The sequence below is a fragment of the Chryseobacterium edaphi genome (assembly GCF_025628985.1).
Classification (GTDB): Bacteria; Bacteroidota; Bacteroidia; order Flavobacteriales; family Weeksellaceae; genus Chryseobacterium; species Chryseobacterium edaphi.
In genome coordinates this window covers 1-57,671 of record NZ_JAOTEM010000001.1, presented here as the reverse complement: position 1 = coordinate 57,671, position 57,671 = coordinate 1, and the positions used below count along the sequence as shown (strand labels likewise).

The 57,671-nt window shown below is 34.0% G+C and carries 50 protein-coding genes and 2 tRNA genes (1 of these 52 running past the window's edge); 21 read left to right on the top strand and 31 right to left on the bottom strand.

Annotated elements, in window-relative coordinates:
• From NZ698_RS00260 to NZ698_RS00215, 10 genes are all read right to left on the bottom strand, one after another.
• On the bottom strand, positions 1–461 hold the 5' portion of the coding sequence (locus NZ698_RS00260; protein ID WP_263000716.1) for a MarC family protein. It extends 142 nt beyond the left edge of the window; only the first 461 of its 603 coding nucleotides appear in the window; it begins with the start codon at positions 459–461; its stop codon lies off the left edge, out of view.
• A 44-nt stretch (positions 462–505) separates the two neighbouring features.
• Positions 506–2,242 (bottom strand): BatD family protein, encoded by a 1,737-nt coding sequence (locus tag NZ698_RS00255; RefSeq protein ID WP_263000714.1) that lies wholly within the window; start codon positions 2,240–2,242, stop codon positions 506–508.
• Positions 2,242–2,976, bottom strand: a complete 735-nt coding sequence (locus NZ698_RS00250) for a tetratricopeptide repeat protein (protein ID WP_263000712.1) — start codon at positions 2,974–2,976, stop codon at positions 2,242–2,244. The genes NZ698_RS00255 and NZ698_RS00250 overlap by 1 nt, the downstream gene beginning before the upstream one ends.
• 98 nt (positions 2,977–3,074) lie before the next feature.
• Entirely contained in the window at positions 3,075–4,082 is a 1,008-nt protein-coding gene (locus tag NZ698_RS00245) for a vWA domain-containing protein (protein WP_263000710.1), read from the bottom strand.
• Positions 4,082–5,074 carry a VWA domain-containing protein gene (locus NZ698_RS00240; RefSeq protein WP_263000708.1) on the bottom strand — a complete coding sequence of 331 codons (993 nt, stop codon included), beginning with the start codon at positions 5,072–5,074 and terminating at the stop codon, positions 4,082–4,084. The genes NZ698_RS00245 and NZ698_RS00240 overlap by 1 nt, the downstream gene beginning before the upstream one ends.
• Positions 5,067–5,963, bottom strand: coding sequence for a BatD family protein (locus NZ698_RS00235; RefSeq protein ID WP_263000706.1), 897 nt, complete (start codon positions 5,961–5,963; stop codon positions 5,067–5,069). The genes NZ698_RS00240 and NZ698_RS00235 overlap by 8 nt, the downstream gene beginning before the upstream one ends.
• Positions 5,964–6,013: 50 nt before the next feature.
• Complete coding sequence (locus tag NZ698_RS00230; protein WP_263000704.1) at positions 6,014–6,877, bottom strand: DUF58 domain-containing protein; 864 nt, start codon at positions 6,875–6,877, stop codon at positions 6,014–6,016.
• Between the two features lie 2 nt (positions 6,878–6,879).
• Positions 6,880–7,353 carry a hypothetical protein gene (locus tag NZ698_RS00225; RefSeq protein ID WP_263000702.1) on the bottom strand — a complete coding sequence of 158 codons (474 nt, stop codon included), beginning with the start codon at positions 7,351–7,353 and terminating at the stop codon, positions 6,880–6,882.
• A gap of 30 nt (positions 7,354–7,383) precedes the next feature.
• Entirely contained in the window at positions 7,384–8,388 is a 1,005-nt protein-coding gene (locus NZ698_RS00220; RefSeq protein ID WP_263000700.1) for an AAA family ATPase, read from the bottom strand.
• A 207-nt stretch (positions 8,389–8,595) separates the two neighbouring features.
• Positions 8,596–9,894 carry a hypothetical protein gene (locus NZ698_RS00215; protein WP_263000699.1) on the bottom strand — a complete coding sequence of 433 codons (1,299 nt, stop codon included), beginning with the start codon at positions 9,892–9,894 and terminating at the stop codon, positions 8,596–8,598.
• A 146-nt stretch (positions 9,895–10,040) separates the two neighbouring features.
• Between NZ698_RS00215 and NZ698_RS00210 the strand changes: the two genes are divergently transcribed.
• The 7 genes from NZ698_RS00210 (at position 10,041) to NZ698_RS00180 (ending at position 18,403) form a co-directional block, all read left to right on the top strand.
• Positions 10,041–11,375, top strand: coding sequence for a peptide-N-glycosidase F-related protein (locus tag NZ698_RS00210; RefSeq protein ID WP_263000697.1), 1,335 nt, complete (start codon positions 10,041–10,043; stop codon positions 11,373–11,375).
• A gap of 227 nt (positions 11,376–11,602) precedes the next feature.
• The gene (locus NZ698_RS00205) at positions 11,603–12,073 is read left to right on the top strand and encodes a DinB family protein (RefSeq protein ID WP_263000695.1); all 471 of its coding nucleotides are present in this window, start codon (positions 11,603–11,605) and stop codon (positions 12,071–12,073) included.
• Between the two features lie 67 nt (positions 12,074–12,140).
• Entirely contained in the window at positions 12,141–12,941 is an 801-nt protein-coding gene (rlmB, locus tag NZ698_RS00200) for a 23S rRNA (guanosine(2251)-2'-O)-methyltransferase RlmB (RefSeq protein WP_263000694.1), read from the top strand.
• A gap of 73 nt (positions 12,942–13,014) precedes the next feature.
• Positions 13,015–14,061 (top strand): DUF6263 family protein, encoded by a 1,047-nt coding sequence (locus tag NZ698_RS00195; RefSeq protein ID WP_263000692.1) that lies wholly within the window; start codon positions 13,015–13,017, stop codon positions 14,059–14,061.
• A gap of 72 nt (positions 14,062–14,133) precedes the next feature.
• Positions 14,134–14,361 (top strand): hypothetical protein, encoded by a 228-nt coding sequence (locus NZ698_RS00190; protein WP_263000690.1) that lies wholly within the window; start codon positions 14,134–14,136, stop codon positions 14,359–14,361.
• A gap of 60 nt (positions 14,362–14,421) precedes the next feature.
• Positions 14,422–16,965, top strand: a complete 2,544-nt coding sequence (locus NZ698_RS00185) for a YfhO family protein (RefSeq protein WP_263000688.1) — start codon at positions 14,422–14,424, stop codon at positions 16,963–16,965.
• 124 nt (positions 16,966–17,089) lie between these two features.
• Entirely contained in the window at positions 17,090–18,403 is a 1,314-nt protein-coding gene (locus NZ698_RS00180; RefSeq protein WP_263000686.1) for a glycosyltransferase family protein, read from the top strand.
• A gap of 52 nt (positions 18,404–18,455) precedes the next feature.
• Here the strand turns inward: NZ698_RS00180 and NZ698_RS00175 are convergent, their stop codons facing one another.
• Positions 18,456–19,091 carry a hypothetical protein gene (locus NZ698_RS00175; RefSeq protein ID WP_263000684.1) on the bottom strand — a complete coding sequence of 212 codons (636 nt, stop codon included), beginning with the start codon at positions 19,089–19,091 and terminating at the stop codon, positions 18,456–18,458.
• A 196-nt stretch (positions 19,092–19,287) separates the two neighbouring features.
• Between NZ698_RS00175 and NZ698_RS00170 the strand changes: the two genes are divergently transcribed.
• The gene (locus NZ698_RS00170) at positions 19,288–20,250 is read left to right on the top strand and encodes a YpdA family putative bacillithiol disulfide reductase (RefSeq protein ID WP_263000682.1); all 963 of its coding nucleotides are present in this window, start codon (positions 19,288–19,290) and stop codon (positions 20,248–20,250) included.
• Positions 20,251–20,307: 57 nt separating this feature from the next.
• Here the strand turns inward: NZ698_RS00170 and NZ698_RS00165 are convergent, their stop codons facing one another.
• The 5 genes from NZ698_RS00165 to fbp form a co-directional block, all read right to left on the bottom strand.
• Entirely contained in the window at positions 20,308–22,338 is a 2,031-nt protein-coding gene (locus tag NZ698_RS00165; protein ID WP_263000680.1) for a TonB-dependent receptor, read from the bottom strand.
• Between the two features lie 124 nt (positions 22,339–22,462).
• Positions 22,463–23,626 carry an MFS transporter gene (locus NZ698_RS00160; RefSeq protein ID WP_263002580.1) on the bottom strand — a complete coding sequence of 388 codons (1,164 nt, stop codon included), beginning with the start codon at positions 23,624–23,626 and terminating at the stop codon, positions 22,463–22,465.
• A gap of 308 nt (positions 23,627–23,934) precedes the next feature.
• Positions 23,935–25,608, bottom strand: coding sequence for a glutamine--tRNA ligase/YqeY domain fusion protein (locus tag NZ698_RS00155; protein ID WP_263000678.1), 1,674 nt, complete (start codon positions 25,606–25,608; stop codon positions 23,935–23,937).
• Between the two features lie 488 nt (positions 25,609–26,096).
• The gene (gene menC, locus NZ698_RS00150; protein WP_263000676.1) at positions 26,097–27,098 is read right to left on the bottom strand and encodes an o-succinylbenzoate synthase; all 1,002 of its coding nucleotides are present in this window, start codon (positions 27,096–27,098) and stop codon (positions 26,097–26,099) included.
• A complete protein-coding gene (fbp, locus tag NZ698_RS00145) occupies positions 27,099–28,115 on the bottom strand; it encodes a class 1 fructose-bisphosphatase (protein WP_263000674.1) in 1,017 nt (338 codons plus the stop codon). It lies immediately after the preceding gene.
• Between the two features lie 237 nt (positions 28,116–28,352).
• Between fbp and NZ698_RS00140 the strand changes: the two genes are divergently transcribed.
• The 7 genes from NZ698_RS00140 to NZ698_RS00110 all read left to right on the top strand — a co-directional run bounded on the left by NZ698_RS00140 (position 28,353) and on the right by NZ698_RS00110 (position 33,976).
• Positions 28,353–29,591 (top strand): aspartate kinase, encoded by a 1,239-nt coding sequence (locus tag NZ698_RS00140; protein WP_263000672.1) that lies wholly within the window; start codon positions 28,353–28,355, stop codon positions 29,589–29,591.
• A gap of 22 nt (positions 29,592–29,613) precedes the next feature.
• Positions 29,614–31,455: a bifunctional lysophospholipid acyltransferase family protein/GNAT family N-acetyltransferase gene (locus NZ698_RS00135; protein WP_263000671.1), complete on the top strand. Its 1,842-nt coding sequence runs from the start codon at positions 29,614–29,616 to the stop codon at positions 31,453–31,455.
• A gap of 96 nt (positions 31,456–31,551) precedes the next feature.
• A tRNA-Phe gene (locus tag NZ698_RS00130) sits at positions 31,552–31,624 on the top strand.
• A gap of 115 nt (positions 31,625–31,739) precedes the next feature.
• A tRNA-Phe gene (locus NZ698_RS00125) sits at positions 31,740–31,812 on the top strand.
• Between the two features lie 122 nt (positions 31,813–31,934).
• Complete coding sequence (locus tag NZ698_RS00120) at positions 31,935–33,110, top strand: thioredoxin family protein (protein WP_263000670.1); 1,176 nt, start codon at positions 31,935–31,937, stop codon at positions 33,108–33,110.
• 28 nt (positions 33,111–33,138) lie between these two features.
• A complete protein-coding gene (locus NZ698_RS00115; RefSeq protein ID WP_263000669.1) occupies positions 33,139–33,765 on the top strand; it encodes a DUF3575 domain-containing protein in 627 nt (208 codons plus the stop codon).
• 4 nt (positions 33,766–33,769) lie between these two features.
• Positions 33,770–33,976: a hypothetical protein gene (locus NZ698_RS00110; RefSeq protein WP_263000668.1), complete on the top strand. Its 207-nt coding sequence runs from the start codon at positions 33,770–33,772 to the stop codon at positions 33,974–33,976.
• A 93-nt stretch (positions 33,977–34,069) separates the two neighbouring features.
• Here NZ698_RS00110 and NZ698_RS00105 read toward each other — a convergent pair whose 3' ends face one another.
• Entirely contained in the window at positions 34,070–35,266 is a 1,197-nt protein-coding gene (locus NZ698_RS00105) for an exo-beta-N-acetylmuramidase NamZ family protein (RefSeq protein ID WP_263000667.1), read from the bottom strand.
• A 4-nt stretch (positions 35,267–35,270) separates the two neighbouring features.
• Between NZ698_RS00105 and NZ698_RS00100 the strand changes: the two genes are divergently transcribed.
• Positions 35,271–36,500 carry an ABC transporter permease gene (locus NZ698_RS00100; RefSeq protein ID WP_263000665.1) on the top strand — a complete coding sequence of 410 codons (1,230 nt, stop codon included), beginning with the start codon at positions 35,271–35,273 and terminating at the stop codon, positions 36,498–36,500.
• 111 nt (positions 36,501–36,611) lie between these two features.
• Here the strand turns inward: NZ698_RS00100 and NZ698_RS00095 are convergent, their stop codons facing one another.
• From NZ698_RS00095 to NZ698_RS00085, 3 genes are all read right to left on the bottom strand, one after another.
• Complete coding sequence (locus NZ698_RS00095) at positions 36,612–37,217, bottom strand: IS1096 element passenger TnpR family protein (protein ID WP_263000663.1); 606 nt, start codon at positions 37,215–37,217, stop codon at positions 36,612–36,614.
• 133 nt (positions 37,218–37,350) lie between these two features.
• Positions 37,351–38,382 (bottom strand): sensor histidine kinase, encoded by a 1,032-nt coding sequence (locus NZ698_RS00090; protein ID WP_263000661.1) that lies wholly within the window; start codon positions 38,380–38,382, stop codon positions 37,351–37,353.
• A 47-nt stretch (positions 38,383–38,429) separates the two neighbouring features.
• Positions 38,430–39,107: a response regulator gene (locus NZ698_RS00085; RefSeq protein ID WP_047443018.1), complete on the bottom strand. Its 678-nt coding sequence runs from the start codon at positions 39,105–39,107 to the stop codon at positions 38,430–38,432.
• Positions 39,108–39,294: 187 nt separating this feature from the next.
• On the opposite strand from NZ698_RS00085, the gene NZ698_RS00080 reads away from it, so the two are divergent.
• The gene (locus tag NZ698_RS00080) at positions 39,295–41,769 is read left to right on the top strand and encodes a TonB-dependent receptor domain-containing protein (RefSeq protein WP_263000659.1); all 2,475 of its coding nucleotides are present in this window, start codon (positions 39,295–39,297) and stop codon (positions 41,767–41,769) included.
• 31 nt (positions 41,770–41,800) lie between these two features.
• A complete protein-coding gene (locus NZ698_RS00075; protein WP_263000657.1) occupies positions 41,801–43,012 on the top strand; it encodes a beta-helix domain-containing protein in 1,212 nt (403 codons plus the stop codon).
• Between the two features lie 422 nt (positions 43,013–43,434).
• Here the strand turns inward: NZ698_RS00075 and hemL are convergent, their stop codons facing one another.
• The 4 genes from hemL to NZ698_RS00055 all read right to left on the bottom strand — a co-directional run bounded on the left by hemL (position 43,435) and on the right by NZ698_RS00055 (position 47,320).
• Positions 43,435–44,718 carry a glutamate-1-semialdehyde 2,1-aminomutase gene (gene hemL, locus NZ698_RS00070; RefSeq protein ID WP_263000655.1) on the bottom strand — a complete coding sequence of 428 codons (1,284 nt, stop codon included), beginning with the start codon at positions 44,716–44,718 and terminating at the stop codon, positions 43,435–43,437.
• 94 nt (positions 44,719–44,812) lie between these two features.
• Positions 44,813–45,865 (bottom strand): glucosaminidase domain-containing protein, encoded by a 1,053-nt coding sequence (locus NZ698_RS00065; RefSeq protein ID WP_263000653.1) that lies wholly within the window; start codon positions 45,863–45,865, stop codon positions 44,813–44,815.
• A gap of 80 nt (positions 45,866–45,945) precedes the next feature.
• The gene (locus tag NZ698_RS00060; RefSeq protein WP_263000651.1) at positions 45,946–46,854 is read right to left on the bottom strand and encodes a 1-aminocyclopropane-1-carboxylate deaminase/D-cysteine desulfhydrase; all 909 of its coding nucleotides are present in this window, start codon (positions 46,852–46,854) and stop codon (positions 45,946–45,948) included.
• 136 nt (positions 46,855–46,990) lie between these two features.
• Positions 46,991–47,320, bottom strand: a complete 330-nt coding sequence (locus NZ698_RS00055) for a hypothetical protein (protein ID WP_263000649.1) — start codon at positions 47,318–47,320, stop codon at positions 46,991–46,993.
• Positions 47,321–47,351: 31 nt separating this feature from the next.
• Here NZ698_RS00055 and NZ698_RS00050 point away from each other — a divergent pair, with 31 nt between their 5' ends.
• Positions 47,352–47,534, top strand: coding sequence for a C1orf53 family protein (locus NZ698_RS00050; protein WP_263000647.1), 183 nt, complete (start codon positions 47,352–47,354; stop codon positions 47,532–47,534).
• Between the two features lies 1 nt (position 47,535).
• Entirely contained in the window at positions 47,536–48,063 is a 528-nt protein-coding gene (locus tag NZ698_RS00045; RefSeq protein ID WP_263000645.1) for a DUF4136 domain-containing protein, read from the top strand.
• Positions 48,064–48,140: 77 nt separating this feature from the next.
• Here the strand turns inward: NZ698_RS00045 and NZ698_RS00040 are convergent, their stop codons facing one another.
• Positions 48,141–48,950, bottom strand: a complete 810-nt coding sequence (locus NZ698_RS00040) for a T9SS type A sorting domain-containing protein (protein WP_263000643.1) — start codon at positions 48,948–48,950, stop codon at positions 48,141–48,143.
• Positions 48,951–49,227: 277 nt separating this feature from the next.
• Between NZ698_RS00040 and NZ698_RS00035 the strand changes: the two genes are divergently transcribed.
• Positions 49,228–51,015, top strand: a complete 1,788-nt coding sequence (locus NZ698_RS00035; RefSeq protein ID WP_263000641.1) for an endonuclease — start codon at positions 49,228–49,230, stop codon at positions 51,013–51,015.
• 73 nt (positions 51,016–51,088) lie between these two features.
• On the opposite strand, the gene NZ698_RS00030 is transcribed toward NZ698_RS00035, so the two are convergent.
• The 6 genes from NZ698_RS00030 to NZ698_RS00005 all read right to left on the bottom strand — a co-directional run.
• Entirely contained in the window at positions 51,089–51,940 is an 852-nt protein-coding gene (locus NZ698_RS00030; RefSeq protein WP_263000639.1) for a lytic transglycosylase domain-containing protein, read from the bottom strand.
• Positions 51,941–52,021: 81 nt separating this feature from the next.
• A complete protein-coding gene (locus NZ698_RS00025; protein ID WP_263000637.1) occupies positions 52,022–54,517 on the bottom strand; it encodes an ATP-dependent Clp protease ATP-binding subunit in 2,496 nt (831 codons plus the stop codon).
• A 266-nt stretch (positions 54,518–54,783) separates the two neighbouring features.
• Complete coding sequence (locus tag NZ698_RS00020) at positions 54,784–55,242, bottom strand: hypothetical protein (RefSeq protein ID WP_263000635.1); 459 nt, start codon at positions 55,240–55,242, stop codon at positions 54,784–54,786.
• Between the two features lie 49 nt (positions 55,243–55,291).
• A complete protein-coding gene (locus tag NZ698_RS00015) occupies positions 55,292–55,720 on the bottom strand; it encodes a hypothetical protein (protein WP_263000633.1) in 429 nt (142 codons plus the stop codon).
• Positions 55,695–56,996, bottom strand: coding sequence for a hypothetical protein (locus NZ698_RS00010; RefSeq protein WP_263000631.1), 1,302 nt, complete (start codon positions 56,994–56,996; stop codon positions 55,695–55,697). The genes NZ698_RS00015 and NZ698_RS00010 overlap by 26 nt, the downstream gene beginning before the upstream one ends.
• 11 nt (positions 56,997–57,007) lie before the next feature.
• A partial coding sequence (locus NZ698_RS00005; protein WP_263000629.1) for a phage baseplate assembly protein V occupies positions 57,008–57,671 on the bottom strand: 664 nt, incomplete at its 5' end.

The following is a 57,671-nucleotide window of genomic DNA, read 5'->3' as shown; positions in this document are numbered from 1 at the left end:
GATTTCAGCACCAAATATACGAAAATTGTATTGAGAACAATCCCAAGAATGATATTGATATCATGAAATTCTGCACGTAATGACAAAGTTGTCGTCAAAGTTCCCGCTCCTGCAACCAATGGAAAGGCAATCGGAACAATTGATGCCGCCTTTGCTTCGGTTGTTTTGTTGATTTCAATTCCTAAGATCATTTCTAAAGCAATAATGAAAATGACAAATGCACCAGCAATCGCAAACGAATTGACATCTACACCAATGAATTTCAGGATTTTATTTCCTACAAAAAGAAATATGATCATGATCAATCCTGCCGTAATAGATGCTCTTTTTGCCTCAATTTGTCCGAATTTTTGTTTTAAACTTACAATAATAGGAATAGATCCGATGATGTCGATCACCGCAAAAAGTACCATAAAACAAGTCATTGTTTCTTTAAAAGAAAAATCCTGAAGAATCTCCATTATTCGATAATTATTAATTTCGCAAAATTATGAATAAAAAATGATTATTTGCTAATCTGAGAATACAAATTGATAATATCTTTCAGAAGTTCACCAATTCCTTCTTCAGATTTCACTGGCGTATATTTTTCAATCTGAATTCTTTGGGATAGATTTCTGTATTCTTCTGCTACAGAACTCCCTTTATAGTTTTCCAGAAACTGTCTGAAATCGTCCTTAGAACTTTGGAAATACTGATTTCTAACCTCGGAATCTAACTCCTCAACAGTTTTGAAGAACTGATCAAAACTTTGACTGTCTTTTAGATTTTCAAGATAAGTGAAGTAATCTCCAACATCAGTTTTCAAACTTTCTCTTATTTCTCTTTCAGTTTCAGCGACTGATCCTAAATCTTTTGGAGCTGATTTTTCTTTAATTATAATGCGTTTTTTTTGCCAATTTTTAAACAACAAATACGCGATAACCAATCCTAAAAGAATTCCAAAATTGATAAAAAGAATACGCCAGTTAAATTTGCTTTTTTCTTTTACCTTAAAGGTTGTCGTCTTTAGAACAGGACTGTTAACTGTTTCCAAAAGTGTATTGGTATATTCATTTACTTTCTCCACGGTTGAGCGTGATTCTAAAACCTGATCGTGAGAAAACGCTGTGAGACTCAATGTTTCCTGACCAAGATTGACGTATTCTTTCTCAGCAGGATTAAAAAAAGCAAATTCTTCAGTTTTAATATTTAGAATTCCTGTCCTATTAGGAATTAAAACATAATTAGCCAGAATATAGCCTTTCATTCCTTCTACACCTGCATTGACTCTCGATGTAATTTTCGGAGCAAAAACTTCGTAATCTGCAGAGTTTTCGATCTTTGGTAATTCCATATCGGATAAATTACCTTCTCCTGAAACTTTCAGAACAACATTGACAGGTTTTTTAGCCTCAATTTTTTCCTTCGATTCGTGATAAACGTCTACTTTAAAATTTCCTACTGCATTTTTAAAACATTCAGGTGAACCTTCAGGAAGTTTTTTCACATTCAGCTTTACTTTGTTGGAAACAATTTTATTCTTGTGAGAAAAACTGTTCACAGAAGCAGATACAGATGGAACTTCAACATATCCAGACTCATTTGGAAAAACAATAAACATGGCAAGAATCTGCGAAGGCATATTTCCGTAACCGGAAGGATCAATTTCAGATTTATGAAAATTGATAGGATGCACATTGAGATTTTCCTGCTCTGGAAGATGTATATTTTTTACCTTTCTTAAGTTGTCAATACTTTTGGAATATACTCTTAAAACCGCAACCGTTGGCTGATCCTGATAAACATCTTTATCTTCAATTTCCATATTGAGATAAACATCATTATCTGCATTTTTAGCGATTGGCTTTTTCTCAATATCTCTGATGAAGATATCGAAAGGTTCTGTTTTATAAATTTTGTTGTTTACTGTAACTAGTACAGAACCGATTCTTATTTTACCTCTTTGCTTAGGTTCAAGTGCGATTCTTGTAATATACTGTTCTACGGCAACATTAGATTCAGGATCTCTTACCCCTTGATTGAAAGATCCGTTACCGATCATATTGAATTTTGAAAGATCCGGAAGCTGTATTTTACTCTGCTGTACAAGATTATCACCATTTAATTCTAAAATGATGGTAAGATTAACAATTTCTTTACCGTTATAGTCGCTTTTATCAGGTCTCATGGTAAGTTCTACCTGTCCGTAAGTAATTACGGATGCAAAAGTTAACAGTATGTAAAATAATTTTTGTGTCATCACCAATCTTTCTCGTTGCTTTGAGGCATTGAGTAAGAATTCTTGTTTAAAATTCTTCTGGCGGTTTCTTTTTCTTTTTCGCTTACTTTATTCAATATGGCGTTCTCAATATCTTTGGGCATCTTGCCCTGATTATTTTTATTCGGATCGGGGTTATCTCCTTCCGGGCTGTCTCCTTCATTTTTCTGTCCTTTCCCCTGATCCTTTTTGGGATCGCCATTTTTGTCTTTGTTCTTCTGCTGATCGTCACCTCCGCCGCCTTTACCGGATTTGCTTTCCTGATCTTTCTGCTGTTTTTCTTTTTCCTTCAATTTGGCAATTTCAAAATTCTTTCTAGTTGCTTCGTTGTAAGGATCTTGTTTAAGTGATTGCTTATAAAAATCAGCTGCCTTCTCAGGCTGATTCATCTGCATGTAAGTATTTCCCAAGTTATGCAAAGCCGCCGCTTTGTCCGGGATGGTTTGTGAAAGACTTTGCGCTTTCTCAAATTCCGCTTTTGCTTCTTCGTACTTTTTGCTTTTGTACAAAGCGTTTCCTAAATTATAATGTGCTGTAAACTCTTTTCCATTAGATTTTACTGCTTCCATATATCGTGATGATGCACCATCATAATCTTTACCATTGAATTTCTGATTGCCCTCATAAACCAAAGTTTTATAGTTTTTTTGCCCAAACAAAATGTTTGAGGAGGATAAAACAGTCATCAACGACAAAAATAAAATTTTAGTATTCATCACTTGCAAAATTATTCCTTTATATGTTAAGAAACAGTCTCTTAATTGTTAAAATTGGGTTAAAGTATTCACCTTAGTAAGATTTCAATAAAAGCTAATTAAATATTAAAATCTCTTTTAGGATTAAATAGAAAAATGATCACAAAAAAGAAAATAGATACCGCCAAAAAGTACTGATAATAATGATTCGCATTTTGAGATTTCACAATACTTTCAGTAGAAGATGCTTTTTTATTTAAAGCTTCTACAATTCGGTCAGGAGCTTCATTGATATTGTTCCCATCAATGTAACTTCCACCTGTAGACTCTGCGATTTTATGTAAAGCTTCAGTTTGTCTTTTTGAAATTACGGTTTGCCCGTTCATATCACTTTTATAACCCATCAGTTGTCCGAACTCATATTCCGGAACAGGAGCACCTTCATCGGAACCGATTCCGACTGATGTTACGATAATGCCTTCACTATTGGCTAATTTAATCGCTGCATTATCATTCCCTTCATTATCTTCACCATCACTTAATAAAATAACTTTTCTTGAACCTTTATTAATATTTTTAAATTTATCAACAGCAGTTTCCATCGCTTTCAGAAAATCTGTTCCCTGAATTTTTATTGAACCGGTTTCAACTCCATTAATATAAGTTTCTGCCGAATTGTAATCTGTAGTTAAAGGCATGATTGAAGTTGCCTGACCAGCAAAAATAATCATCCCGACTTTATCATTTTTTAGTTTCTGCATAGTCTGGATCACCAGATTTTTTGCTTCAACCAAACGGTTTGGCTCGATATCTTCCGCATTCATCGAGTTGGAAACATCAAGCATAAAAATAACATTATTAAATTTCTGATTGGTCGTCACCTCTTCTGAACCACTTAGCAAATCAATAATTGAAAAAATTAAAAACAATGTCGCTACAAAATATAAAGCTGGAAAAATTTTTATAAATCCTGATTTTTTTTCAAATAAAGCTTCCTGAAAACGGCTTTCTGCAAACAAATCTCTGCTCTTCTTTTTCCATCTTAAATATCGGATGAGAAAAAAAGATAAGACAGGTAAAAGCAGTAACAGTAATAAGTACCAATAATTTCCTAAATACACTTCCATCAGCTTAAAAATTTATATAATACCCATCTTAATAATGCATCCAAAAACAGCATTCCCAAAGCAACCCAAAGGAAAATTTTAAAATATTCCTGATAGTTATAAAGTTTAGAAACTTTCACATCAGATTTTTCAAGCTGATTGATTTCGCTGTAGACTTCTTCCAAACTGCTGTTTGATGTTGCACGAAAATATTTTCCACCGGTTTCCTGAGCTATTTCTCTCAAAACCGGCTCATCAATTTGCACCTGAGTTTCCGTAAAAACCAAATCTCCAAAAACATCAACCTGAGTCGGCATCAATGCAATTCCGTTTGTTCCGACACCAATTGAATACACTTTAATATTGTTATTTCTGGCTAATTCAGCAGCTACTTGTGGCGGAATGGCATTTTCAACATTATTTACACCATCAGTCATCAAAATAATAATCTTACTTTTTGCTTTGCTTGTTCGCAAATGATTTACTGCAACAGAAAGTCCTTCTCCAATTGCGGTTCCTGGATAAAGTTCGGCAGTATTGAGATTTTTAAATTCATCAATTACGACTTGGTGATCAGAAGTCACAGGAACTTTTGTAAACGCTTCAGAGGCATAAGTTACCACACCAATTCTGTCATTCGGACGTTTTTCCACAAATTGGATCGCAATTTCTTTCAATGCTGTCAATCTGTCGGGTGAAAGATCTTTAGATAACATACTCAGCGAAACATCAACCGCAAACATAATATCTACACCTTTAGTGTCGTCTCTATCCTGAGAAATTGTAAACGTTCTCGGTCTTGCCATTGCTACGAAAAGACAGGAGAGAATGATATATTTTGAAACTTTAAGTAAAAACAAAACAGGTAGAATTCCACTGCTGCTGTTCATATTTTGCACGGTAGGAACTTTAATTCCTTTCAGTTTTTTCCTGCTAAAATCTCTGATTAATAACGGAATAAACAAAAGAAATAAAAATAAAAACCACGGACTGTAAAACTCGAAATTAAACATCTTTTCTCAGGTTTTCAAATTCTATATCCTTTGATGATCTTTTCACAAAGTCAGTAATTTCATTAAAATCTTTTTCCATGGTTTGCTGATCGGGGAAAGTTTTGGCAAATTTCACCAAATCACCTCTAAAAAAAACGTCTTCAATAATTTTCTCATTGTCCTGCGAAATCGTATTGTTTTCTTTCATCAAATGAACCAGATCATCGGTCAGCAAAACATCGGCAGGAATTCTATATTGTTTCGCAATAAATTTTCTTGAGATATCAATCAATTCTACATAGAACGAACGATAATTTCCTTCTTCGATATATTTTTTCTTTTTTAATAAATCCAGTTCTTTTAAAGTCTGATTTGTTGCAACGACCGGAGAATCTTTCGATTTCCTTCCGTATTTCACAACCATAAAAATAATGATTATTAAAGCGATCAAAGCTAATGCAGCCAAAACATACCATTTATAAAGCTGCCAATAATCCGTAACATCCAGTTTGACCTCTTTATTATTCATGATATCATTGATCACATCGCCTTTTTGGGCAGTATTTACAACTTCAATTTCATAAGGAATAGTTTTTAAAACTTTGTCTCCAACTCTGAACTCAAGTTCGGGAATGGTATATTTTCCTTCATCAAAAACAGAAAATTCTATTTTTCTCTCATAAGAATTGGGCTGAACTCCGATGCTGTCCTTAATTTCTTCAAAATGAAAAGGCAACAACTGATCTTTGGCAGCTGCTTTTACTTCCTGATTGTTAAGATTATCAATCTTTATAGTAAAACGATTGACTTCACCAAGAGCAAGGGTTTTCTTTTCAAGATTCGAGGAAAGTATCTGTGAAAAAGCATTTGCACAGATGAAAAATGATAAGAGTAATACTAATTTTTTCAATTTTAAATGATCAATTTTGGCAAAAGCCTAATTTATTTTTAAATCTAAATTTATTTTTTCTGAAAATAATGATACAACAACTTTGAATAATCATCGCTCGTTTTAATATTCATAAAGCTTGCCGAACTGTTGGCGAAATCTTCTTCCAAAGCTCTTAATTTTTGTTTTTGAGCCTCGGCAAAAGTATATCTCCATCTTGCATTTGATGTATTGACCCAAATTTCTTTTCCTGTTTCGGCATCATGAAAAATAGTGTAACCTACATCGGGAATTTCATTGTCTTTTTCATCGAAAATTCTCATTCCCAAAAGCTGATGTTTTTTTGATGCAACGCGAAGCATTTTAGAATCATAATCATCACCAAAATCCGAAAGCAAAAACACGAGAGATTTTCTCTTAAAAATTTCCATCATATATTCTAAAGCCTTATCAATTTTTGAAACTGCAGGAATATAATCTGCGGTCAAAATATTACTTATAATCGACAAAATATGCTTTCTTCCTTTTTGTGGCGGAATCACTTTATAGACTTTATCAGCGAACAAAATCAAACCCACTTTATCATTATTTCCGGCTGCTGAAAATCCTAAACTTGCGGCAATTTCTGCGACATATTCTCTTTTCAGCTGAGTTTTTGTTCCGTAATCCATTGAAGCAGAAATATCAACCAGAATCATCATGGTCAGTTCACGCTCTTCTTCCATTACTTTCACAAATGGTTCACGGAAACGTGCAGTTTTGTTCCAGTCGATTCTACGGATTTCATCACCAAATTGATAAGGACGGACTTCAGAAAAAGTCATCCCTTGTCCTTTAAAAGCACTGTTATATTGTCCCATCAAAGAAGCTTCCGTCTTCTTTCGAGTACGGATTTCTATCTGCTTTACTTTTTTTATGATGTCTTTTATCTGCATTCTTAATTCATAAAAACTTGATCACTATCTACAACAATTAACTTTCCCTTAGGTTTGACAGAATAATTTTCAAGAGTTAATATAACTTCTTTATTTAAAATTTTTGAAATTGATTTTAAATAGTTAATAATCAAATAATGGTCTTCCAATGTTTTAACTTCATTTGGATCAATATCATTTTCAATTTCTTCTTCTCCGAAAAAGTGACATTTAACAATTACACCCTCAATACTTATAGTCGCATCATTCGTAAAATCATTTATACGATCCCAAGAATTGAAAACATATTTTGAAATTATTTTTTTACTAGTCAACCTGTTACCTTTATGATCACAATAATGAAACTCAATTTCATAATTTCCATTTACAAAGTCAATCCATTTCTGCCAATCTTCTCTTGAAGTATTTAAAACATAAATATCTCTTAATGAACCGTCAGAAAAATAAATTTCTTCCTTCAAATATTTCCAATCCATCAGAGATAAATTTTAGTTTAAAAAAAATAATTAGGGCGCTTGAATTTTAGCCAAAATCCTATTCACAATTTCTTCAGAAGTTATTTCTTCTGCTTCTGCTTCAAAAGTCAATCCGATTCTGTGTCTTAATACATCTTTTGCCAATTCTTTTACATCTTCAGGAATGACAAATGCTCTTCCTCTCAAAAACGCATACGCTCTTGAAGCAATGGCCAAGTTGATTGATGCTCTTGGTGAGGCTCCGAAACTAATGTAATTTTTCAATTCAGAAAGACCGTATTTTTCGGGAAAACGTGTTGCAAAAACCATATCAAGAATGTATTTCTCAATCTTTTCATCAAGATAAATCTGGTTGACAATTGATTTTGCCTCAACAATATTTTGTAAAGAAATTACAGGTTTCACATCGTGTATATGTGAAGTGGAAACCATTCTCATAACTTTTCTTTCGTCCTCAAATTCCGGATAATCGATAGTACATTTCAGCATAAAACGGTCGCTTTGCGCTTCTGGCAGAAGATAAGTTCCTTCCTGATCAATCGGGTTTTGCGTTGCCAAAACTAAAAATGGTTTTGGTAAAGGCATCGTTTCGTCACCAATAGTTACCTGTTTTTCCTGCATCACTTCCAAAAGAGCCGACTGTACTTTCGCCGGAGCTCTGTTGATCTCATCCGCAAGCACGAAGTTTGCGAAAACGGGACCTTTTTTTATCGAAAAATCGTTTTCTTTAATATTATAAATCATCGTTCCCACAACATCTGCAGGAAGAAGATCGGGCGTGAACTGAATTCTGGAAAAATCACCATGTACAGCTTCTGCCAAGGTTTTTATCGCCAATGTTTTTGCCAACCCTGGAACTCCCTCAAGCAAAACGTGACCATTACCCAAAAGCCCAACCAAAAGTCGGTCTATCATGTATTCCTGCCCGATAATTACTTTATTGATTTCCTGCCTCAAAAGTGAAAAGAAATAATTCTGCTCTCTTACTTTTTCCGTGAGTTGACGAATGTCTTCTGCTTGATATGAATCTGACATAGTTTAAATTAAAATAATTGGTAAATTTCTAATAAATACTTGCATTAATCAACACAATGAATGCCATTTTTGAGTTAAAATTTGTTAAATATTTTATAGCTAATAAGGTAATCAAGATGACAATTGATTTTTTTGCGATTATAAAAAATTCATCCTGTTTATCGGTTTGACAAACAGGATGTATTTATAAAAAATATAAGTTATCTATTATAGTTTCGTGATCGTAAAGGTGAATACATTTTCCGGAACATCTACCGTCTCTTCGTAAGATCCTACATTGATATAATAAACCATACCCGCCGTAGTAGTCAAATTAGCAGATTCCGTACCGCCGCCACCATTACTATCTAATGTACCAACGCATAATAAACTACCGCAACTGCCTCTGTAAACTCCCATTTGAGGATCAAAATCAGCACTACTTGCAGGCATAGTTACTTTAAGATTAAATACACCACCATCTCCTGTGAATTTGAACCACGTACCGTCATTCATCGCATCAGGACAAGTAGTTATAAATCCAGCATTATTCGTTGCAGCGGCAGCATCAGTTTGTGTATATACATAAGGGAAAACAGTGGCTACTAAAGCACCAGAACAAGCATCATTTACCGGTGGTGGCGGAATAGTTTTAAAAACCACATCTGTACAACCTGAAGATTCTAAACCACCTGAAACAGAAGTAACCCTCAAGTAATAATTTGTATTTTGAACAAGAGGAGTAGATGGAGTGAAACTATTAGTAAGTACTACCTGCTGATTAACAACATCCGTAGCTCCCGCACTAGTTCCTATTGAAACTTTATAAGAATTTACTCCAGGTACTGCAAGCCATTTAATAATAGGAGATAAAAGAACCATCTGCTGATTATTTGCCGGATAGGTAACAAATGGGCAAGCAGGAGTGGTATTAGGAGTTAGTCCTGAAAATGTAACTGACGATTTATAACCAGCTCTCAAACCTGCTGGTGGAGATGCAGGGTCAATCGTTGCAAGATCTCTTCTGTAATAAAGTGTAGAAGATGGAAGATGCGGATAAACACGGAAAACTTCGTTAAAATTATTAATATCAATACTTTGCGAGTTTTCTTTTGTAGCAATTATTAAATTATCAGTATTATTATAAGCAAATGGGGTTGTAAAGGTAACCACAACCTGACCATTATTATTAGTTACCGTTCCTGTAAATACCTGAGTAAGCTGCGTTACAGGAACCCAATCTGTATTAGAAGTGAAAGCGGTTTTTGTACTGAGACCAAGATATACAGTCCAACTCGAAGAATCTGAGATAGTTACTGAAGGATCTACATAAAATGTTAGACCTGTAATATTCCCTGCAGAATTAGCATTTATTTCTTGTTTAGGATATATCTGCTGAACATAAGAGTACGAAAAAAAACTACTTACAGGCGCTACTCCTACATCCGTGCTTCCAATGTTTAAATTTATTTGGGCATTAGACATCAAAGTCGCCAACAATAAAAATAAAAGTAATTTCTTTCTCATCTTTAATAGATCAATAGTTAATAATGTGCGAATTTAATAATTTATTTTGATTATTCGCAATTGATTATGATAATTTAATTATAAATATTTATTTATTTTAATTTATTTTTGATACATTTGCACACAACTCTAAAAATACTAATGGTATGTATAAAAAGCTATTTTTTTTAAGCGTTTTAATCACGGGATTTTTTAATTCACAAACTACAAGAACGAATATCATTTCCGAAGCAGTTTATTACGATGGTTATGCAGCTTTAGTATCTCAACCTGTGCCTACAGGTCTCATTCGGTTAACAAATGCGAGGTATGCAAGAAAAATGACAGACGCTGAGTTAGATGGCTTTAAAGCAAAGATTGCTATGAGAGTAACCATTGGAGCTTTGTGTGATAATTATGACCGATTGGGAAGTGTTTTTTTAGCCATGGTTCCAAAAAACCAACCTACATATACTGTAGATGATGCAAATGTGAAAAGGATTGAGGTAGCCAGATACATTACTCCTTTTATGAATAAAAATGTTTCGCCTTTAGAAGTTCCTTATACCTATAATCTAAGTAATTTGTATAATGTGTTTCATGATGCAACATTGCGAAACACTTACGACATGTATATGGAACTTGATGTTTTCGGTGTTCCTTATGCAGCACAAACTGAAATTGCTGGATGCTCAGGCAGGAATGACGTTTTTAAAGGAACACTTACTTTTTTCTCTACCAATGCAAGCGCAACTCCAACAAGTTACAATAACCTCACCCCAATATTAAATTACAGCAAATTAAATAATTACAATAGTACAGATGTTCCAGGACAAACTGTGAGAATTACAACGTTCAATCTACCCAATGCAATAACGGATGCTCAGTTTTTCGTAATATCTACACCTCACGGAGCAAATGCTGGTGGTGAAGAATATGTGAGAAGAGATAACTTCACCTATATAGATGATGTACAAATGCTTACCTATAAACCTGGAGGTACTTCTTGCGAACCATTTAGGGTTTACAATACACAAGGAAACGGAATCTATGGCACCACGCCTAGTTCAACTGCTGACTGGACTGCCTGGAATAACTGGTGTCCCGGTGATGCTGTTCCTATCAGAAGTTTTATAATGACTAGTATGACCGCAGGAACCCACACCCTTAAACATACAATACCAGCAGCTGTTTTCAACCAACAACAAGGAGATGTTTTTCTATCTATTTACATGCAAAGTAAAAATAGTGCTAATATGGATGTAAAAGACATCAAATCAGTAGATGTTAGCATTTATCCTAATCCTACTTCTGATTTCGTAAATATAAAATCAAAAATAGATGTAGCTTCAATGACTCTTTTCAGTATGGATGGAAGAAAACTAACAGAAAATTTTAAAGAAAACAAAATAAATATTTCTTCATACAACACTGGAGTGTATATTTTAAATATTGTTTTGAAAGATGGTACAACTTTCAAACATAAAATCATCAAAAAATAAAATACCTGAAACTAAAATAATTTTATTTTAAAAATCTGCCAATCAACTAGATTTAAAAAGCTAAAAACCTCCTCTTGGATATTCTCCATAGGAGGTTTTTTTAATGCGTTTTTGTTTAAAAATTCTATTTATCTTTAAAATTTAAAAAATTTTAACTCTTATACTCCATTCAAAAAATTGTCATTTTCAGTTTATTAAACTATTTTTGGTGATTAAATTTTTGAAATATGAATTATCATTTTCAAGCTCACAGACAGATTAGAAAAAACCTTTTGGACGTCTTACAAGAAACTTCTCATGAAGATCTTCTATTAATTCCAGATGGTTTTAATAACAATATGTATTGGAATATTGCACATACCGTTGCCACACAGCAATTGCTACATTATTACCTTAGTGGTAATCCTTTCAGAATCGATAAATACTGGATTGAAACTTACAAAAAAGGAACAATGCCCAATCTCAATGTCCAGAAGTCTGAAGTGGAAGATCTTGAATTTCTTTTAACCGAAACTTCGAAGATTTTGATGAAAGATTATGACAGCGATTTCTTTTCAGATTACACTCCTTATACTACAAGTTTTGGGATGGATCTGAAAAGTATTCAGGATGCAATTATTTTCAACAACATGCACGAAAGCCTGCATTACGGTTATGCAATGGCACAAAAGAGAGCAATTTTAGGAGAAAAAGGCTAAAAAGCCAAACAAAAAATAAGTTTGAATAATTAAGTTTATTCATTAAAAAATATAAAAGAATAAAATTTTGGAAGATTTTCAACATAAGAACTCAAAACTTGAATTTAGAAATTCAGAACCTAATAAAAAAGACGACTTTATATTCGGACTTCGTCCCGTATTAGAAGCTATTGAAGCTGGAAAAACGATAGACAAAATCTTTGTACAAAACGCTTTGCAGGGAGAAATTTATGCAGAACTAAAAGCTGTTTTAGCAAAATATAAAATTCGTCCAAATTACGTTCCTGTTGAGAAACTGAACCGTTTTACAAGAAAAAATCACCAAGGCGTTGTAGCGTTTATTTCAGATGTCCCTTTTCACAAAATTGAAAATATCATTCCTGAATTATTTGAGGAAGGAAAAGTGCCTTTTATATTAATCTTAGACAGATTAACAGATGTCCGAAACTTTGGAGCGATCTGTAGAACAGCAGAATGTGTAGGAATTCACGCGGTTGTTATCCCCGAAAAAGGTGGAGCACCCATCAATTCTGATGCGATAAAAACTTCTGCGGGAGCGATGTACAATATCAAAATCTGCAAAGAAAATAATTTAGCGCACGTTGTCGATTATTTACAGCAAAGCGGAGTTTCTGTGTTTGCAGCAACTGAAAAAGCACAAAAATTGATTTACGATGTGAATTTCACAGAACCTTGTGCAATCGTAATGGGCAATGAAGAAACCGGCATTTCTAAAGAAGTTCTGCATCATTCGGACGAAAAAATAAAACTTCCAATTGAAGGAAAAACTCAGTCACTGAATGTTTCTGTAGCTTGTGGAGCCATACTTTACGAAGCGATGAGACAAAAATTAATGAAAGTTAATTAATCAGATTTAAATTTAAAAAGAAAAATCACTTTCCTAAAATTGGAAAGGAAAATTACAAATTAGAATATCATTTATGAAAAATATAGCAGCAATAGCACTCATTTCTTTAGCCATTGTTTCTTGTAAAAAAGAAACCGCAATAATAACCAAAGTAGATCCCAAAACCGGAAAAACCATTACGGTAGAAGTTCCTGCGGATTCTGTAGCTGAAGTAAAAGCAAATCCTGCAATCAAAGACTCTTTGGGAGTTTTCACTCAAACTTTTAAATTGGAGAAGGGAAAGACGTATCCTTTGACAACTTATCAGAGAGATGTAAAAACGATGACCGATCCTTCAGGAAAAACCCTGAACGGAACGAGTGAATCTACAGACGAAATGACTTTTACAGTAAATGATGTGAAAGGTGGAATTTACGATATCACCATCAATCTGATTGGAAAAAGAAATTCTCAAAGTGCAGACGGAAAAACTATTGTTGTAGATACAAAACAGGCAATTCCTAAAGAAGACAATCTTAAAATGATCTGGAATGTAAACCGTGCTTTGACCGGTAACGAACTGAATATGAAGATGGACAGCAAAGGAAACGTGATCTCAATTACAGGTTTTGAACCTATTTATACTAAAATTGGAAACGCACTTGGAACGCTTATCAAAGATGCCAACCAAAAAGCGAGTGCTGTTGCCAGTCTTAAACAAACTTTTAACGAAAAAGTTTTGAAAGATCAGTTTTCGAAAAATTTAACCATTATTCCTAAGAAAGGAGTGAAAATCGGTGAAAAATGGACTACAAGCGAAAGTGCAGACGAAACCGGAAAATATAAAGTAACTTCAAATTACGTCCTGAAAAGTGTTGGAAACGGTATTGCTGAAATTTCTGTAACCGGAGGAATTCCTAAGAAAGAAGAGAAAAAATCTCAGGGCGAAATGACTCACAGCATTAGCAGCGAACTGGCTCAAAACGGAACGATTAAATTTGACCAAAACACAGGTTGGATTACCAATCAGAATATCAATGTAAAAACTACTCAGGTTGAAACAATTTCAGATGGAAAACAATCTCAGAGTATGAAGAGTGTTTCTAATTCTTCTGTGATGGTGAATCCTGCAGCAAAATAGAGTTTTAGGGTTTGAGAATTTTAGCGTTCTTTAGACGATAATCAAACTTTGAATTTTAAATATTAAATAATTATGTCTTTGATTAAAGGTATTTTTGAGGTAGTTCTCGCTACCATTATTATTTTCTTTGTCTGGAATATTTTAAAAAGAATATTCTTCAACAAATTTTATAAATATACTGGTTTCAGACCCAATAACAATCAGGCGAAGGAAACCAAAAACGCAAATACAAATATTGAGAAAAAAGTAAAGTGGGACGCAGAAACTGTGGACTATGAAGAAGTGAAAGAGAAAAGATAATTTATTAAATATTTTCTAAATCTCAAAAACATCTAAATTTAATATCTACTGATAACCAAAATGGCAAAAAATAAAAACTTAATTTACATTGCAATTTCCATCGTTGCATTCTTAGTTTTAGCATTTTTATATTCCACTCCTGTTTTTACGGGAAAGCAACTCTTTCAGCATGACATTGTTCAGTATCGAGGCGGAGCTAAAGAACTTATAGATTTCAGAGACAGTTTTGATAAAGAAACTTATTGGAGTGATTCTATGTTTGGAGGAATGCCGACTTATCAAATGGGAAGCCGTTTTGAAGGTGATATTATTAAAAACTTAGACAGTTATCTTAATATACTTCCAAGACCTGTCAACTATCTTTTTCTTCTATTTTCAGGGTTTTTCCTTTTGGGAATGGTCGCTGTCAGAAACTGGAAATATGCACTTTTGGGAGCCACTTTTTTCGGACTTTCAACCTATTTTTATATCATTATTGCAGCAGGACACAATGGTAAAGTTAATACCATCGAATATTTTGCACCACTTTTAGCGGGGATTTTGTTGGTTTATATCAGAAAAAAATATGTCCTCGGATTTATTGTCACAACTCTATTCTTCGGATTACAGGTCGCTGCCAATCATCCACAAATGACCTATTATTTATTCTTGGGACTTGGATTTTTATTTTTATCTGAATTAATCAGAGCTCTTAAAAACAAAACTCCGATGAAGCATTTCCTGGTCTCATCCGGAATTATTGCTTCAGCTTTAGCCATTGGTGTCGGAATGAATTCCCAAAGAATCATGGCCAACTCTGAATACATTAAAGAGACAGTAAGAGGAAAACAAATTTTAAATACTGAAAATCATACTGCCGGAAATTCAGGAATGGATAAGGAAAGCATTCTGATGTGGAGTTATGGCAAATTGGAAACCTTAAATCTTTTCATCCCAAGATTAATGGGAGGTGGAAGCCAGGAACCTGAAGCAGCAGAAATGATGACTAAAGTTCAGGAGCTTGTACAGGAAAACGTGACTTCTCAGGCAGAATACGACAGAATTTCCAAAGGTTTCGGAAGCGTAACTTATTGGGGAGATCAACCGGGAACTTCAGGACCTGCTTATCAAGGAGCAATTGTCTGTTTCTTAGCACTTTTAGGATTCTTTTTCGCATCAAAAAAATACCGTTACTGGATTTTAGGAGCAACAATTCTGACGATTCTTTTAGCTTGGGGAAGCAACTTTATGTTCCTTTCAGATTTCTTTATTGAATATATTCCTTTTTACAGCAAATTCAGAGCGCCTTCTTCGATTTTGGTGGTGATAGAATTATTATTTCCTTTGATTGCGATTATCGGGTTGTACAGATTTTACACCGATTCAAAATTAGAGGAAGATTATAAAAAGAAAGTTCTCACGTATGTAAGCGGAGGAGTTTTAGGTTTAACTTTAATATTGATCTTGTTCGGAAAATCATTATTAGGTTTCCACACCGATAACGAAAAAACTTATTTACCACCTTTCTTATTGGATTATTTAACGGAAGAAAGATTCAAATTATTCAGAATTGATGCGATTAAAGCTTTACTGTATGTTGGAATTACCGCAGCTGTTTTATTCTTTAGCTTAAAACAAAAATTAAATCAGAATGTTGCTTTGATCATTATCGGAGTCGTTAGTTTATTTGATCTTTGGACTGTCAACAAACGTTATCTGAATGATGAAAATTACGTTGATAAAATTTTTGCGGAAAATCCTTTCCAGACTGAAGGTTCAGATTATCTGGCTGAAAAAGTGGGTGATAATCCAAATTTACAATCTATTTTAGCAAGTATTCCTGTCAATAAAACCTTGGAAACGATCGCTGAAAAAGATAAAAAACACTACAGAGTTTACAATCAGGTTTTGGGTGTTACTAGTGAAACCAATACATCTTATTTCACCTCTTCAATTGGTGGTTATCACGCAGTAAGACTGAGACGCTATGATGATTTATTAAATGAATATATTTCAAACGCAGACAGCGTAAAAACGCCAAAAATCCTGAATTTACTGAATACAAAATACATGATTTTCGGAAATCCGCAGGAGCCGCAAGTTGTTCCTAATCCTAATGCGAATGGAAATGCATGGTTCGTAGGTGATCTGAAATTTGTAAATACTCCGGATGAAGAAATTAAATCACTCGGAAATATTGATTCTAAGAAAACAGCCGTTATTAACGCTTCCGACAAAACTTATTTCAGCGGAAAACAGGTTCAGGCAGATTCTACAGCATCCATTAATTTAACGAAATACGAAGCGAACGAACTCGAGTTTAAGTCTCAATCGAAAACTCCACAGTTAGCTGTTATTTCAGAGATTTATTATCCTCACGGCTGGAAAATGTTTGTTGACGAAAAAGAAGTTCCATATATCAAAGTAGATTATCTTTTGCGTGCAGTTCATGTTCCTGCCGGAGAACATAGCATCAGAATGGTTTTTGAACCTAAAGTAATTGAAACCGGAAAATGGATTTCTCTAATATGTTTTGGATTGTTTGTATTGTTGAGTGGTTTTGGAATTTATTTTATGTACCGCAAAAGAGATAAAAGAGAAATTCTAGTTGAGGAGAAACTGTAAAAGCGAAGCTAAACTTAATAATTTTAACTACTTAATTTCATTCTTAATGGTTAAAATTTCCACCATAAAAGTTTCTCTTACGCTTTTAAGAAAATAAGATGCTTTCGTTTGGAATTTAATTGTTATGCAGGAAAAAAAAATCCTTATCATCACTTATTACTGGCCTCCTGCAGGTGGACCCGGCGTTCAGCGATGGTTGAAGTTTGCAAAATATCTACCTGAATTTGGCTGGGAACCGATTATTTTTACTCCAGAAAATCCGAGTTATCCTTTGATTGATGAAAGCTTGATGAAAGACGTTCCTGAGAATTTAGAAATTATAAAAACTAAAATCTGGGAGCCCTATCAACTGGCAGAAAAACTCAATAAAAGCAATAAAAAATTCAAAGCCGGACAATTTGATGTAGGGAACAATCAAAGCTGGAAATCTAAATTATCAATTTGGGTAAGAGGAAATTTTTTTATTCCTGATGCAAGAGTTTTTTGGGTAAATCCTTCTGTAAAATTTCTTGAGCAGTATTTAAAGATTAATAAAATTGATGTGGTCGTTACTTCAGGACCGCCACATTCTTTACATTTGATTGGTTTACAACTAAAACAAAAATTTCCAGATATCAAATGGATTGCCGATTTCCGCGATCCGTGGACAGAAATTTCGTATTACAAACATTTAAAACTCACCAACAAGTCTGACAAAAAGCACCGTCAAATGGAAAGTGATGTTTTCAAAAATGCAGATATTACTTTAGCAACAAGCTACACAGATGCTGAAAATTTCAGAGAAAACGGAGCCAATGCAGTTTGTATTACAAATGGTTTTGATGAAAACGATGCTACAAAAACCCTCAAATTCTCACAATCTCAAACGCTAGAGCCCTTAAACTCTCAAACAAAATTCACACTCAGCTACATTGGTGTTCTTGAGCAACTCAGAAATCCTGAAAATCTCTGGAAAGCGCTTGATGATTTAGTTAAATCAAATGATGAATTTGCAGAAAATTTTAAATTAAAATTTGTAGGGAGAATTGATGATAAAATTTTGCAATCAATTGAAACTTCAAGTTTAAAAAATCATATCGACAATCTTGGATATTTGTCACATGATAAAGCAATTGGTGAAATGGCAAATTCTTCGATGCTTTTGATTACCAATTTTCCTAATGAATCTTCGAAAGGGATTATTCCTGGAAAGATATTTGAATATTTAGCAACCGGAAAACAGATTATTTCATTTGGTCCAAATGAAGCTGATGTTGCTAAAATTTTAGATGAAACAAATGCAGGAAAACATTTCAGTTATCAGGATTCTGAAGCTATTAAAAATTTCATTCAAGAAAAATTTGAACTTTGGAAAGGTGGAAATCTTCAGGAAAGCAAAGGAAACATCGACAAGTTTTCAAGAAGAAATTTAACCAAAAATTTAGCTGATATTTTATAAACTACCTCGTCTTCAACTTCGTTGAATCCACCCCCTTCAAAGAAAGGGAATTTTAGATCGTCCATTCATCATTGATGACGGCAATAATATAATACTTTCCGTCAAACTCTTCGAAGACAAAACGTAAAGCATTCCAATCCATTCCGCCACTCTTTTCGGAACCGGAAATATAATTTTCGGTAAAATTACTATTTGGATATATCTCTTTTAAATTGTTGAGAGAATTTCCTCCTGCCTGAAAAGTATTAAATGAATATTCAGATTTCGTAAAATCTTTTTTGAAGACCCAATCGTGAAGATATTTGTTAAGTGTAGCTTTATAAACTTCGCCCGATCCGTCTCTTGATCCCCACGTAAAAACAGTTTTTGAAGGTAAATATTTTTCAAAATCTGCTTTTGAGAATTGCTTGTCTTCGTTTTTATTAACAAAAGCATACATTGAAAATCTCACTCCTTTCTGTGGATGAATATAATTGGCAAAAATATCGTAATAACCGACTTTCAAGGCTTGTAAAACTTCATCATTCGTCTTTTTTAAAGCAACTTCTTTGGAAAGAGCGTCTTGTTTTGTGTCGGTTCTTTCGTTTGATCTTTTGAGGTTATCCGTTGAAACTGCGGGATTTTTATCCTGCTTTTTTTCACATGAAAATATAATTAGAAGCAAAAGTACTGCGAAGATTTTTCTCATTATAAAATTTTACGAAAAAGTCCAAAAGCGATGCCATTTTGGGGTTGAAGGGTTTTGGGAGTTGGAGGGTTTTAGAGTTGGAGAGTTTTGGACTATTAAAGTTTTTATGTTTTGAAGTTTTGAAGATATTAATTGTCAATTTAATTTTTGCTTTTAGATCAAACCATTGGCGAATGTATTTTTGTAAATTTGTTAGATGGAAATTCTAGATATTCTCATTATCGGAGCCGGACCAATTGGTTTAAATTGTGCGCTCGAAGCCAAGAAAAATAATCTCAGTTATTTAATTATTGAAAAAGGTACGATTGTCAATTCGCTTTACAATTATCCTTTGTATATGAGATTTTTTTCGACCGCCGAAAAATTAGAGATTGCTGAAATTCCTTTTATTTCTACTGCTCCAAAACCAGGAAGACAGGAAGCTTTGGAATATTATCAGGGAATTGCAAGACAGAAAAACCTGAATGTCAAATTGTATGAGAAAGTTCTAAATGTCTCTAAAAAAGAAAAAATATTTGAAATTAAAACTTCAAAATCAAAATATCTGGCGAAAAACGTCATTATTTCTACAGGATTTTATGACATCCCGAATTTGATGAACATTCCCGGAGAAAATTTAGAAAAAGTAAAACATTATTATACAGAACCATATCCTTATGCAAAACAAAAAATAGTAGTAGTCGGGTCTAGTAATTCTTCGGTAGATGCTGCATTGGAAACCTACAGAAAAGGTGCTGAAGTAACGATGATTATCCGTCATTCTGAGATTTCAAAAAATGTAAAATATTGGGTAAAACCAGATATTGAAAATAGGATTGAAGAAGGAAGCATAAAAGCTCATTTTAACTCAAAGCTATTAGAAATCAAAGAAAATTCTGTTATTTTTGAAGATGAAAATGGTGAAATTCAGGAAATTGAGAACGATTTTGTTTTGGCGATGACCGGTTATCTTCCCGACTTTGATTTCCTGAAAAATTCTGGCATTGATCTTCAGGAAGAATGTTTGAATCCTGTTTACAATCTTGAAACAATGGAATCGAATATCCCGAATTTGTATTTAGCAGGTGTGGTTTGTGGAGGAAAAGATACCCATCTTTGGTTTATCGAAAACTCAAGGATTCATGCGGAAATGATTGTTAAACATATTATTTCCAAATAAATTGTCGAGATTCCTCCGGAATGACAAACTTAATGTTTAAAGTAAATAACTGACGCACTAAAATTCAACCTTCACACCCAAAACAAAATTCCTTTTTGCAGCGGGATTATAGTAACGGTTTCCAAAAGCGTTGATATCAAATCCTAAAACATAATCTGTATTGTACAAATTTTGAATTTGCAGAAATAAATCAAGCCTGGTTTTATCAAATTGAACAGGATATCTGAATTGGATATTGCCAATTAAATTAGAATCTGACCAAACCGTATTCGCATCATTTAGAGGTATTTTTGAAGTATAGAAATGAGAATAATCTACAGATAGTTTATTGAAAAAAGTAAAATTCAATAAACTGTTGATCGTCGTTTTTGGAACTCCTGTCAAATCATTTCCTGAAAAATCACTTCCTCCCTGCTGATAATTTTGAAATTTAAAGTCATAAAAACTTCCCGAAAATCTAAATTTGAAATGACTGAAAAAATCATTTTTAAGATTGAAATTTTTAGATTCTATTAAAAGCTCAACACCTTTTTGAACGGTTTCACCGGAATTGACAAAAAATTCCTGTCCGCGATCATTTTGCCTTCTGACGATTGCATCTTTCATTCTGAAGTCAAAATAACTAGCTTCTGCAAAAATTGTATTTCCAAACTGTTTTTTGATTCCAATTTCTTTATTCCAGCCATATTCCGGAACTAAATTTAAATTAAATTCCTGATTCGATGAGCGGATTTCCTCATTGGTAGGAGCAGAATTTCCCTTTCCAACTTTTCCCCGTACAGAAAAACCTTTTCCGATAAGATAAGTCAGTCCGAAATTGGGAAGAAATTGATCTTTAAATTTCGTTTTCCCGCTTTCAGAGCTTGGAAAAATCTTTTCCCATTCGTAAGCATTTGAATTTAAACTTAATGAAATATCCGAAAACAGTTTTTCACTAAAATTCAATTTCTGGGAAACAAAAAAGAATCCTGAATTATTTTTAAGCTTATCGAAATTCTGCGGATTTCCTTCAATTCCTTTATTGTTATCAAAGTTTTTAACGAAAATATGATTGGTTCCGCCTTCAAAACCTAATCTCCATTCTGCCGATATGTCTTTCCAGTTCTGCTGATAATTAATATGAGTTCTTAATGCAAAATTACTCTCAAAACGGTTTTCATAATTGGTAATAAACGGATTTTCAAAATCTACATACGAACCCTGAACTAAAACAAAATGCGACAGATTTGGAATTATTTTAAACTCATGAGAAATTCCTGCTAAAATCATTTTATTGCGAATTCCTGCATCCTGCTCTTTTGCGCCCGGAACAGTTGCTGTTTTCGGTCTTGCCTGCTTTCTGTTGAGCTGCATTTGTTCTAAAGTCAATCCGCCCGGAGTTTGATAGTCGATATCAGAAAAGAGAATCATGGCTTTTAACTCGGCATTTTTCGAGTATTGGAAATTGTCTTTAAGGAAAATCTGTTTTCTTTCTACTGCAGACTGTTCACGGTACGAATCGGTGCGGTAATAATTCTGGAAAATCTGGAAAAAATGTTTTCCAAATTGCTTGGAAAAATTTATGCTTTCATTAAAAGTTCCATAACTTCCAATAGAAATATTAGCTGAAGTGTTTTCTGAATTCTGTGTTTGTAATAAAACCGTTCCACCGGTTGCTGCTCCAAAATCACCACTTTCCGGACCTTTGAAAATTTCCATTCTGTTGATGAGTTCGGGAGAAATAACGTTAAAATAAGTGTTGCCCGAAGCATCAGACAAAATGAAATCATCGAGATAAACTTTAACATTACGAACTCCAAAAGGCGATCGCAAAGTACTTCCACGAAGGGAAATTCTATAACTTCCGGGAGAACGTTCTTCCATTCTTGCTCCGGCAATCTGATTGATAGATTCTAATAATCTTTCGGGAGGATTTTGATTTAATAAATTTTCAGAAACAACAGAAACAGATTTTGTTGAAGTGATGAAAGATGTCGGTTTTTTATACGCGTTAATCCGTACTTCCGAAATTAATGTTGCGAAATCTTTTTTCTGCGAAAAAACTATTGAAGTATAAAATGTGAAAGCTAAAAAGTAAAATTTGGTCATGAAATGATTTGTACACTTGCATCAGCAAAAATTGTACAGTTTTGGAATTTTTTGCGGTTTAATTTTAAATAAAAGAAAGCCGTAAATTAAATCATATGGCTTTCCTTTTATAATTGATTTTAATTTAAACTTTTTTATCCTTGATCATCCACGGAACGATAAAATAAAATCCAATAGCGATAATGGTTGCTAAAACTCCGGTTCCGATCCATAAAATATTAAATCCGAATTTTTCAGCAATCAAAGTTCCCAAATAAGGAGTGATGATGAATGCAATTGAAAACGAAATCCCATTTAAGCCCATGTAAGCTCCTTTATTGTTGTTTCCCGACCGCAGAGCCGTGATCGTCGACATAAAAGGTAGCGTCCATATTTCTCCGTTGCACAGTAAAGTCATTGAAACCAACAACGCAAGTAAACTGTAATCGAAAGCCAACATGGCGTAAGAAAACCCGCAAATAAAAGTTCCGATAAGCATTGTAATGGCTAAGCTGAAATATTTTTCGGCAATCTGAACCAATCCCATTTCAAGTAAAACCACTAAAAATCCGCTGTAGCCTAAAATAAACCCGATATTTTGCTGACTTAAATGAGCGGTGTCTTTGTAAAATATCGTTAATGTACTGAATAACTGAAAGAAACAGATAGAAAACAACATACAAAAGAAACAGTAGATCAAAAACTTACCGTCAAAATATGGCGAATTTTCTTTCTTAATTTCTATGACTTCTTTTACTTTTTTAGCTTTTATTTTTGCTATTTTATTTCTTTTGTAAAAGAATGAAATGTAAAGCAAACCAGCCAATAAAGCGGCTAAAGCATTGCTGTAAAATAAAAAGTTGTAAGAAATTGCAGACAAAATTCCACCCAGAGCAGGACCAATGGAAAATCCTAAATTGACCGCCATTCGATTGAGCGAAAATGCTCTGGTAATATTCTCCGGTTTTGCATATTTTGTAATGGCCACAGAGTTGGCAGGACGAAATGAATCACTAACAATACTTTGCAGTAAAATAATCATGGCAACACCTGCCTCGGTTTTAAATAGCGGAATTAAGCAAAATAACGGAACGCTCAGCAATAAACTGAAATACTGAACTTTATATTCTCCGATTCTGTCAGTGATGAATCCACCCAACCATGAACCGATTACAGAACCAATTCCGAAAAAGCTTAAAACAATTCCGGTATTTTCGATACTGAATTTCAAATGCGCGGTCATATATACTCCCAAAAACGGAAGTACCATCGAGCCGGAACGGTTGATCAGCATTACCAATGCCAACATCCAGCTTTCTTTTGAAAGTCCTTTGAATGAACTTGTATATAAATATATGAGTTTCACAGTTTTCTTTTTTTTAAAATTTAAATTAATAGAGGTTTTTACCTTTTTAATTTGATAGGATTTTATCCTATCCTTTGTTAAGTCGTCCCTTCGTGACTCTTTTCTTATTTAAACACTTATAGCACTGATTTTTAAACAAATGATACGAATTTGAAGTTTGAAAGTATCTGTGTTATTAATATTTAAAATAAAAAAAACAGGACTTAAAAAAATTAAGCCCTGTTTCATTTATAATGATATAAATAAATTTTTTACTCCGGCTTATAGGAGTCTTTTAATGTTACGGTTCTGTTGAATACAAAATTTGTATCCGTAGAATCCTGATCTTTGGTGAAATATCCAATTCTCTGAAACTGAAGTGGTTCTCCCACTGCAACATCTTTCAGACTTGGCTCAGCAAATCCCTGAATCGTAGACACTGAATTTGGATTAACGAAATTCAAGAAATCTACATCTTTTTCAGCATCCGGTTGTTCTACCGTGAATAAGTTATCGTAAATTCTGACATCCACAGGAATTGCATGTTGTGCAGAAACCCAGTGTAATGTTCCTTTTACTTTTCTTAAACTCTCTTCAGTTCCACTTCCTGACTTAGATTTTTCGTCATATGAAGCATAGATTGTTGTAATTTCTCCGTTTTCATCTTTCTCAACTCTTTCAGCTTTGATGATGTATGCAGATTTTAAACGGACTTCTCCGCCTAATTTTAATCTAAAGAACTTATTATTTGCTTCTTCCTTGAAGTCTTCACGCTCAATATATAATTCTCTTGAGAAAGGAATCTGTCTTGTTCCGGCATTTTCCTGCTCAGGATTATTCTCGGTTTCTAACCATTCTTCCTGTCCTGCAGGATAGTTTTCAATCACCAATTTTACAGGATCTACAACCGCCATGACACGTTTTGCAACTTTGTTCAGATCTTCACGTACACAGAAATCCAATAATTGAATTGAAATTAAATTTTCTCTTTTGGCAACACCTACTTTATCAATAAAATTTCTGATCGAAGTTGGGGTAAACCCTTTTCTTCTCATTCCTGAAATTGTAGGCATTCTAGGATCATCCCAACCAGTAACTACATTTTCACCAACAAGCCTCTGTAGTTTTCTCTTGGAAGTGATCATATAGGAAACGTTCATCCTTGCAAATTCTCTCTGCTTGTTTTTAACCTTTCCTTCTTCATAAACCTGGTCCAAATACCAATTGTAAAGCGGTCTGTGATTTTCAAACTCTAAAGAACATAGTGAATGCGAAATCTGCTCAAGATAATCAGATTCTCCATGAGCCCAGTCGTACATCGGGTAAATTTTCCAGTCTGTACCGGTTCTGTGGTGCGGTTTGTTCAAAATCCTGTACATCACAGGATCACGCATATTCATGTTGGGTGAAAGCATATCAATTTTTGCACGAAGAGACATCGAGCCACTTTCAAACTCACCATTTTTCATCTTTTCGAATAGCTCTAAAGATTCTTCAACAGGACGATTTCTGAATGGTGATTCTACCCCCGGTTCTGCAGGGTTTTTTCTTTGTTCTGTAATCACTTCAGAAGGTTGTTCGTCAACATAAGCTTTTCTTTCTTTGATCAACTGAACTGCCCAATCATAAAGCTGCTGGAAGTAATCAGATGCATACAAAACTTTATCCCATTTGAAACCTAACCATTCTACATCTTTCATGATAGAATCTACAAATTCCTGCTCTTCTTTTTCAGGGTTTGTATCGTCGAAACGAAGGTTTACGGGAGCATTGTATTTTTCACCCAAACCAAAGTTGATGCAGATCGCTTTTGTATGACCTACATGCAGATAACCATTGGGTTCAGGCGGAAAACGGAAACGGATCTGATCATTTCTCATACCGTTAGCCAAATCATCTTCTATAATTTGCTCAATAAAATTGAGTGATTTTTTTTCTTCTTCCATTAGAGTAAACTTACGTCGCTGCATGATGTACACAGCAATTTGCAAATTTAAGAAAATTAAAGGGTTAAAAAAAACGTTAATTTTTAATCTTAAATTAACATTTAATTAAGAACTTTTTCGGAACTTTATAAAACCAAAATGAATTTCACAAAAACTATTAATTATGTTTATTGAATTTTCTACAAAATGTAAGTTCTTTGTCTTCAGGTGAAAAGACATTTTCTATTCGATTGACAGTCACATAACCCAACGATACAACTACAAATTCTTTTCAGAATCTACTACACATACATATTTTAGATTACAATTGGTACGGCATTTGTAATGCTTAAAATTCTTAACGTCAAACTAAACTTTTATTATGAAAAAATTTAAAAAAACGTTTTCTTATATTTTAGAACATATTAAGAAAGCAATGTTTATCCAAAAAGATGTGATTTAATCACTACACCTAATTCAAAACAAATATTATTGATCTGAAAACTACTTCATTTAAAAAACAATCGATCACCTTTCAATTCCAAATCACTTTCGAAGTTATTGGTAAAGAGACCTCCTGTTCCCAAACCTTGAGGCATTCGACTATTTTTTGTGAAGGTGTATTGTGCAATCGCATTTAATCCTATATTGCTTTCCAAAGCAGAAGTAATCCACCAACCAATATTTTTTTGTTCCGCTAAATTTACCCATTCGTCGGAACCTGAGAAACCTCCTATCAAAGAGGGTTTCAAAATAATATATTGCGGCTTTATGGCTTCCAAAAGTTTTTCCTTTTCATTAAAATCTACAATTCCTATCAATTCCTCATCTAAAGCAATTGGAATTGGAGTTTCAGCGCATAATTCGGCCATATCGTTTTGGCTTCCCGCTTTTATTGGCTGTTCAATAGAATGAATATTCAAATCCGCAAGTTGCTTTAAAACAATTTTAGCTTCATCTTTTGAAAATCCGCCATTGGCATCAACACGCAATTCTAATTTTTCTTTAGAGAATTTTTGTCTTAGTTTCTGAAGAATTTCATGTTCAGATTTCCAGTCAACTCCGATTTTTAATTTAATACAATGAAAACCCTGATTCAATTTTTCCTGAATCTGCTCTTCCATATAGCCAACATCACCCATCCAAATCAAGCCATTGATCATCATTGAAGATTTCCTTTTTGTAAAATCGCTTGGAAAATACAGATTTTTTCCGTGTTTTAAATTTAATAAAGCCTGTTCGTAGCCAAACCAGATTGATGGAAACTCCTTTAATTCTTTCTTTAAAAATTCATAATCACTTTGAATATTTTCACACAGCCATTTTAGTTTTTCTTCATAATCCGGTCGGTCATCAAAACTCAGTCCTCTGAAAATAGCGCACTCTCCTACTCCCTTTTTCCCGTCATCAGAAATTTCGAGAATAAAAGTTTCCTTTTCATACAAAACGCCGCGAGATGTTCCACTCGGGCGTTTGAATTTTAATAAATATTGATAATATTCTGCTTTCATTTATTTTACGCTGTCGATTCGCATAAATTCTTCAGCTTTTTCTACCATTTCTACACTTCCTGCGAAAAACGGTATTCTTTGGTGAAGCTCAGTTGGTTCAACCTCCATGATTCTTCTGAAACCGTCTGTTGCCTTTCCACCCGCTTGTTCAGCCAAAAATGCCATCGGATTGCATTCGTATAATAATCTTAATTTTCCGTTCGGTGATTGACCATACGATGGATAGATGTAAATTCCACCTTTTAACATATTTCTATGGAAATCAGCGACTAACGAACCAATGTATCTTGAAGTGTAAGGGCGATCTCCTTCTTCCATTTGGCAATATTTCAGGTAATTTTTAACTCCTTGAGGGAATTTAATATAATTTCCTTCGTTGATCGAATAAATTTTTCCTGTTCTTGGAAAAGTCATGTTTGGATGAGAAAGATAATACGTTCCCAACGATGGATCTAAAGTAAATCCGTTCACTCCGTTTCCTGTCGTGTAAACAATCATCGTAGACGAACCATAAATTACATATCCTGCTGCAATTTGGTTAATTCCTTTTTGTAAGAAATCCTCCAATTGAACTGGTGTTCCTGGTTCTGTAACTCTTCTGTAGATTGAGAAAATAGTTCCTACAGAAACATTCACATCAATATTAGAAGAACCATCAAGAGGATCAATTAGAACGACGTATTTGCTTAAATGACCGTTTTCACCACATTTGATATCGATAAAATCGTCGTTTTCTTCAGAAGCAATTCCGCAGACAACTTCTCTTTGTGACAATGCTGTGATAAAAATATCATTAGCGATGACATCAAGCTTCTGCTGCTCTTCACCCTGAATATTTTGATTTCCTGCAGCACCTGTGATATCTACAATTCCAGCTTTATTTACTTCTCTGTTGACAACTTTTGACGCTAGTCTGATCGCACTTAGAAGACGCGAAAATTCACCAGTGGAATACTGAAAATCTTCCTGTTTATCGATTAAAAATTCTCCTAAGGTCTGTAATGGTTGATCTGACATTTTTTTGATTTTACTTTACCGTCAAATTTCGTAAAAATAATCAGACCTCAAAGAATTTTCTTTCAAATCCTTTAAGTAATTGATTTTCAAAAAATTAAAGCTAAAATAGCAAGATTTAAAACAATTATATCATAATTATTAATCACCAAATTGTGCTCTTTCGTATGTCACCGTAAATTTATAATTTTGTCGATTCAAAAACTTTAATTTATCTAACAATTTTATTTTTAATCTTAAATGAAAATTTTCAAGTTTGGTGGAGCTTCGGTGAAAGATGCCGAAAGTGTAAAAAATGTGTCTATGGTTTTAAAAAGCCAAGGCTTTGAGAAATGTCTGCTTGTCATCTCGGCAATGGGTAAAACGACCAATGAGCTAGAGAAAGTAGTAGAACTATATTTTAAAAAAGAAGACTATCAAACTGAAATTGAAAAGATAAAACAGAAGCACATTGAAATAGCTAAGGGGCTTTTCCAGAACGATCATGTGGTTTTTGACGAAATCAATTTATTTTTTGACGATATTGTTTCTTTTTTGAGACGAAATAAATCTCCGAATTACAATTTTGTTTACGATCAGGTTGTTAGCTGCGGAGAAATGATTTCTACCAAAATCGTAAGTGAATATCTTAATGACATCCAATTTACGAATCAGTGGCTGGATGCAAGAGATTATATTAAAACTGACGATTCTTACCGTGATGGAGTTGTAAATTGGCAGAAAACAGAAGAATTTATATCAACTTTAAATTCTTCTATCTGCTATGTAACGCAAGGTTTCATAGGTTCAGATGATAATAATTTCACAGTAACTTTAGGAAGAGAAGGTTCAGATTATTCTGCTGCAATTTTCGCATATTGCCTAAATGCCGATGCAATGACTATCTGGAAAGACGTTCCGGGAGTGATGACGGGAGATCCAAGAAAATTCAAGGATGTTTCGTTGCTTTCTAATATTTCGTATGAAGAAGCTATCGAGATGGCTTATTATGGAGCAAGTATCATTCACCCGAAAACACTACAGCCTTTACAGCAAAAAAACATTCCTTTTTATGTGAAATCTTTCGTAGATCCTACAAAAGACGGAACTAAAGTAGGGGCCTCTGATAAAAATCAAAGTGAAGAATCTTATATTTTAAAAGAAAATCAAACGTTACTGAAAATCTCAACAAGAGACTTTTCTTTCATTGCAGAAGATCACATGAGTCTGGTTTTCGGATATTTATCTAAATATAAAATCAAAGTTTCTTTGATGCAGAACTCTGCAATTTCATTAGCTTTATGTCTGGAAGATAAATTTTTGAAAATAGACGAGCTGAATGAAGAACTTCAGAAGGTATTTAAAACCGATGTTATAAAAAATGTATCTTTATTTACGGTAAGGAATGCAAAAATGGAAAACATCGGCAAATTTTACCAGGAAAAAAGTGTATTATTGGAGCAGATTGCCAAAAACACGCTTCAAATGGTAACACAATAAAATTAATCACGACTAAAAACACATGAGCTTAATTTCGAAAAATGATTTAATCAAAGCTTCGGGCTTAAATAAACTGGGATTTCTGAAGAATCCTGTTGCGTCCGCAGTGATGAGCCTTGCCAAAATAAATGAAGTAAACAGATTATATGATAAACTAAGATACAAGGAAGGCAAAGATTTTTTCGACTCATTCGTTAGAGAAAGGAATTTAAGTTACATCGCATTTGCAGAAGATTTAGCAAAAATCCCAAAAACTGGTCCATTTATCTTAGTTTCAAATCATCCGTTAGGAGCTATTGACGGAATTTTGATGTGTAAAGTTTTGTCAGAAGTGCGTCCTGATTTCAAAGTGATGGGGAATTTTCTTTTAGAGAAAATAGAACCTATGGAACCCTATGTAATTCCGGTCAATCCTTTTGAAGGAAAGAAAGAAATCCGCAACAGCGCTACCGGAATGCGTGAAACTTTAAAACATCTTGAAAATGGTGGTTGCGTAGGAATTTTTCCGGCAGGTGAAGTTTCAAACAAAAATAATCCTTACGGAGAAATTCTTGACAAAGAATGGGAAAAGCCCGCTTTGAAGCTGATAAAAATGGCAAAAGTTCCGGTTGTTCCAATGTACTTTCATGCTAAAAACAGTACGCTTTTTTATCAGGTTTCAAAAATCCATCCCAATTTACAGACTTTAATGCTTCCTGCTGAAATGATGAATGACAGGGAAAAACCTATCAGAATCAGAATAGGAAAACCCATCACCGTAAAAGCGATGGATGATATGGAAACGATTGAAGAATTGGGGGAATTTTTGAGACGTAAGGTTTATATGATGAAATCTTACTATGAAAAAAGAAAATCTCTAGCACAGGTTATTAATCTTAAAAATTTATCATTAAAATTTCAGTTACTGAGAGAAGAAAATATCGTTCAGAATATTATAGATGAAACTCCGAAAGAAGATATTTTAAAAGATATCAACAAGCTGAAAGGTACCGACAAAATGCTTTTCAGTAATGGTAATTATGAAATCTATTTTACAACCTACGACCAGATTCCTTCTGTGATGAGAGAAATCGGAAGACAGCGCGAACTGACTTTCCGTGCAGTAGGTGAAGGAAGTAATCTACCTTTTGATCTGGACGAATACGATAAACACTATCATCATCTTTTCTTGTGGGACAATGCTGCAGAAAAACTTGCAGGAGCTTACAGAATGGCTTTAGGTAAAGATGTGATGAAAAAATCTGGTATTAAAGGTTTTTACACAAGTTCTCTTTTTGAATTTGAACAAGACATCCATCCTTTTTTCAAAAAAGTAATTGAAATGGGCCGTGCTTATATTCTTGAGGAATATCAGCAAAAACCCTTACCATTATTTTTACTTTGGCGAGGAATTGTACATGTTTGCTTAAGAAATCCCGATCACAAATTCCTTATGGGAGGCGTAAGTATTTCTAATAAATTTTCGGAATTCTCAAAATCTCTGATGATTGAGTTTATGCGCTCCAATTATTACGACTCCGCAGTAGCTCAATATATTACTCCAAGAAACGAATACAAAGTAAAGCTTCGTGACAGAGACAAAAATCTCTTTTTTGATGAAATGGAATCTGATCTCAACAAGCTCGACAAAATCATCGATGACTTAGAACCGGAATTGAGATTGCCAGTTTTAATTAAAAAATATATTAAGCAAAATGCAAAAGTGATTGCATTCAACGTAGATCCCAACTTCAATGATGCGATTGACGGATTAATGTACATCAGAATAAGTGATCTTCCTGAAAGCACGATAAAACCAGTATTAGAAGAAATGAGTGAGCAAATAAGAAAGGAACAGGAAAATAATACTCCTGAAAATCAGTAAGTTTTTAATTTTAGTTAAAAAAAAGCAATCATTACTTGCATCATATATCAAAACTTACTACTTTTGCATCACTTTAAAACAACGAAGTAAATCAATGGTTTCTTAGCTCAGTTGGTAGAGCAATGGATTGAAAATCCATGTGTCCCTGGTTCGATTCCTGGAGAAACCACTTAAACCGCCTTTCATTAGGCGGTTTTCTTTTCAAAACTGTTTAAAGGTAAATTTGCAGAATCTAATATAAATTATTACTTTTGCCTCGCTTCAGAAACGAAGTACAACCAAATGGTTTCTTAGCTCAGTTGGTAGAGCAATGGATTGAAAATCCATGTGTCCCTGGTTCGATTCCTGGAGAAACCACAAAACCACCCTTTACGAGGTGGTTTTTTTATTTTAATACTACTCCATATACTTTTATAGATTTTGACAATTCTGATAAATCAAAAATAAGTATCTTCGCTTATTAAAATTTTGAACAGAAAATGAAAAAGATCATCTCCGGATTATTTATTTTTATCGCCATATTTAGCTTTGCTCAGGACGAAATCCAGTTTCAGGATATTCCTTTCAAAGATCTTATTGCCAAAGCAAAAAAAGAAAATAAACTTGTTTTCATTGATGCATACGCTTCGTGGTGTGGACCTTGTAAAATGATGGAAAAAAACGTTTTCAACAAAAAGTCTGTCGGAGATTTTTACAATAAAAATTTCGTCAACGCAAGAATCGATATGGAAAAAGGCGAAGGAAGAGAAGTTGCGCAGAAATTTGGCGTTCGTTCCTATCCTACTTATTTATTCCTGAATGGTGATGGCGAATTGGTTTCGCAAAACTATGGCTACATGGAAGAAGGTATTTTTTTGACAATGGCGCAAGATATTAATTCTCCAAATAATAAAAAAGGTTCACTTAAAGAGCGTTTTGCAAAAGGTGAAAAAGATCGTGATTTCTTAATTAATGTCATAAAACTTAATTCAAACTCTGATTATGATTTTGCGAAGCTGGCTTCGGAAAGATATTTTGCAAACAGAAAAAAAACAGATGAATTTACAAAAGAGGATGTTGGATTTCTTTTATATTTCTTAAAATCGACTGAAGATGTAAACTACAAAACATTTGTTTCTCAAAAAGTAGAAATTACAAAATTTTTACCCGAAGAAAACTATAATGAATTTAATAATCAGTTGATTTTAGCTAAAGTTGTACAGGAATCTATTGACGATAAGAATAAAAGAATCAACGAAGATTACTTTATGAAAACAGCAGAGCCTTTAGTTGGAAAAGAAGCTGCAACTTTGAAACTCAATCAGACAAAATTGAGCTATTATGAGCAAAATGTAAATTTTCCTGAATACGAAAAAGCTGCTTTAGATTATTATAAAAATGCAGATTCATTTGAGCCTAATGAACTGTTAAAAGCAGCTTGGATTTTTTCGGACAACATCAAAACAAAATCTTCTCTTAAGAAAGCTGCAGAATGGGCAGAAAAGTCTGTTATGAGAAGCGAAACTCCTGAAAACACATATATTTTAGCAAAAATTTATTTTAATTTAGGAAACACTGAAGTTGCTAAAAATTATGCTGAAATGTCTAAAAATATGGCAGAGCAATCCGGAAAAGATGCAACTTTAGCCAAAGAATTATTAAGTAAAATTAAATAAAAACACGTTGAAAAATAAAATTTTTATTGTGGCATTAAGTTTATTTTCAATCATAAACATTAATGCTCAGGAGAACCAAACGTTGGGAAACGATTCAAAATCTGAAAATAAACTTTACGTAAAAGGAAATGCATTGTTAATTCCTATCGGAGTAATCAATGCGGGTTTAGAATATCAACTAAATAACAAATTTACTTTGCAAGGAGATGTATTAATTTCTCCGTGGAAATCTTTTGCAGGACATGAATTGCAATATTATTCATTATCTGTAGAAGGTCGTTATTATTTCAAGGAAGCTTTTAAGGGATGGTTTTTAGGTGCAAATATGGGTGCTTCTTCTTTTGTACTTCAGAAATGGAGTTATTGGAATGACGATCCTTACCCAAGCAAACGAGAAGAAAATGTGATTTTCACAAAATCTAATCTTTATCAAAAAGGATATTCATTTTTAGTCGGAGTTACAGCCGGATATCAATTCAGATTGGCAGATAACTGGAATATGGAATTATACGGAACATTAGGATCATCACAGGATTTCTACAAAGGATATGACAGGGTGAGCGGAAAAAGGTATGACGAAGCTAAAAACTACAACAGAAGCGGGGAAATTATTCCATACAGAGGCGGAGTAATGATTTCTTACAGATTAAAATAATATTATGAAAATTTTCGGGAGAAACCATATTATCATTTCAGCTATTACATTTGTAATACTTTTTTTAATGAATTATTTGGGAAATAAAGAAGCTGATAAATTAGAACGTGCTTTAATGACCGCTTTCGCAGGAGTTATCGGTTTGTCAATCGGGCTTTTTATTTTGAACAAAGGAAAGGATGATAAGAATCCGCCACAGAATTTTGACTGAGAAAATGTGAATTGTGAATGGTCAATTTAACTTCGCAAGTCAATTTTAAAATTAACAAGCGTAAGCGAATTCACTATTGAGAATTCACATTTTTTAATTTTCATAGATCACATATTTTCTTCTGATTTTTGAGAATTTTTCAAGATCAGATTTCCATGACGCTTTAATTTCTGTTTCGGTTTTCCCGGCAACGATCTGTTTTCTTAATTCGTCACTTCCTGCCAAAGTATCAAAGAAAAGATTTTTAAGAAAGAAATCCTGCTGTGGATTTTTATAATTTTTGTATGCTTTGATTAGCCATTCTAAATTTAATTCTCTTAGATCCTGAGAATAATTTGAAAGATTTTCACCGTAACATAATTGTCCGTTTAGAAAAGGATCTTTCGCTCCGAAATTCGGTTTTGGAGTAAATCTATAAGGCAACTCTTTTGTCCAGGGTGAACCGTAAACCTGAAACGGAAAATCAGTTCCTCTACCCACAGAAACCTGCGTACCTTCAAAGAAACACAAACTTGGATACAGATTGATCGATTTATCATTCGGTAGGTTTGGTGAAGGTTTGTCTAAAATAGCATATCTTTTCTGCTTATGATACTTTTGCATCGGGATCAAAGTATATTTAGCCTGTACTCCATTTTTCAGCCACTTTTCACTATTGACCATTTTTCCGTATTCGCCGATCGTTAACCCGTAAACAACTGGAACCTCGTGCATTCCGACAAAACTTTCCCATTTTTTCTTTAAAACAGGACCATCAATATATCCGTCATGCGGATTGGGTCTGTCGAGAACCAGAATTTCAACATTATTTTCCGCTCCTGCTTCCATCAAATAAGTCAAAGTAGAAATGTAAGTGTAAAATCTCACTCCAACATCCTGAATATCAAATAAAACAATATCTAAACCTTTCAGTTGCTCCGGTTTTGGTTTTTTATTGGCTCCGTAAAGTGAAATGATTGGAATTCCTGTTTTTACATCTACTCCATTCTTTACTTTTTCACCTGCGTCCGCATCGCCCCGGAAACCATGTTCAGGAGCAAAAATCGTTTTAATTTTAATTCCGTTTTTAACTAAATAATCTACCACATGAGTTTTATCTTTCATCAAACCTGTTTGGTTGGTCACAATTCCTATCGTTTTACCTTTTAATAATGGTAAATATAACTCAGGTCTGTCTGCACCTGTTTTAAAACAATCCTGATCCTGAATCTGAGAATAATATGGGCTGAATACTCCTAAAAAAATTAGGCAAATAAGAACTAAAGTTTTAATTTTGAAATCTAAATTCATAAGCTTGAAATTTCCTTTATATTTCTCTAGAAAAATAGCGTTTTCCAAAGATAACAAAAATAACCTTTCTCGGGTGATCATCTTCATTGGCAGACTATCTGTTGCCTTAGGAATTATCGTTTCTTTAATTACCGTTTCCACTGGTTTTGGTTCAAAAAAAGCGATCAAAGAAAGACTGGCAGATTTCAGCGGACATATTACTGTAAAATCGACACGTTCAAATTCATCATACAACACCTCCATACTTGATAATCAAGGTTTAAATATTAAAAAATTAAAAGAGCTGGATGATGTAGAAAGTGTGCAGAAATACGCAATGGTAACGGGAATCATGCGTAATGAACACAGTTTTGCGGGAATTATCTTTAAAGGAGTAGGAAAAGATTTTGACAGCTTAAGATTCAAGAAATTCCTGATTGCCGGTAAGACACCACAGATTACAGAAAACGGATACAACAACGGAGTTACTATTTCAGAAAAAATAGCGCACGATCTTCATTTAAAAGTCAATGACAGCATTGTTACCGTCTTTGCAAAGGAAGATCAAAAGCAGATTTACAGAAAATTTCAGGTAGTTGGAATTTTCAAAACAGACATCAAAATGATTGATGATCAATTTGTAATCGGCGATGTGAATCATGTAAGAAAAATTCAGAATATGACTCCGGAAGACATTGGCGGAATTGATATTTTCTTTAAAAATGTAGATGACATCGATAAAGACACTTCTGAAATTGAAAAATTGATTGGCTATAAAAATTATGCTGAGAAAGCCACCGATAAATTCCCACAAATCAATGACTGGATCAGTATTTTTGATGTAAATATTGCTTTAATCATCTCTATCATGCTGATTGTAGTCATCATCAACATCATTATGGTTCTGCTTATTTTGATTATTGAAAGAACAAATTCCATCGGTCTACTTAAAACTCTGGGTGCTACAAATGCTCAGATTCGTGCGACTTTTATCAATTATACTTTGATTATTATGGTTCCGGGATTGCTTTACGGAAACGCATTTGGTTTAGGACTTTTATTGATTCAGAAGTTTTTGGGAATCATTAAATTAAACCCGGAAAACTACTATGTAAGCACCGTACCTGTAGATTTAAATCCTGTGGTGATTCTTTCAATCTCTGCTGGGATTTTGCTGATTTCAGGATTGGCTTTGATCATTCCGAGTTATCTGATCAGTAAAATTTCTCCTGTGAAGTCTATTAAATATAGTTAATCAGGTTATTAGTTATTAGTTATTAGTTATTAGCTATTAGTTATTAATAAAATAATTAGTTCTTATAAAAACAAAAAAACCTGAATTTTAAAATTCAGGTTTTTATTTTATTTAGATTCTATCGTCATCGTCGTTGTCTTCTTCATCGAAAACATCATCGTTGTAGTCTTCTTCTTCGTCATCATCAAAGCTGTCATCATCTTCGTCCGCAAAACTGTTGCCTCCGCCAAAGTCGTCTTCAAAACCAAAATCATCGTCCATCAAAGGCATTGCTGATTTTTTATTTTTTGAGCCAGATCCGCTTCCGCTTTTACTTGGAGCTTTCAAAGGAGCATTTCCGAATCTGTATACCGTGATCGGATAATTAACACCTTTTGTTTCATCTATCACTTCTACAAGCTCGCAGAAAAATTCCCACAAGTCTAGTAAACCATACTGGAACTGCGCTTTGTCACCAGCTGTTTCAAATGCTTCATCGATGTAAACGTCTGACATAATTTCGCCATCACCTTCATCACTCATATCTTCCAAAGGAACGCTTTTCACGATGGTACCATCTTCTTCAAGGAGGTTAAAAGTAGAAAGCTCATCACCACTAAGGTTGAAAGCGCTTTTGATTCCTAAATGAAGGTTCCAGAGTGTTTGTTTTCCTTTAATCTCAACATCACGGAAAATATCTTCTTTTGTATCTAATATTACACGGATTTTGTACACCATACTACTATTCCAATTTCTATTTTTGCCTTAATTTAATTGATCAATTTCTGTTGCAAATATATAATAAATGAGATTTTAGAAAAGAATATTTAATAAATTTTTAGAATTTTTTTTTGCTTACATTTCAGCCGTCTTATTTGCTCTTTTCAAGCATAAAACTAAATTTTGTCCCTTCAAGATACACACTTTCTACTGTAATGTTTTCATTATGAGCTTCTAATATATGCTTTACGATGGCAAGTCCTAAACCTGAACCGCCTTGTCTTCGGCTTCTGCTGGTTTCTACACGATAAAAACGCTCAAAGATTCTTGGTAGAAGCTCTTCTTTAATTCCCATTCCGTTGTCGATGACCTCAATGAGAACTTTGTTTCTCAATACGCTGGTTTTTACAACAACTTTAGCTTCCTGTCGATTGGCGTAGTGTATTGCGTTTGAAATAAGATTAATAAAAACCTGCGAAATTTTTTGTTTATCTGCTTCTACAAAGATCTGACTGTGTAAAGTTTGCAATTGTAAAACCGTATTGTTTTTTTCAGCTTCCAGATCCAGAAGGTCGAATATTTCTTTAACCAAAATGTTAACATCAAATTTTGAAACGGTAACATCTATTTCCCCCGCTTCCAGCCTGTTAATCATATCCAAATCATTGACGATTGCAATCAATCTTTCAACTGAAATACCGATTCTTTCAAGATATTTGTCTCTGATATTCAGATTTTCGACTCCACCCTCACTCAATGTTTCTACATATCCCTGAATTGAAAAAAGCGGGGTTTTGAGCTCATGAGAAACGTTTCCTATGTATTCCTTTCGATAGCTTTCCATTTTTTTCATCACTTCCATTTCAGTAACTTTCTGCTGATTGAAATCGGAAAACCTTTCACCTAATTCTTTTAAAGTAATGTTTTCCTGATTATCATAGACAATCTCTTCCGGCAAAATTTTAGAAATATTTCGTACCTGCTTTTTGGCGTAATAGCTGAAAAGCAATTCGAGAACCACGTAGTTGACCACGAACATGATCAGTACACATACTATAAAACCAATTTTAAAAAATGAGTTATGATCGTACTTTTCGTTGAGTGCATCAAAAATGATCACCAAAACCAACATCACCAATGTCAGCAGACATGATGAGATGAAACTAAGTCTGTAAAATCTCAATTTTACAAATATTTAAGGGGTTATAAGTAAAGATAGGAATTTTTGAATTAAACAATAAGTTTATATCCTATTCCTTTTAAAGTCTGAATGGTATTGATTCCCAGCTTTTCTCTCAGTCTTCTGATGTGTACATCGATAGTTCTTTCACCCACGATAACATCATTACCCCAAACTCTTTCCAAAATTTCTTCTCTTTTAAATACTTTTTCGGTATTTGAAGCTAAAAGATATAAGAGATCAAATTCTTTCTTTGGAAGTAAAAACTGCTGTCCGCTTTTTGAAACTCTGAAGTTGTCTTTATCTATTACCAAATCACCAACTTCAATCAGTTTTGCATTATCAGAAACCTGAGAAGTTAATTGTAATAATGCATTTACTTTAGAGATCAGAATTTTCGGTTTGATAAGCTTTACAATATAATCGTTGGCTCCTGCCTGAAAACCTGCCAACTGAGAAAACTCTTCACTTCTTGCAGAAAGGAAAACGATCAGACTTTTTTGAAGTTCTTTAACTTTCCTTAATTCCTGACACGTTTCGATCCCGTCTTTTTCGGGCATCATGACATCTAATAAGATAAGATCCGGGATAATTTCTTTGGCTTTTTCTATACCTTCGTTTCCGTTTGTAGCGGTCGTAACATCGTAGCCTTCTTTTTCTAAATTGTATGAAAGAATTTCGAGAATATCCAGTTCATCGTCAATTAATAGAATCTTTTTTTGGTTCATTTTCAATTTTTACATTTCAAAGTTAACAAAATTTAAGCAACATGATTGATAATTAGTTTCCATTCACATAAACTTAATATTAAAGGGTATTTCGTAATGTTTAGTTAAGAAATATTTAAAATTAACTAAACCATTTGCAGCTCATTTGTTTCATTCCTTTGCACCGAAAGTAATTAGTAAAAAAGAAATGAATTTTAGAAAACTGAGTATCGCTGTTTTGTTCCTTACAACATCCGGAACTTTATTTTACGCTCAAGAGAAAAATGACACTGTAAAGAACGAAAAAAAGATTGAAGGTGTTATTATAAAAGGGTCAACAAAAAAAGGAACTGAAGCCAACCTTATCAATATGCAGAAAAAATCTGTAGAAGTTATTGAAAGAGTCGGATCAGTACAGTTGGCCAAGCAAGGTGTGGGTGACGCTGCAACTGCAGTAACAAAAGCTACAGGAACACAAAAACAAGAAGGAAGCGGACAGATATTTGTGAGAGGTTTAGGTGATAGATATAATGGTACAACTCTTAATGGTTTGACCATTCCGTCTGAAGATCCTGAATTTAAAAATATCAATCTTGAAATATTTAAAACTTCGATGGTTGAATATATTTCTTTAGACAAAGTTTACAACCCGAAGTTTCTTGGTGATTTTGGAGGAGCAAATGTAAACATTGTATCTAAAGAACATTCCGGAAAGCCTTATTTTAAGATAGGATTAGGAAGCAGCATCAATTTACAGACATACGACAAGAAAGATTTCAAATTACAGGATGGTGGTCCTGGTTTCTTCGGATTTAAAGAAACTACTTATATCAAAGGAAATCCTTATCAAACATATCCGTTTACTACTAAATGGAATTTCAACAACGCTAAAAATCCTTTTAATACTGACATGAATATCGAAGGTGGAATAAGCTTCGGAAAACTTTCAGTATTTGCTTACGCAGGGTTTGAAAACAGCTATGAATTTAGTAAAGGTAGCGAAGGGTTCTTTTTCGCAGACGGAACTCCAAACAAAAACTATACAGATGTTGAGCGTTCGGTTTATAAAACCAATACTACCGGACTAATCAACTTAGCGTATAAAATCAACAACAACCACAAAATTAACTTCACATCAAATTACATCCATTCATCTTCTCAGTCTGCGAAGATTTACAAAGGATATTCTTATGATGTTGCAAGAGATGTAATCATCAACAGAGGTGATAACAAACTTACTGATACTTGGATCAACCAATTATTCGGAACTCACAAACTTGCAGATACCTGGACTGCAGACTGGGCTGTAGGCTACAATATGCTAAACAGCAAAAGACCAGATCGTCTTCAAAATACAATTGATGCTCAAAACCTAAACTTACTTGCAGGAAGTGCAATTAATAATCACAGATATTTTGACGAATTAAAAGACAATACAGTTTTAGGACACGCAAATCTTACAAAGACTTTTGAAAATGTGAAAGTTACTGTTGGATATGACGGATCTTACAAAGACAGAAGATTCGATAATACAACGATTGGTATGAACTTTAATTTCATTACTGCTGTAGATCCTAACAACATCGATGGTTTCATCAATCCCGGAAACAACAGTTTGTTTACTTACCAGACTTTCCAGCCAAGTGATAAACTTTTCACACCATTCTATTATACAATTAAGCAAAATACACAATCCGGACTTGCTAATGTAGATGTTACATTCTCAGATAAATTTGTAATACAGTTGGGTGCACGTTACGATTTTATTGATATGCAAACAGCCTGGACAGACGTTCTGACAAATGGTGAAGTAAAGAAGAAAAACAAAACTTACAACAAATTCTTACCTGCATTCAATGCTAAATACAGCCTTAATGATAAGCAGAATTTAAGATTCTCTTTCTCAAAAACATATACTTTACCTCAACCAAAAGAGATTATTCCTATTGCATATTATGATGTAACAAGTAACAACTATGGTAACGCATCATTATATCCTTCAGATAACTACAATATTGATTTGAAATATGAGCTTTTCCCTAAATCTGGTGAGTTGATCTCAATTACAGCATTTGGAAAATACATACAAAATCCTATTGCAAGAACTACGTATTCTACAGCTGCACCAAGTGATATGACGTATTTCAACATCGCAAACTGGGGTTACATTGCAGGAGGTGAAGTAGAATTCAGAAAAGATATTTATTCTTGGAGCAATTCAAAAATCTATACATTCTTAAACGGAACGTATATGCATTCTGAACAAGAATTAAAAAGCGAAGCAGAATTAGCAAAAGAAAACGACGGAAAAATCGCACAGTTCAGCGGTCAGACAAAAGATGATATTCAGGGTGTGGCAGACTTTATTGCAAATGCCAACTTAGGATATAACTATAAGTGGAATAACGTAAACAGTTTAGATTTTGTGGTTTCTTATTCTCGTGTCGGGAAAAACCTTTATTCAATCGGAACTAACAACGGAGGTAATTTCTACGAGCAAGCAAGAGATATTCTTGACCTTAACTTAAACTTTACTTTAAACACAATAGGAATCGGAATTTCTGCTAAAAACCTATTGAATCCTGATTTCAGAATACAACAGGAAAACAAGTCAGGAACCTTCACTCACAAAGATTATACAAAAGGTCGCCAAGTGGGACTTAGCTTATCTTATAAATTTTAAAAAATAGAAATATAAATCTAAAAAATTAGTTATGAAAAAGACAATCTTAAAAGCTACTTTATGCTTTTCTTTAATGGCAGCATTTTCATCAACTGCAATCTCATGTAGTAGTTCTGATGATGAAACAACAGAGAGCGTATCTACAGTAGATCCAAACAATTTTCAAGGTAAAATTGCTGCAGGAACTACAGTAACTTTAGATCCTACAAAAGTATATAACCTTAAAGGAAAACTTAATGTAGAAAACGGTGCTACATTGATCATCCCTGCAGGAACAAGAATAGTAGCTTCAGAAGGTGCTACTTACTTAATCGTAGAGAGAGGAGGTAAAATCTTTATGAATGGTACAGCAACAAGCCCTGTAGTATTCGAAGGTTCTACTCACAAACAAGGACATTGGGGAGGTATTGTAATCTTAGGAAACGCTCCTTCAAACAGAAGTGCTTCAGGAACTTCAACTTCAGAATTAGGAGAACTTATCTATGGTGGAACAAACAAAACAGATAACTCTGGTTCTATCAAATATGTAGTAATTAAAGATAGCGGATTCAAATATAACCCTGAAAAAGAATTCAACGGTTTATCATTATTCGGTGTTGGTAGCGAAACGATCGTATCTTATGTATCGATTGTAGATGGTGCTGATGATGGTGTAGAATTCTTCGGTGGAAACGTAAATGCAGATCACTTATTGGTATTAGGAGTTGGTGACGACAGTGTTGACTGGACTGAAGGTTGGCAAGGTACTGCAAACTATATCTATGCAGCTAGAAAAAAACAATATCAAACTGCTGCTGAGCCAGGAAACAGAGGTGTTGAAGCTGATACTCAGGATACAGATGCAAACACTACAAACGGAAACGGTGCATCTAACCCAACAATCACTAATGCAACATTCTTAGGAAATGCAGGAGGTTCAGAATCTCAAGGTTTGAAAGTAAGAGCTGGATCTAACGGAAAATTTGATAACATCGTTTTAGCAAATTATTCTACAGGATTAGATTTTGAAACAGACAGAACTTTAGCTTGGTTCCAAGGTGCTTCTTACATAAAAAATGTGAAATTTGTAAACATTGCAACTAAATCTAAAGCTAAAAACACTGCAGGAACTGCTGTTGATATCTCTGGAGTATTTACTGAAAACACTGCTGCTTTAGGAGCAGGAAGCGGTACTGCTTTACCAGATTGGGCAAAAGGTTGGTCAGGTGTAAGTTCTTATGACACTACTGACGCAATGAACTAAAATTTAAGTAATTAGTTTCTTCATATTAAATTGAATCCCTCAGGAAATTTTCCTGAGGGATTTTTCATATGGGGTCACTTTTATCAGGAATGATGTTAAAAAGTAAAACTTTGCGGTTATCAACCCAAATGAAACGGTTCTTAACCCAAACAATACTGTGATTGACTGTAAAATTTTGGGTTCCGGAACCCAAAGGTTTAGGTTCTGAACCATAAAAATTTGGTTAAAGACCGAAACGTTTAGATAAATAACCGTAATGATTTGGGTAAAACTCCAAAACAGAAGCCTTCAGACCGAAATGACAATCTCAATGATGTAAACAAATCATCAACCAACCTTGTCAATCAAAAAATAAGATGAGTTTTTATAAAAAAAGGATGAAACTTTACGTTTCATCCTTCAAGAATTTATATTAATTAAGCTTAAGAATATTCAAATTTTCTCACTGCTTCCAAAGTCATATCAATCTCTTTTTCTTTGATGGCATCACTGATAAAATAAGTTTCGTAACCACTTGGTGGAAGATAGATTCCACTTTTCAATAACTGATGGAAGAAATTGTTGAATAAAGAATGATTTGCCTGTTGAGCCTCATCAAAATTTGAAACTCTGTTGATATGGAAAAACACTGACATCATTGAACCTTTTCTGTTGATCTTATGAGCGATTCCTTTTTCATTTAAAATTTTTCCGATTTCAAAATCTAATGTCTCTGTGGTTTTATTTAAATTATTAAAGAAATTTTCAGCGTTTTTAATAAGCTGCAAAGTTTTTAAACCTGCTCTCATTGCCAAAGGATTTCCGCTTAACGTTCCGGCTTGGTAAACTGCACCTTTTGGAGCAAGATGATCCATAATTTCGTTTCGTCCGGCGAAAGCACCGACTGGCAAACCTCCACCGATTACTTTTCCGTAGGTTACCAAATCTGCTTTTACATTGTACAATTCCTGAGCTCCGCCAAAAGCCAATCTGAAACCTGTCATTACTTCATCAAAAATCAATAAAGCTCCATTTTCGTCACAGATTTTTCTTAGATTTTGAAGGAAATTATTTTCAGGTAAAACGCAGCCCATATTTCCGGCAACAGGCTCGATAATTACAGCAGCAATTTCACCCTGATTATGTCTGAACAAATCCTGAACCTGCTCAAAATCATTATATCTTGCCAACAAAGTATCTTTTGCCGTTCCTTCGGTTACTCCCGGAGAATTTGGGTTTCCAAACGTTGCAGCACCACTTCCCGCTTTGATCAGAAACGAATCTGAATGACCGTGATAACAGCCTTCGAATTTTACAATTTTATCTCTCCCGGTAAAACCTCTCGCCAATCTTACAGCACTCATACAAGCTTCTGTACCCGAAGAAACCATTCTGATCTGATCAATATTCGGAACATTTTCCGTGATAAATTTTGCGATTTCTGTTTCCAGTTCAGTAGGTGCTCCAAAAGAAAAACCTTTCTCAGCCTGAATTTTCAGTTCTTCTAAAACTTCAGGATGGGTATGTCCCAAAATTGCAGGTCCCCACGAATTGATGTAGTCGATGTAGATATTATCATCCGCATCGGTAAGATATGCACCTTTAGCAGATTTCATAAAAACAGGAACTCCGCCTACAGATTTAAAAGCACGGACAGGAGAATTTACTCCTCCCGGAATATATTTGTAAGCTTCTTCAAATAAAGCTGAACTTCTTTGGTATTTCATTATAGTAAGTTGATCGTTGTCAGTTGTCGGTTGATAGCAAATAATTATCAGTATTAAAACTAACAACCATCGACTAAAAAACCAGCAACCAATTTTAGTTTCTAGGTTTTTTATCAATCAGATAAATCAATTGTCCGACAGAAGGTTTCTGACCTTCATCCATTCTGTTTTTTGCGTACAATTTATTAAGTTTTACTCCGAATTTTTGGGCAATATCGTGCATATCTTCACCAAATTCTGCTTTGTAAGTTGGTGTATTTCCTTCAGAATTTTTTGATTCTAAAAATACAATATCATCTTTTCTCAGAACGTCAGATTGAAGATCATTCCACTTTGTTATTTTGCTGTCGCTGATTTTAAATTTATTAGCAATAAACTGAACGTTTGTATCTTCAGGAATCACAATATATTTTAAACCACCGTTTGGATGACTTTTAATTAAAATAGAATTAAGAACCTCTGCTTTTGATTTTATTCGTTCTACCCTTTTTTGCTGTTGAGCATATGAAGTCGCTTTGTAAGGAACTTTTAAGGTTACCGGTTCGCTTTTTACTTTTTTCGATGGTTCCAGTTGAGCCATGAAAGATCGGTCATCTTTCAGATCAGGATATTTTTTCAGAACTGCGTACAGAACTTCTTTAGAATTTACTTCATCAAATTCATACAATTTATATCTTTCGATTTTACCGATAAGAATTGATGCATATCTTGGATTTGTTGCATAACCCGCTTTTTTCAATCCATGCGCCCAAGCTTTGTAATCTTTCATATCAAGATTGAAAAGATTGGTGTAATATTTTCGGGTTGCTAAGAAAATCGAGTGATCTTCATACGATTGTTTCGGGTCATCATACACACGGAAACATTCATTGGGAGCGTCGTCGGTATGCTTCATGGTTTTCCCCGTCCAGTCTTCTTTACATTTTATACCGAAATGGTTTTTACCTTGCTGAGCCAATATACTTTGTCCACCACCGGTTTCCAAAAGTCCCTGTGCAAGAGTAATTGAAGCCGGAATTTTATATTTTTCCATTTCTTCAACCGCATATTGTGCAAATTTTTGGATGTATTGATCTTCAGTAGCCCATGTTTGAGCTGAGAATTTTGATAAAACTAAAAGGCTTATTAGTAAGAAAAGTCTTTTCATGTTTCTATTTTTTAAGAACTATTAAATGAACACTCATAAAACTATTTATTAATAATTAAATGACCAGTTCATATTTAAATTTATCTGATTAAATCTCTATTTTGTTTTTCCAAAAGCAAATTAGCTCCTTCAATTCCCTGCAATCCACCTGTATGAAAACACAGAATTTTACTTCCATCAGGAAAATAATTTTCATCAATCATCTCAAAAACCTTCTGCATCATTTTTCCCGTATAAATCGGTTCCAGAGGAATATCATATTTGGTTTTAAAATCATTAATAAAACGAACGTTATCATCATTTATTTTACCGTAACCGCCAAAAGCTGCATCGGTTAGATGAAAGTTTCTTTTAGAGGTTAATTCTGAAATCCAGTCTTGCAAAGAATCATCACTAACAACACTAAAACCTATAACTTTCTGATTTTCTTCACAAAAACTTGAAATCCCAGCAATTGTACCTCCCGTTCCAACTGCTGTGCAAAGATAATCAAAATCTTTTGTATCGTTATTCAGCATCATTTTAATGCCTTCAACTGCATTTTCATTAGTTCCGCCTTCGGGAATGATCAGCGCATCAGGAAATTCCTGCTGTAAAAATTCGGTCAGTTTTTCTTTGTGACGGTATTCTTCACGGGTAACGAATTTCAGATTCATTCCGTTTCGTTTAGCGAAAACTAATGTCGGATTATCACTCCACTTATTTTCTAATTCTTCACCTCGTATAATTCCTAAAGTTTGAATTTCTGATAATTTCCCTAATGCAGAAACTGCTGAAATATGATTAGAATAAGCTCCGCCAAATGTAATGATTAAAGGATTTTCGGGTTGACTTTCAAGATAATTATTAATATTAAAAAACAGTTTCCAATATTTGTTCCCAGAAATTTCTGGATGGATGAAATCTTCTCTTTTGATGAAAAGTCTTACGCTTTTATCAATATCAATTTTCTGAATTGGAATTTGTTCTGTTGGAATTTGTAATAGCATTTTTGTTTTAAATGATATTTTTTTTGCGTTATTTAATGTTGCTTCTGAAACCACCCCGTCAAAAATTCTATGAATTTTCGCCACCCCTCCAAAGGAGCGGAATTTTTGAAGCTTTATATTATATTCTAATTTCTATTTAATTAAAGTATTTCCAGAATCCCCAAAATTTTCTTTTTTTAAGATAATTCAGATCGTGCTCATTTGCGTAAGCTTCTCTTTCAAACGAAATAGCGAGATAAGCTTTGTGAGGATTTTTTAATCTGAAAAAATGATAATAATATTCTGCAACATATGCCAGATAAAAGAAAATAATCAGCAGCTCCAACTGCTGTCTCAGATGGATTTTTTCATGGTTGATGAGCACTCTATTCTTCTTATCTTCAGGATTTTTGATGAAAACAAAAGGATAAAGCGTAATGCCATTTATTTTTGTATTTTTGAGGAGCTTTTGGCACACAATTATCATGATAACAAATATAAAAGTTTTGATTTAACTTATGGCGCATTTTGACATCAAAGAGCATGAAGACTTTTACTATAATGAGCAGGGTTACAAAGTTTTTACAGAAAAATTCCATCTCAAACGCGGATATTGCTGCAAAAGCGGTTGCAAACACTGTCCTTACGGATACGATAAAAAGACAGATACATTTATAAAAATCGATAAAAAAAATAAATAAAATGAAGAAATATATTTTTATTTTACTGGCAGCAACTTTAGGTTTATCTTCTTGCAGTCCATTTAAAGTACGCTCAGATTATGCAGAAACTGCAAATTTCACTTCTTATAAAACATATAAAATAAGAATTGACGATCTGAAGCTGAATGACATTGATAAAGACAGAGTTTTGAACGAACTTTCGAAACAACTTCAGTCAAAAGGTCTTCAATCCGGTGAAAATCCTGATTTAATCGTTAATGTAAAAGCCAATCACAAAAAAGTAACTGATATCACAACATCCAATCCTGGCGGAATGTGGGGATGGGGAGGCGGTTTCGGATGGGGAATCGGTATGAACAGAACTTGGTCTAGTAATTATAATGAAGGTGCTATCATCGTAGATTTGATTGATTTTAAAACAAACAAATTGGTTTGGCAAGGTATAGGAAGCGGAATTTCTGTTGACAGACCTCAAGCTAAGCAAAAACAAATTCCTCAGATTATTGCGGAAATTATGGCAAACTATCCTCCGGGAATGAAAAAATAATCTTAAAAGATTTGAATATAAAAAGTCAATACGAAATGTATTGACTTTTTTTGTTTAGAGATATCCACTATAGAAATTTACTCTTTAATCACTTTAAATGTTTGAACTTTTTCACCTTTCAATTGGATGGTCAGAAAATAAACTCCTGATTTCAAATCACTTAAATTGATTTCCGAAGAAGGCTTTACGATTGTTTTTATTACCCTCCCTGAAACATCAGTTACTTTTAAAACTTCAGCATTTTTTACACCTGAAATATTAATAGCATCTTTAAATGGATTCGGATAAATCTTAACGTTATCAATTTTGATTTCATCTGTTCCCAAATTTGATTTAGGCTCCCAAATTGCGTCATCCCAATAATGACCTACAAAAGTTGCTCCTGGATTTCTTATTGCTAATCTTGCATTTGCAGGAACAGTTGTTGGTACATCAAAAGTTCTTTCAGATGTACTGTTATAAGTTCCATTAGAAATTATAATAGGTTGCAAAACAACGAATGTTGATATATTTGCTACATCGGTAATGTAACCAAATTCCAAGAAACCCGGAGCTGACCCAGGATTAACTCTTGCCTTGAATTTGAAATGATGCGTACCTGCATTTATATTTGAAAGAGGAGGCATTATAACGATTGATACCTTATTATAGCCAATCTGATAAACATTTCGGGGACTTGATGCGGGAGCAGTATTTGAGATTATCTGATTTCCACCATCTTGTGTAACATAGCTGTCCCAACACGGTGGAACTACTCCCATATTACAGCAAAACAAAGCATCAAAGTTTTCCGAAAATTCGCTCACCGGAGCACACTGACCATAAGTTGATATACAACCTGCGATTGATAAGCTTACAAAAAGCTTAATAGATAAATTTTTAATCATTCTAAATAAAAATAATAATTACAAAAATATATCTTTTTATCATTATTGTTTTATAAATATTTATGACATTTATCAATTAATAATTATTTAATAATTGATTTTTATTTAATTAAAAATAAAAAATACTCTTATAAATTACTAATATATTGCTTCTAAACAAATCATTGAAATTCAATTTTTTAATCTTAATTAAAATTCATTTAATATTTGTAAAACTTAATGGTCATTTAATTTTATATCCTTAAAATTGTAATAACCTTACATCAAATCTATTATTATGAAAAAACTATTATCTTTCGTGATATTGGCGCAACTCGCCAACGCACAAGCTCCGTCAGGATATTATTCTTCTGCAAACGGACTTTCTGGAGCACCATTGAAAACTGCACTCAGTTCAATTATTACCAACGGACATCAAGACAAAGGTTATAACGGACTTTGGACTGCTTATAAAACCACAGACATTGATAAAAATTACGAGAACGACGGTTCTATTTTAGATATTTATTCTGAAAGACCAACTTCAAGCGATCCTTACAATTTCACTCCTGTGAATGATCAATGTGGAACATATTCTACAGAAGGAAATTGCTACAATCGGGAACATATTGTTCCTCAAAGTTTATTTAATGAAGCATCTCCGATGAGAAATGATATTCATTTCATTAGAGCTACTGACGGAAAAGTAAACGGAATGCGATCAAATTATCCTTTCGGGAAAGTTGGAAGTACAACTTTCACTTCTCAAAACGGATCAAAACTGGGAAGCTCAGCCTCTTCAGGTTTTTCGGGAACGGTTTTTGAGCCGATCGATGAATTTAAAGGTGATGTAGCCAGAATGATTTTCTATTTTGTAACCCGTTATCAAAATCAATTATCTTCTTTCTCATCAGGAAATATGCTTGGAAGTTCAGCTTTTCCGGGATTACAGACTTGGGAACTGAATGTACTTTTGACGTGGCACAATCAAGATCCTGTTTCGCAGGCTGAGATCAATAGAAACAACGCTTCTTACACTTTTCAGGGAAACAGAAATCCTTTTATCGACAATCCAAGCTACGTTAATCAAATTTGGGGATCACAGACTCCGACACAAGATACACAAGCTCCGACTACGGTAACCAATCTTTCAATACCTTCAAAAACAGGCAACAGTATTTCATTAACTTGGAGCGCATCAACAGATAATATTGCCGTAACTTCTTACGATGTTTACATGAACGGAAGTTTGAAATCTAATGTAAATTCAACATCAACTACAATTACAAGTTTAAATCCTTCAACAACATACAGTTTTTATGTAAAAGCTAAAGATGCGGCAGGAAATGCTTCTTCAAACAGCGCAACAATTTCGGGAACTACAAATGCAGGAACGACACCTCCGACGAATTGTGTGAATGAAACATTTGAAACTATTCCAACTTCAAACGCATCATCTTACACCACAAAAACATGGACAAATGGAGGAATTACATGGACTGCAACAGACTCAAGAAGTGATCAAACCATTTCCAACAAAGCAATTACAGTAAGAGATGGTTCGTTAAAATCTAGCAGTTTTGTTAACGGAATTAGTTCTTTAACAGTGACTACACAATTGAAATTCAGCGGAACCAGCGGAACATTTAATGTACTTGTAAATGGAGTGAATGTGGGAACAATTCCTTACAGCACGACTGCAACTACAACAACGATTAATAATATCAATATTTCAGGAAATGTAGTTTTGACATTGGTCAATAATTCATCGAGCAATAGAGTGGCAATTGATAATCTCATCTGGACTTGCTCAGCGGGAAGCGCAAGACATAGCATTACTTCATCAGAAAACAATGAAGTCCAAGAATTACAGGTTTACCCAAATCCTATTTCAAATAATGAGATTTTCGTGAAGGGAGAAACTGAAAACATTCAAAAAGCTGAAGTTTATAATTTGCAAGGGAAAGTGATGCAGACCATCAATCAACCTTTTAAAAACGGAAAATCAATTAAAGTTAATCAATTACCACAAGGAATTTATATTTTGAAACTTAACGAAACAAGTTTGAAATTTTTGGTAAAATAAAAGCTATTTTAATTAAATAAAAAAAGACTTCTCTTTATCGGAGAAGTCTTTTTTTGTTTTAAACTTAAAAATCTTATTTCGTTCCTTCTTTAATAGAACGGGAAAGAATTATATTTTTTCTCAAAAGAAAATCGGGCATCAAATCTGTCGGAAGATAAAAAACACTTTCGCCATTAGTCTGTAATTCTTCTTCGATTCCGGGATTCCATGATAGGATTTCACTTACATTTACTTTTAATTCTTCAGCAATGATTTTTAGATTAAAACCTGCATTGATTTCGGTTTCAGATAAAGAAGAACCTTCTTTCATTCCTGATCTCGAATCAAATACTTTTTTCATTCTGGAAGAATTGTAATTGGTCAGAACACTGTTCAGTTCGCCTGTTGCATAACAAGCATTTAAATATTTCTTCACATGATTGATGGTTTCGGTTGGCAAATATTTAGAAAAAACATGATACTGAGTTGAATTGGCTGACTGCATTGCTTTGGCTATATTTCCCTCTCCACAGTTGTACGCTGCAACGACAGTTACCCAATTATTGTACTTTTTATAGAGATTTCCCAATGAAACTACCGCAACTTTTGTGCTTCTGTACAAATCATTTCGGCGATCTTCGGTCAAACCATATTGATTTGCGTGAGAGGTCATAAACTGCCAAACTCCTACTGCTCCTGCGTTTGAAGTGATATTTCGGTCAAAATGAGATTCAATTAAAGCTAAATTTCTCAAATGTTTCGGAAGACCTTTGCTTGCAAGGGAATTCTCTATAAACTGAACGATTTCTTTATTTGAATTAATAATGGTTTTATATCTTCTCACGCTGCTTTCCGAAGTATCTGTAGCAGAAAGAAACTGCGCCTGAAATATCTGAAAACAGCATAAAAACAAAGTTGACAATATTATTTTTGTGAAAATTTTCATCTGAAAAATCTTGTGCATGATCATTTTAAAACCGAAATACTTAAAAATTAAAGCATTTCGGTCTCGTATTTTATTTCTTATTTATTCAACTTTCCATTCGATTTTATCACCGGTTTGGTTCCAGTCAACCTTGAGAGTTTGTCCGGATTTCACTTCTTCTCGCACAATCATCTTTGAGATCGGTCTGGCTAATTGAGCTCTGATCACCCCGGAAATCTGTCTTGCTCCATATTTGCTGCTGAATCCACCTAAAGCCAAGTTTTTCACAGCTTCATCTGTGATAGAAAGCGACATTCCCAATCGGTGAAGTGATTTGTGAAGTGATTTTAATTGAATATTAAAAATTCTTTCCGCAATAGATTCTGTAATCGGTGCAAAAGGGATAATTTCTGTAATTCTCGCCAAAAACTCCGGTCTGAATCTTCCTGAATTTGACATAATCTGCATCAAAGAAGATGATTCAGGAACCTTACCTTCTTCAAATTGTTTTACAATTTCTTCGCTTCCTATATTTGAGGTAAATAAAATCAAAGCATTGCTAAAATCTCCTTCCTTTCCTAGTTTGTCATGCACTTTTCCTTCGTCCATGATCTGTAAAAACACGTCAAAAACTGAGTGATGTGCTTTTTCAATTTCATCAAATAAAACTACGGTATAAGGTTGCTGACGGATTTTGTTCACCAACATTCCACCTTCTTCATAACCAACATATCCTGGAGGCGCACCATATAAAAGTGCGGCAGAATGTTCTTCTTTAAATTCTGACATATCAAAACGAACCATCGCTTTTTCATCGTTAAAAAGCAATTCTGCCATTGATTTTGCGAGTTCCGTTTTCCCTGTTCCTGTGGGTCCTAAAAGGAAAAATGACCCGATTGGTTGTCCGGGTTTGTTTAATCCGCTTCTGTTTTCAACAATTGCGTCTGAAAGCACTTTTAATGCATGATCCTGACCAACAACTCTATTCAATAAAAGAGATTCCATATTAAGCAATTTCTCTTTTTCCTGTGCCTGAAGTTTCCCGATCGGGATATTGGTTTTTGCAGCCATTACAGCCGCCAATTCAAGTTTTCCAACTTTTTCTCTTTTTACAGAAGCATGTTCTATCAATTCTGTAAATGTATCTTCAATCATTTTCTGAAGATGCTCGATCGGCATTGAGTTATCAATCTGTGGCTGTTCTCTCAAAGATCCCCACAAAATCGGACTGATTTTATCTCTCAGTAAATTGTAATTCCAGATTAATTCGTCGGCTTTATCTTTATCATCCAAAAATTCTTCTTTCAGAATGGTTTCATAGTTTTCTTTCCAATCCTGAAGCTCTTTTTCAGAAAGTTCGTCAAGCATTTTGATGGCAGCCATTGTTCGATCTAGAAGATCAATGGCTGCGTCTGGCAATTTTTTACCTTTTGCATATCTCTTCGCCAAACGCACACATTCCGGAAGTGCAGATTTATCTACTTCAATTGTGTGATGCTTTTTGTAGCCATCCAAAAGAACATCGATCATTTTTACGCAGGTTTGTTCGTCAGGTTCGTTGACGGTAAGAACTTCAAAGCGTCGGTTGAAAGCCTGTTCCGGCTCGATTATTTTTCTGTACTCTTCCTGAGTTGTAGCTCCGATAACGGTAATTTCGCCTCTTGCCAATTCAGGTTTCAGGATATTTCCGATGTTTCCGATACTGCCTTTCGGATCTAAGAGTGCATGAATTTCATCAATAAAAAGAATGGCTTTTTCAATCTTTTTGCACTCATTAATTACTTTTTTCAGACGGTCTTCGATTTCACCTTTATAAGAAGTTCCGGCTAATAAAGCTCCTGTATCTAATTCCAGAAGTGTTGCATTTTTCAGCATTTCGGGAACATTTCCTTTGATAATTTCTGTTGCAAAACCTTCTACCAAAGCGGTTTTTCCAACTCCGGGTTCACCGATGATGATGACATTCGGTTTGGTTCTCCGGCAAAGAATTTCGACCAACATTCTGAGTTCCTTATCCCGACCGATAATATTTTCTAAAGCTCCCTGTCTTGCCTGTGAAGTTCTGTCAATGCAATAACTTTTGATGGAAGGAAAAGAATTATCAGAGTAGTATGAACCATTAGAAAAAAGGGAAGAAATTTCACTATTTTCAGATGAGTTATAAGGCGTATCTTTTCGGTATAAATTAAATATTTCGTGTTCCCTGAGAGGAAGAGATTTGAGTTGCTGTAAAGTAAATGCAACCTGCGGTTTTACGATTGCCGTTAAAATACAGATCGGAGTAATTTCGTCTAAACCCAGTTTCAATCTGATATCATCAGCTTCTTCAAGAATCTGATCTACAAATTCGCCTTCACCGACTTCACTAGGAAGATGTGAGGTTTTGGGATAATCTTCAATTCTCACATCTGCCCATTCGTAGAAATATCCCGGATCTTTGTCGATGTTTTTTAAAAATTCGTTGAGTCCGATATCTTTATGCATCAAAGCCTGCAGAATATGCGGCCCGTCGTATGTTGCGTTGTAATTTTCTCTGGCGATAGATTGCGCTATATGAAAAAGCTGCTTTACGGTTTCATTAGTTACTAATACTCCCATTTATTTTTGATATTAATATTTGTGGTGATGTTGATTTTTGGTGTAACTAAAATAAGTTTTTTTTGTCAATCATTAAAATTAAATGTGGCTTAATTTGTATAACTAAGTTTATAATTACGGGAGATAGTTTTTAAGTATTATTTAAATCTTTAACGCAAAGGTCGCGAAGATTTTTTTAGTGATTCTATGTTTTTTAGTTCGCAAAGGCGTTTCACTCAGCGAAGAACAGAGAGATTTTTAATACTAATATTTTGAAAGATTATAATTTATTTTATGATCAGGGTTTCAGATTCATTATATAATTTCCCATCAATCTTAAATGTAAAAATTGTAGGTTGATTTGAAGATGAAAATGGGGAAAAACCTTTCTTTCTTTTGACCGGCTTATCTTCAATTTCTGTAATGAAATATTGTGACACTCCAATATTTATTTTAATCGTATCTTCTTTATGGATTGTCTTTTTACCATCATAAAACTTTATTGATGCCATTAAAGGCTGAGATGAAGAAATGACAAATTTTCCGCTGTCAATCTCGATTCCTTTTTGTGTGAAGAATATTTTACTGTTAGTAATGTCGGCGTCTGTTTTATTTTGCATCGTAAATAAATAATCAAAGTCATTCAAAACAATCGGCTTCGCTTCCTTTTGTTCTGCACATCCTATGAAACAGTTTGCTAATAATACTGCTGCTAAAACATGTTTATCAATACTGAATACATTCATTAAAATCATTTTAAAAATTTCTGAACCAATACTCATGAAAGTTTAAATATTACTTTATATCAATGAACCCTTCCCTTTCAATAAACGGTATTTTATTTATTTTATAACTGATGATATATGGATCACCGGAAGATTTCATTTTATTTTTCTCAAAATCACTGATGACATATTCTTTACCTTTTAAATTGAATAATATTTTATCGTCAATAAACAATGAGTCTTTCTTACTCAGAGCAATCTGAACATCAACTTTATTTTCACTCTTTGAGTAAATTCTAAATTGACCAGTATCAACAGTCGCATTCTTCCTTTTCAAATACAAAATACTTTGCTTTATTTCTGAATCGGTCGCATTCATAATAACAATTGGAGGAAATTCATCAGACAAAACATAGTCCTGATCTTTTACCGAATCACATTGTAGAAACAGAAGCATACTTATTGTAGCAATACTATTTTTTAAATTTAATATATCCATAAAAATTTGTGTTAAAAACTATAGATCTGAAAGATTTGCTCTTAAACAGCTGATGCCAGCAGAAATATGAAAACTGATATTTGTTATTTTTCTCATCAATAACCAAATCTCCTTCATAGCTGACCCAGTGATAATTGGTTATACATCCTAAATAACTTATGGAATCATCTAACATATCAGAATCAATCATCAAAACAATATGCCATCCTTCGTTATAAAGAGTTTGAATTTCAGTAAGAGTATCTGCATAATTAAATCCTGTAATGATTGACGTTTTGTCTTCCACTTGGGTTGCGCCATAAAGATTTCGAATGGCACTCACCATATAGTCACACCAGTTTATCGCATCCCAATTTTCACCGTTTTTACCTTCGTAGCTTTTATTATCTGTACTTCTGGTTCCTGCTAAAACAATCCAGTCGGTTATATGCATTAAAATATGCGGTACACAGGGTTTTCCATCTGAATATTTTGAGTAATGCGGATAATCAGTATTGCTTTCTATCGGTTGCATTTCGAACAGATCAGGATTTGGATCTAGCTTAAAATTATTAATTGTTCCTGTGCCTGTTCTAAAAAATTCTTTATAATGCTCAAAGAATTCCGCTTTATACTGCTGTGCAAAAAAATACAAAAGTGCAGCTGTTCCACATAGAGAGGTTGACTGTTGATCTATTTTTGACGGGTCATCTCTTCTTGCAGTGAGACCTTTTATATAAGTTGTTTTGTCAAACCATCTGAATCTATTGTGCATAAATACGGGAAGTTTTCCTTCAGAATCAGCATTTTCTATAAATGCCCGAACTTCCATGTCACTACCACAACAATCCGCTGCAGAAAAATTTAAATTGAGTTGAGCACCTCTACAATCTTTATTTTGCAGAATATTTTCAGTTACAACTCCTGTGTTAGGATGAGTGAATTTTAAAACCCAACGGATGCTATTTGGATTTTTTGGTTCGCCATTTGTAAATTCTTTGACTTTAAATCTGTATACTTTACCGTATAAAACTCCTTCCTGATTAGTTCCCGATTCATCATTTTTGGATCCTTCATCTAACTTATCAAGACATTCTATACTTTTGACTCTCGTTTCTTCAACAATTGTCCTGCTTTGATTCACATCATGATTCACCCCACCCCCTTTACCATTCTGCACCTGTCTTCCACCTGCAACATTTCTGGTAAACCTGCTCTCCTCCAGAATTCCGCCATTGGCATTACCTCTGATGTTCTTTGCGAAAATCTGTATCTTACCTTTTTGATCAACTCCCATATCATTCAGTCTTATGCGTTATGACCCTTCTCGCCAGAAAGATTGTGAATCGTCTGTTCGCTGTTCTGAATGTAATCTTTTGCTGCAGCAACTTCAATTCCCTCAGAAGCATTTTTATGAATATCCGTGGCATCGTAAGTGAAGTTTTCCGAAGCCATATTCATGATATTTGTAGCGTTCAGGTTATAATTCAGGCTTGCATTTTGCCATATGTTGGCTCCTGCGGTTTCCGTGATGTTCATGCCGACATTGTTGCTTTTGTTAATTCCAACAGTCGTATTCATGTTTTCGGTGACATTGATATTGAAGTTTTTACATGTAATAGTAATGGTTTCAGGAGCGGTGATATTGATATTGCTCCCTTTTGTGTCCAGATGAATTTCGTTTCCGGATTTATCGGTGATGATAATGCTTTCATCTTCCGTGAAAACTACTCTGTGACCACTTCTCGTCTGAATCGATTTTACACGGTTGCTCATTCCGCCACCAAGTCCGATTCCGCCATGGAACATTCCGCCCATCACAAACGGACGGTCGGGATGATTGTGCACAAAATTCACCATGACCTGATCTCCTACTTCAGGAATCGCCACATAACCACGGTTTTGCGTGATCTGATCGGTTCCTCCTGCATCCGGACTCATCATTCTGATAAAGTGAGTCGTATCGTTGGTT

What these genes read in the sequence shown, in the direction of transcription:
- NZ698_RS00255 (WP_263000714.1), bottom strand. Translation starts at nt 2,242, where the DNA reads ATGACACAAAAATTATTTTACATACTGTTAACTTTTGCATCCGTAATT.
- NZ698_RS00250 (WP_263000712.1), bottom strand. Translation starts at nt 2,976, where the DNA reads ATGAATACTAAAATTTTATTTTTGTCGTTGATGACTGTTTTATCCTCC.
- NZ698_RS00245 (WP_263000710.1), bottom strand. Translation starts at nt 4,082, where the DNA reads ATGGAAGTGTATTTAGGAAATTATTGGTACTTATTACTGTTACTGCTT.
- NZ698_RS00240 (WP_263000708.1), bottom strand. Translation starts at nt 5,074, where the DNA reads ATGTTTAATTTCGAGTTTTACAGTCCGTGGTTTTTATTTTTATTTCTT.
- NZ698_RS00230 (WP_263000704.1), bottom strand. Translation starts at nt 6,877, where the DNA reads ATGCAGATAAAAGACATCATAAAAAAAGTAAAGCAGATAGAAATCCGT.
- NZ698_RS00225 (WP_263000702.1), bottom strand. Translation starts at nt 7,353, where the DNA reads ATGGATTGGAAATATTTGAAGGAAGAAATTTATTTTTCTGACGGTTCA.
- NZ698_RS00220 (WP_263000700.1), bottom strand. Translation starts at nt 8,388, where the DNA reads ATGTCAGATTCATATCAAGCAGAAGACATTCGTCAACTCACGGAAAAA.
- NZ698_RS00215 (WP_263000699.1), bottom strand. Translation starts at nt 9,894, where the DNA reads ATGAGAAAGAAATTACTTTTATTTTTATTGTTGGCGACTTTGATGTCT.
- NZ698_RS00210 (WP_263000697.1), top strand. Translation starts at nt 10,041, where the DNA reads ATGTATAAAAAGCTATTTTTTTTAAGCGTTTTAATCACGGGATTTTTT.
- NZ698_RS00205 (WP_263000695.1), top strand. Translation starts at nt 11,603, where the DNA reads ATGAATTATCATTTTCAAGCTCACAGACAGATTAGAAAAAACCTTTTG.
- NZ698_RS00195 (WP_263000692.1), top strand. Translation starts at nt 13,015, where the DNA reads ATGAAAAATATAGCAGCAATAGCACTCATTTCTTTAGCCATTGTTTCT.
- NZ698_RS00190 (WP_263000690.1), top strand. Translation starts at nt 14,134, where the DNA reads ATGTCTTTGATTAAAGGTATTTTTGAGGTAGTTCTCGCTACCATTATT.
- NZ698_RS00185 (WP_263000688.1), top strand. Translation starts at nt 14,422, where the DNA reads ATGGCAAAAAATAAAAACTTAATTTACATTGCAATTTCCATCGTTGCA.
- NZ698_RS00180 (WP_263000686.1), top strand. Translation starts at nt 17,090, where the DNA reads ATGCAGGAAAAAAAAATCCTTATCATCACTTATTACTGGCCTCCTGCA.
- NZ698_RS00175 (WP_263000684.1), bottom strand. Translation starts at nt 19,091, where the DNA reads ATGAGAAAAATCTTCGCAGTACTTTTGCTTCTAATTATATTTTCATGT.
- NZ698_RS00170 (WP_263000682.1), top strand. Translation starts at nt 19,288, where the DNA reads ATGGAAATTCTAGATATTCTCATTATCGGAGCCGGACCAATTGGTTTA.
- NZ698_RS00165 (WP_263000680.1), bottom strand. Translation starts at nt 22,338, where the DNA reads ATGACCAAATTTTACTTTTTAGCTTTCACATTTTATACTTCAATAGTT.
- NZ698_RS00160 (WP_263002580.1), bottom strand. Translation starts at nt 23,626, where the DNA reads ATGTTGGCATTGGTAATGCTGATCAACCGTTCCGGCTCGATGGTACTT.
- NZ698_RS00155 (WP_263000678.1), bottom strand. Translation starts at nt 25,608, where the DNA reads ATGGAAGAAGAAAAAAAATCACTCAATTTTATTGAGCAAATTATAGAA.
- menC (WP_263000676.1), bottom strand. Translation starts at nt 27,098, where the DNA reads ATGAAAGCAGAATATTATCAATATTTATTAAAATTCAAACGCCCGAGT.
- fbp (WP_263000674.1), bottom strand. Translation starts at nt 28,115, where the DNA reads ATGTCAGATCAACCATTACAGACCTTAGGAGAATTTTTAATCGATAAA.
- NZ698_RS00140 (WP_263000672.1), top strand. Translation starts at nt 28,353, where the DNA reads ATGAAAATTTTCAAGTTTGGTGGAGCTTCGGTGAAAGATGCCGAAAGT.
- NZ698_RS00135 (WP_263000671.1), top strand. Translation starts at nt 29,614, where the DNA reads ATGAGCTTAATTTCGAAAAATGATTTAATCAAAGCTTCGGGCTTAAAT.
- NZ698_RS00120 (WP_263000670.1), top strand. Translation starts at nt 31,935, where the DNA reads ATGAAAAAGATCATCTCCGGATTATTTATTTTTATCGCCATATTTAGC.
- NZ698_RS00110 (WP_263000668.1), top strand. Translation starts at nt 33,770, where the DNA reads ATGAAAATTTTCGGGAGAAACCATATTATCATTTCAGCTATTACATTT.
- NZ698_RS00105 (WP_263000667.1), bottom strand. Translation starts at nt 35,266, where the DNA reads ATGAATTTAGATTTCAAAATTAAAACTTTAGTTCTTATTTGCCTAATT.
- NZ698_RS00095 (WP_263000663.1), bottom strand. Translation starts at nt 37,217, where the DNA reads ATGGTGTACAAAATCCGTGTAATATTAGATACAAAAGAAGATATTTTC.
- NZ698_RS00085 (WP_047443018.1), bottom strand. Translation starts at nt 39,107, where the DNA reads ATGAACCAAAAAAAGATTCTATTAATTGACGATGAACTGGATATTCTC.
- NZ698_RS00080 (WP_263000659.1), top strand. Translation starts at nt 39,295, where the DNA reads ATGAATTTTAGAAAACTGAGTATCGCTGTTTTGTTCCTTACAACATCC.
- NZ698_RS00075 (WP_263000657.1), top strand. Translation starts at nt 41,801, where the DNA reads ATGAAAAAGACAATCTTAAAAGCTACTTTATGCTTTTCTTTAATGGCA.
- hemL (WP_263000655.1), bottom strand. Translation starts at nt 44,718, where the DNA reads ATGAAATACCAAAGAAGTTCAGCTTTATTTGAAGAAGCTTACAAATAT.
- NZ698_RS00065 (WP_263000653.1), bottom strand. Translation starts at nt 45,865, where the DNA reads ATGAAAAGACTTTTCTTACTAATAAGCCTTTTAGTTTTATCAAAATTC.
- NZ698_RS00060 (WP_263000651.1), bottom strand. Translation starts at nt 46,854, where the DNA reads ATGCTATTACAAATTCCAACAGAACAAATTCCAATTCAGAAAATTGAT.
- NZ698_RS00055 (WP_263000649.1), bottom strand. Translation starts at nt 47,320, where the DNA reads ATGATAATTGTGTGCCAAAAGCTCCTCAAAAATACAAAAATAAATGGC.
- NZ698_RS00050 (WP_263000647.1), top strand. Translation starts at nt 47,352, where the DNA reads ATGGCGCATTTTGACATCAAAGAGCATGAAGACTTTTACTATAATGAG.
- NZ698_RS00045 (WP_263000645.1), top strand. Translation starts at nt 47,536, where the DNA reads ATGAAGAAATATATTTTTATTTTACTGGCAGCAACTTTAGGTTTATCT.
- NZ698_RS00040 (WP_263000643.1), bottom strand. Translation starts at nt 48,950, where the DNA reads ATGATTAAAAATTTATCTATTAAGCTTTTTGTAAGCTTATCAATCGCA.
- NZ698_RS00035 (WP_263000641.1), top strand. Translation starts at nt 49,228, where the DNA reads ATGAAAAAACTATTATCTTTCGTGATATTGGCGCAACTCGCCAACGCA.
- NZ698_RS00030 (WP_263000639.1), bottom strand. Translation starts at nt 51,940, where the DNA reads ATGAAAATTTTCACAAAAATAATATTGTCAACTTTGTTTTTATGCTGT.
- NZ698_RS00025 (WP_263000637.1), bottom strand. Translation starts at nt 54,517, where the DNA reads ATGGGAGTATTAGTAACTAATGAAACCGTAAAGCAGCTTTTTCATATA.
- NZ698_RS00020 (WP_263000635.1), bottom strand. Translation starts at nt 55,242, where the DNA reads ATGAATGTATTCAGTATTGATAAACATGTTTTAGCAGCAGTATTATTA.
- NZ698_RS00015 (WP_263000633.1), bottom strand. Translation starts at nt 55,720, where the DNA reads ATGGATATATTAAATTTAAAAAATAGTATTGCTACAATAAGTATGCTT.
- NZ698_RS00010 (WP_263000631.1), bottom strand. Translation starts at nt 56,996, where the DNA reads ATGGGAGTTGATCAAAAAGGTAAGATACAGATTTTCGCAAAGAACATC.